This is a genomic window from Pseudomonas sp. GW821-FHT05D12 (assembly GCF_059419825.1).
This window is the reverse complement of sequence record NZ_JBWKSN010000007.1, coordinates 1-56,527: the sequence shown is the minus strand read 5'-3', so window position 1 is coordinate 56,527 and position 56,527 is coordinate 1. Positions and strand designations below refer to the sequence as shown.

49 protein-coding genes, 2 tRNA genes and 2 pseudogenes are annotated in these 56,527 nt (G+C 61.1%); 38 read left to right on the top strand and 15 right to left on the bottom strand.

Annotation, left to right across the window (positions count from 1 at the left end):
* Window positions 1-16 precede the first annotated feature (16 nt).
* Complete coding sequence (locus AC07SI_RS14825; RefSeq protein WP_262133563.1) at window positions 17-385, top strand: hypothetical protein; 369 nt, start codon at window positions 17-19, stop codon at window positions 383-385.
* A 70-nt stretch (window positions 386-455) separates the two neighbouring features.
* Here the strand turns inward: AC07SI_RS14825 and AC07SI_RS14820 are convergent, their stop codons facing one another.
* Complete coding sequence (locus AC07SI_RS14820; protein WP_065901567.1) at window positions 456-2,009, bottom strand: glycoside hydrolase family 17 protein; 1,554 nt, start codon at window positions 2,007-2,009, stop codon at window positions 456-458.
* Window positions 2,010-2,341: 332 nt separating this feature from the next.
* On the opposite strand from AC07SI_RS14820, the gene AC07SI_RS14815 reads away from it, so the two are divergent.
* The 3 genes from AC07SI_RS14815 to AC07SI_RS14805 all read left to right on the top strand — a co-directional run bounded on the left by AC07SI_RS14815 (window position 2,342) and on the right by AC07SI_RS14805 (window position 5,444).
* Window positions 2,342-3,193, top strand: coding sequence for a glycine betaine ABC transporter substrate-binding protein (locus AC07SI_RS14815; RefSeq protein WP_065901566.1), 852 nt, complete (start codon window positions 2,342-2,344; stop codon window positions 3,191-3,193).
* Between the two features lie 284 nt (window positions 3,194-3,477).
* The gene (locus tag AC07SI_RS14810) at window positions 3,478-3,789 is read left to right on the top strand and encodes a DUF485 domain-containing protein (protein ID WP_016972153.1); all 312 of its coding nucleotides are present in this window, start codon (window positions 3,478-3,480) and stop codon (window positions 3,787-3,789) included.
* A complete protein-coding gene (locus tag AC07SI_RS14805; protein ID WP_495005966.1) occupies window positions 3,786-5,444 on the top strand; it encodes a cation acetate symporter in 1,659 nt (552 codons plus the stop codon). The genes AC07SI_RS14810 and AC07SI_RS14805 overlap by 4 nt, the downstream gene beginning before the upstream one ends.
* Window positions 5,445-5,800: 356 nt before the next feature.
* Here the strand turns inward: AC07SI_RS14805 and gltA are convergent, their stop codons facing one another.
* Window positions 5,801-7,090, bottom strand: coding sequence for a citrate synthase (gene gltA, locus AC07SI_RS14800; RefSeq protein WP_495005965.1), 1,290 nt, complete (start codon window positions 7,088-7,090; stop codon window positions 5,801-5,803).
* Between the two features lie 364 nt (window positions 7,091-7,454).
* On the opposite strand from gltA, the gene sdhC reads away from it, so the two are divergent.
* The 11 genes from sdhC (at window position 7,455) to AC07SI_RS14745 (ending at window position 21,430) form a co-directional block, all read left to right on the top strand.
* Entirely contained in the window at window positions 7,455-7,829 is a 375-nt protein-coding gene (gene sdhC, locus AC07SI_RS14795) for a succinate dehydrogenase, cytochrome b556 subunit (protein WP_003172804.1), read from the top strand.
* Entirely contained in the window at window positions 7,823-8,191 is a 369-nt protein-coding gene (gene sdhD, locus AC07SI_RS14790) for a succinate dehydrogenase, hydrophobic membrane anchor protein (protein WP_003172805.1), read from the top strand. The genes sdhC and sdhD overlap by 7 nt, the downstream gene beginning before the upstream one ends.
* Before the next feature lie 3 nt (window positions 8,192-8,194).
* Window positions 8,195-9,967 carry a succinate dehydrogenase flavoprotein subunit gene (sdhA, locus tag AC07SI_RS14785; RefSeq protein WP_065901559.1) on the top strand — a complete coding sequence of 591 codons (1,773 nt, stop codon included), beginning with the start codon at window positions 8,195-8,197 and terminating at the stop codon, window positions 9,965-9,967.
* Between the two features lie 11 nt (window positions 9,968-9,978).
* Window positions 9,979-10,683: a succinate dehydrogenase iron-sulfur subunit gene (locus tag AC07SI_RS14780; protein WP_003172807.1), complete on the top strand. Its 705-nt coding sequence runs from the start codon at window positions 9,979-9,981 to the stop codon at window positions 10,681-10,683.
* 261 nt (window positions 10,684-10,944) lie between these two features.
* Window positions 10,945-13,776, top strand: coding sequence for a 2-oxoglutarate dehydrogenase E1 component (locus AC07SI_RS14775; protein WP_065901555.1), 2,832 nt, complete (start codon window positions 10,945-10,947; stop codon window positions 13,774-13,776).
* Between the two features lie 44 nt (window positions 13,777-13,820).
* On the top strand, window positions 13,821-15,047 hold the full coding sequence (gene odhB / locus AC07SI_RS14770) for a 2-oxoglutarate dehydrogenase complex dihydrolipoyllysine-residue succinyltransferase (protein WP_495005964.1): 1,227 nt from the start codon (window positions 13,821-13,823) through the stop codon (window positions 15,045-15,047).
* A 99-nt stretch (window positions 15,048-15,146) separates the two neighbouring features.
* Complete coding sequence (gene lpdA, locus AC07SI_RS14765; protein ID WP_065901549.1) at window positions 15,147-16,583, top strand: dihydrolipoyl dehydrogenase; 1,437 nt, start codon at window positions 15,147-15,149, stop codon at window positions 16,581-16,583.
* A 204-nt stretch (window positions 16,584-16,787) separates the two neighbouring features.
* Window positions 16,788-17,954: an ADP-forming succinate--CoA ligase subunit beta gene (sucC, locus tag AC07SI_RS14760; protein WP_003190011.1), complete on the top strand. Its 1,167-nt coding sequence runs from the start codon at window positions 16,788-16,790 to the stop codon at window positions 17,952-17,954.
* On the top strand, window positions 17,954-18,835 hold the full coding sequence (gene sucD, locus AC07SI_RS14755) for a succinate--CoA ligase subunit alpha (protein WP_003172813.1): 882 nt from the start codon (window positions 17,954-17,956) through the stop codon (window positions 18,833-18,835). The genes sucC and sucD overlap by 1 nt, the downstream gene beginning before the upstream one ends.
* A gap of 417 nt (window positions 18,836-19,252) precedes the next feature.
* Window positions 19,253-20,566: a branched-chain amino acid transport system II carrier protein gene (gene brnQ / locus AC07SI_RS14750; RefSeq protein WP_106804692.1), complete on the top strand. Its 1,314-nt coding sequence runs from the start codon at window positions 19,253-19,255 to the stop codon at window positions 20,564-20,566.
* 126 nt (window positions 20,567-20,692) lie between these two features.
* Window positions 20,693-21,430, top strand: coding sequence for a DUF599 domain-containing protein (locus AC07SI_RS14745; protein ID WP_495005963.1), 738 nt, complete (start codon window positions 20,693-20,695; stop codon window positions 21,428-21,430).
* 89 nt (window positions 21,431-21,519) lie between these two features.
* Here AC07SI_RS14745 and AC07SI_RS14740 read toward each other — a convergent pair whose 3' ends face one another.
* A complete protein-coding gene (locus AC07SI_RS14740) occupies window positions 21,520-21,771 on the bottom strand; it encodes a hypothetical protein (protein ID WP_065901929.1) in 252 nt (83 codons plus the stop codon).
* 158 nt (window positions 21,772-21,929) lie between these two features.
* Between AC07SI_RS14740 and AC07SI_RS14735 the strand changes: the two genes are divergently transcribed.
* The 4 genes from AC07SI_RS14735 (at window position 21,930) to AC07SI_RS14720 (ending at window position 25,751) form a co-directional block, all read left to right on the top strand.
* Window positions 21,930-22,406, top strand: a complete 477-nt coding sequence (locus AC07SI_RS14735; RefSeq protein WP_495005962.1) for a PaaI family thioesterase — start codon at window positions 21,930-21,932, stop codon at window positions 22,404-22,406.
* On the top strand, window positions 22,403-22,855 hold the full coding sequence (locus tag AC07SI_RS14730; protein WP_106804690.1) for a PaaI family thioesterase: 453 nt from the start codon (window positions 22,403-22,405) through the stop codon (window positions 22,853-22,855). The genes AC07SI_RS14735 and AC07SI_RS14730 overlap by 4 nt, the downstream gene beginning before the upstream one ends.
* A gap of 89 nt (window positions 22,856-22,944) precedes the next feature.
* Entirely contained in the window at window positions 22,945-24,849 is a 1,905-nt protein-coding gene (htpG, locus tag AC07SI_RS14725; RefSeq protein WP_065901927.1) for a molecular chaperone HtpG, read from the top strand.
* Between the two features lie 173 nt (window positions 24,850-25,022).
* Entirely contained in the window at window positions 25,023-25,751 is a 729-nt protein-coding gene (locus AC07SI_RS14720) for a dienelactone hydrolase family protein (protein ID WP_065901536.1), read from the top strand.
* Between the two features lie 85 nt (window positions 25,752-25,836).
* On the opposite strand, the gene AC07SI_RS14715 is transcribed toward AC07SI_RS14720, so the two are convergent.
* Together AC07SI_RS14715 and AC07SI_RS14710 are read right to left on the bottom strand one after the other, a co-directional pair.
* A complete protein-coding gene (locus tag AC07SI_RS14715; RefSeq protein WP_495005961.1) occupies window positions 25,837-26,703 on the bottom strand; it encodes a pirin family protein in 867 nt (288 codons plus the stop codon).
* A 64-nt stretch (window positions 26,704-26,767) separates the two neighbouring features.
* The gene (locus tag AC07SI_RS14710) at window positions 26,768-27,184 is read right to left on the bottom strand and encodes an OsmC family protein (protein ID WP_495005960.1); all 417 of its coding nucleotides are present in this window, start codon (window positions 27,182-27,184) and stop codon (window positions 26,768-26,770) included.
* Between the two features lie 140 nt (window positions 27,185-27,324).
* Between AC07SI_RS14710 and AC07SI_RS14705 the strand changes: the two genes are divergently transcribed.
* From AC07SI_RS14705 to AC07SI_RS14695, 3 genes and pseudogenes are all read left to right on the top strand, one after another.
* Entirely contained in the window at window positions 27,325-28,347 is a 1,023-nt protein-coding gene (locus AC07SI_RS14705) for an amidohydrolase family protein (protein WP_201143839.1), read from the top strand.
* Window positions 28,348-28,444: 97 nt separating this feature from the next.
* Window positions 28,445-29,215, top strand: a pseudogene (locus tag AC07SI_RS14700) (MCP four helix bundle domain-containing protein); the annotation flags it as partial.
* The gene (locus AC07SI_RS14695; RefSeq protein WP_404940335.1) at window positions 29,207-30,070 is read left to right on the top strand and encodes a methyl-accepting chemotaxis protein; all 864 of its coding nucleotides are present in this window, start codon (window positions 29,207-29,209) and stop codon (window positions 30,068-30,070) included. The pseudogene AC07SI_RS14700 and the gene AC07SI_RS14695, both read left to right, overlap by 9 nt.
* 177 nt (window positions 30,071-30,247) lie before the next feature.
* Here AC07SI_RS14695 and fabB read toward each other — a convergent pair whose 3' ends face one another.
* From fabB to AC07SI_RS14670, 5 genes are all read right to left on the bottom strand, one after another.
* The gene (gene fabB, locus AC07SI_RS14690) at window positions 30,248-31,468 is read right to left on the bottom strand and encodes a beta-ketoacyl-ACP synthase I (protein ID WP_017134470.1); all 1,221 of its coding nucleotides are present in this window, start codon (window positions 31,466-31,468) and stop codon (window positions 30,248-30,250) included.
* Window positions 31,469-31,479: 11 nt separating this feature from the next.
* Complete coding sequence (gene fabA, locus AC07SI_RS14685) at window positions 31,480-31,995, bottom strand: 3-hydroxyacyl-[acyl-carrier-protein] dehydratase FabA (protein WP_010211704.1); 516 nt, start codon at window positions 31,993-31,995, stop codon at window positions 31,480-31,482.
* Window positions 31,996-32,244: 249 nt separating this feature from the next.
* Window positions 32,245-34,146: an ATP-binding protein gene (locus tag AC07SI_RS14680; RefSeq protein WP_120448002.1), complete on the bottom strand. Its 1,902-nt coding sequence runs from the start codon at window positions 34,144-34,146 to the stop codon at window positions 32,245-32,247.
* Window positions 34,143-35,078 (bottom strand): ABC transporter substrate-binding protein, encoded by a 936-nt coding sequence (locus AC07SI_RS14675; RefSeq protein WP_495005959.1) that lies wholly within the window; start codon window positions 35,076-35,078, stop codon window positions 34,143-34,145. The genes AC07SI_RS14680 and AC07SI_RS14675 overlap by 4 nt, the downstream gene beginning before the upstream one ends.
* 1 nt (window position 35,079) lies before the next feature.
* The gene (locus tag AC07SI_RS14670) at window positions 35,080-37,200 is read right to left on the bottom strand and encodes a TonB-dependent receptor plug domain-containing protein (RefSeq protein ID WP_315974939.1); all 2,121 of its coding nucleotides are present in this window, start codon (window positions 37,198-37,200) and stop codon (window positions 35,080-35,082) included.
* 195 nt (window positions 37,201-37,395) lie between these two features.
* Here AC07SI_RS14670 and AC07SI_RS14665 point away from each other — a divergent pair, with 195 nt between their 5' ends.
* From AC07SI_RS14665 to AC07SI_RS14625, 9 genes are all read left to right on the top strand, one after another.
* Entirely contained in the window at window positions 37,396-38,421 is a 1,026-nt protein-coding gene (locus AC07SI_RS14665) for an NAD(P)H-dependent glycerol-3-phosphate dehydrogenase (protein ID WP_262134510.1), read from the top strand.
* 10 nt (window positions 38,422-38,431) lie between these two features.
* On the top strand, window positions 38,432-38,779 hold the full coding sequence (locus tag AC07SI_RS14660) for a DUF4389 domain-containing protein (protein WP_017846785.1): 348 nt from the start codon (window positions 38,432-38,434) through the stop codon (window positions 38,777-38,779).
* Complete coding sequence (gene sixA / locus AC07SI_RS14655) at window positions 38,776-39,225, top strand: phosphohistidine phosphatase SixA (protein WP_495005958.1); 450 nt, start codon at window positions 38,776-38,778, stop codon at window positions 39,223-39,225. The genes AC07SI_RS14660 and sixA overlap by 4 nt, the downstream gene beginning before the upstream one ends.
* An 85-nt stretch (window positions 39,226-39,310) precedes the next feature.
* On the top strand, window positions 39,311-40,960 hold the full coding sequence (locus AC07SI_RS14650) for an AMP-binding protein (protein ID WP_495005957.1): 1,650 nt from the start codon (window positions 39,311-39,313) through the stop codon (window positions 40,958-40,960).
* A gap of 31 nt (window positions 40,961-40,991) precedes the next feature.
* Entirely contained in the window at window positions 40,992-41,435 is a 444-nt protein-coding gene (locus tag AC07SI_RS14645; RefSeq protein ID WP_201143843.1) for a hotdog fold thioesterase, read from the top strand.
* A gap of 97 nt (window positions 41,436-41,532) precedes the next feature.
* Window positions 41,533-42,336 carry an alpha/beta fold hydrolase gene (locus AC07SI_RS14640; protein WP_495005956.1) on the top strand — a complete coding sequence of 268 codons (804 nt, stop codon included), beginning with the start codon at window positions 41,533-41,535 and terminating at the stop codon, window positions 42,334-42,336.
* A complete protein-coding gene (locus AC07SI_RS14635) occupies window positions 42,333-43,187 on the top strand; it encodes an alpha/beta hydrolase (RefSeq protein ID WP_495005955.1) in 855 nt (284 codons plus the stop codon). The genes AC07SI_RS14640 and AC07SI_RS14635 overlap by 4 nt, the downstream gene beginning before the upstream one ends.
* A 102-nt stretch (window positions 43,188-43,289) precedes the next feature.
* Window positions 43,290-44,108 carry a DUF4892 domain-containing protein gene (locus AC07SI_RS14630; protein WP_106804678.1) on the top strand — a complete coding sequence of 273 codons (819 nt, stop codon included), beginning with the start codon at window positions 43,290-43,292 and terminating at the stop codon, window positions 44,106-44,108.
* A 72-nt stretch (window positions 44,109-44,180) separates the two neighbouring features.
* Window positions 44,181-45,242, top strand: coding sequence for an AI-2E family transporter (locus AC07SI_RS14625; RefSeq protein WP_065901486.1), 1,062 nt, complete (start codon window positions 44,181-44,183; stop codon window positions 45,240-45,242).
* Window positions 45,243-45,273: 31 nt separating this feature from the next.
* Here the strand turns inward: AC07SI_RS14625 and AC07SI_RS14620 are convergent, their stop codons facing one another.
* Both AC07SI_RS14620 and AC07SI_RS14615 read right to left on the bottom strand, forming a co-directional pair.
* A complete protein-coding gene (locus AC07SI_RS14620) occupies window positions 45,274-46,308 on the bottom strand; it encodes a sensor histidine kinase (RefSeq protein ID WP_065901483.1) in 1,035 nt (344 codons plus the stop codon).
* Window positions 46,308-47,072, bottom strand: coding sequence for a response regulator (locus AC07SI_RS14615; RefSeq protein ID WP_065901925.1), 765 nt, complete (start codon window positions 47,070-47,072; stop codon window positions 46,308-46,310). The genes AC07SI_RS14620 and AC07SI_RS14615 overlap by 1 nt, the downstream gene beginning before the upstream one ends.
* A 259-nt stretch (window positions 47,073-47,331) precedes the next feature.
* On the opposite strand from AC07SI_RS14615, the gene pyrF reads away from it, so the two are divergent.
* The gene (gene pyrF / locus AC07SI_RS14610; protein WP_065901481.1) at window positions 47,332-48,030 is read left to right on the top strand and encodes an orotidine-5'-phosphate decarboxylase; all 699 of its coding nucleotides are present in this window, start codon (window positions 47,332-47,334) and stop codon (window positions 48,028-48,030) included.
* A 102-nt stretch (window positions 48,031-48,132) separates the two neighbouring features.
* On the opposite strand, the gene AC07SI_RS14605 is transcribed toward pyrF, so the two are convergent.
* Window positions 48,133-49,140 (bottom strand): NADP-dependent oxidoreductase, encoded by a 1,008-nt coding sequence (locus AC07SI_RS14605; protein WP_065901479.1) that lies wholly within the window; start codon window positions 49,138-49,140, stop codon window positions 48,133-48,135.
* A 229-nt stretch (window positions 49,141-49,369) separates the two neighbouring features.
* On the opposite strand from AC07SI_RS14605, the gene AC07SI_RS14600 reads away from it, so the two are divergent.
* The 4 genes and pseudogenes from AC07SI_RS14600 to AC07SI_RS14585 all read left to right on the top strand — a co-directional run bounded on the left by AC07SI_RS14600 (window position 49,370) and on the right by AC07SI_RS14585 (window position 53,831).
* Window positions 49,370-50,131, top strand: a complete 762-nt coding sequence (locus tag AC07SI_RS14600; RefSeq protein WP_065901475.1) for an SDR family oxidoreductase — start codon at window positions 49,370-49,372, stop codon at window positions 50,129-50,131.
* Window positions 50,132-50,335: 204 nt separating this feature from the next.
* Window positions 50,336-51,748: an aminotransferase-like domain-containing protein gene (locus AC07SI_RS14595; protein ID WP_495005954.1), complete on the top strand. Its 1,413-nt coding sequence runs from the start codon at window positions 50,336-50,338 to the stop codon at window positions 51,746-51,748.
* A gap of 115 nt (window positions 51,749-51,863) precedes the next feature.
* A pseudogene (locus tag AC07SI_RS14590) lies at window positions 51,864-52,925 on the top strand (HAMP domain-containing protein); the annotation flags it as partial.
* A complete protein-coding gene (locus tag AC07SI_RS14585; protein ID WP_495006071.1) occupies window positions 52,914-53,831 on the top strand; it encodes a methyl-accepting chemotaxis protein in 918 nt (305 codons plus the stop codon). The pseudogene AC07SI_RS14590 and the gene AC07SI_RS14585, both read left to right, overlap by 12 nt.
* Window positions 53,832-53,865: 34 nt before the next feature.
* Here AC07SI_RS14585 and AC07SI_RS14580 read toward each other — a convergent pair whose 3' ends face one another.
* Together AC07SI_RS14580 and AC07SI_RS14575 are read right to left on the bottom strand one after the other, a co-directional pair.
* A complete protein-coding gene (locus AC07SI_RS14580; protein WP_495005953.1) occupies window positions 53,866-54,678 on the bottom strand; it encodes an alpha/beta fold hydrolase in 813 nt (270 codons plus the stop codon).
* A 563-nt stretch (window positions 54,679-55,241) separates the two neighbouring features.
* Window positions 55,242-56,012: a hypothetical protein gene (locus AC07SI_RS14575; RefSeq protein ID WP_065901461.1), complete on the bottom strand. Its 771-nt coding sequence runs from the start codon at window positions 56,010-56,012 to the stop codon at window positions 55,242-55,244.
* 359 nt (window positions 56,013-56,371) lie between these two features.
* On the opposite strand from AC07SI_RS14575, the gene AC07SI_RS14570 reads away from it, so the two are divergent.
* Both AC07SI_RS14570 and AC07SI_RS14565 read left to right on the top strand, forming a co-directional pair.
* Window positions 56,372-56,447, top strand: a tRNA-Glu gene (locus AC07SI_RS14570).
* 4 nt (window positions 56,448-56,451) lie between these two features.
* Window positions 56,452-56,527, top strand: a tRNA-Gly gene (locus tag AC07SI_RS14565).

Below are 56,527 nucleotides of genomic sequence, written 5' to 3'. Positions count from 1 at the left end.
CCTATCGGAGTGCTCCATGTCTCGCCGCTTGCCGTTGATTTTGCTGCTTATCGCCTTGCCGTTGTGGCTGGCTGCCAGCTATGCCGCGCGTTATGGCTTCATGGAGGATGGCCAGTGGGTCGGCATCTGCGCGGATGAGGCCAGCCGCTGGGAATGCCAGGTGCGTTCGAACCTGGGCTTGATGATTCACTTCAAGGTGTTGGGCTGGGCGGCACTGGTGACGTCGGTGCTCGCGTTTTTCGTGCCGGGCCGTGCGGGGTGGGGTTTGGCGGTGTTGGGGCTGGTGTTCGGCCTGCCAGCGCTGGCGTTGTACAACACCACCTTTGCGGTGTTTGCGGTGGTGATCGCGGGGTTGCGGTTGGTGCGCAAGCCCAGGGCTGTCTGAATAGGCGCTAGCGCCGGTAAGCCAGCGCCTACGATCAAGTGTAGGCGCTGGCTGGCCGGCGAAAGCGGTGTTACGCCTTACGCACTCGCAGGCAGCGCCACAACGCTACAACCATGAGCAGGCTAACCACCGCCCAACCCCACGCTTGCTGGTTCAACAACCCTTCACGGTACAACTGCGGCGCAATGCCGGCGCCGATGATGAAGGTCAGCAGGGCAATCTCCCGGCGTGGCCCGGTCACCGGGCGTACCAGGTACACCAAGGCCGGCAATACCAGCGCTGCACTCGGGAAGCTGCGATAACGTGGGTCGAACACCAGCGCCAGCATCATCACGGCGCCAGCAAAGCCGGCGATTGCCACCAGCCAGCCCGCGCGCTGCTCCAGCCAGTTGAACGCCCGCTCGCGCCAACCTTCGCGAGCGCTCAAGGCCAGCGCAGCGTGGGCCAGCACCAGCAGGTTCAGCGCGACCAGTAACCCGGCCCATACCCACTCATCATTGAAACGCGCGGTCACGCGAGTCAGTTCAGCCCAGGTGCCGATGGAGCAGGCCGCCACTGCGCCCAGCAGCGGCAGGGCAAACGCGGCCCGGGTGCTGCGCACGCGACCGCCGAGCGCCAGCGTGCCCAGCAGGATAATCCCGCCCACACCCAGCCACAGCGGCCAATACGGCACGTTGGTCACCGGGCCGGCGAGGATGCCCTTGTCCTGGCGATCGGCATCGAACAGGCCCCAGTAACCGCCGACGGCGCCTTCACTCGCGCGCTTCCACGGCTGGTCAAAGGCTTCGATCAGGTTGTAATGCCAGCCATTGGCTTCAGCCATGGCGACGAAACCCCGCATGAACTTGGCCTCATTGACCCGGCTCGGCACCGCCGTTTCGCGCTGGCGGCCTTCGCTCGGCCAGCCGGTCTCGCCGATCAACACGTCCTTGGGGGCAAACTTGTTGCCGAATGTCTGGCGTACATCGCCCACGTGCTTGAGCGCCTGGTCGATGCCAGACGGATCATCTTCCCAGTAGGGCAGCAAGTGAATGGTCAGGAAATCCACCGCCGGGGCGATTTCCGGGTGTTGCAGCCAGAACTCCCAGACATCGGCGTAGGTGACCGGCTGCTTGATCTGGCTTTTGACGGTATGGATCAGCGTCACCAGCTGTTTGGCGGTGACCTCCTTGCGCAGCAGGGCTTCATTGCCGACGATCACCGACGTCACTACATCGGGGTTGGCGTTGGCGGCAGCGATCAACGCGTGGATTTCTTTTTCGGTGGCAACCGGGTCACTGCTGACCCAGGCGCCGGCCATCAGCTTCAATCCATGCTTGCGCGCCATTTCCGGCAAGGCTTCCAGGCCGGTCATGGAGTAGGTGCGGATGCATTCGAAGCGGGTGGCCAGCAGGGCGAGGTCGGCGTCCATGCGCTCGGGACGCAGCTTGAACGGCTGGTCGAAGGGCGATTGGTCTTTGTCGAACGGCGTGTAGGATGCACATTGCAGCTTGTGGCTGGCGCTGGCGACATCCGGCAGCACGACCGGGCGGCCGAGGCCGTACCAATAGCCAGCGAGGGCCAGCAGGCCGAGGATCAAGGCGAAGCAATAGGGCAGGGCAGGGAAGCGGGCGGTCGCGGGCATGGTCGGCTTATCTGGAGGAGCAAAGGCGCGCATCTTACCCGGATTTGCCCCGTCCCAGTGGGGCTGCATAATTTTGACATGCAAAGTTCGGGCGGGATTCCGGGTTCGAGTCCTACAAAACTTCCTACTGGCGATGTGATGTCGTTTCTTGCTTGCATGAGGTCGCTGACAGAGCAGGTCCGAGGTCCCGGCAGGTTGATGATCGAAGTGTCAGTTCTCCGCTGGCGGCGCACTACCGTGATTGATGCGCGTGAAGGGGGCGCGGTGCACCACATAACAACAGGTTGACGTCGCTCGGCATCCGCCGGGCGCAGCACTTTCGGGGAAGTACTATGAAGATGCGACGACTCTTGGGCGCGGCTGCCACGCTGGTAGTTGCGATGAGCTCCACATTGGCCAGTGCCGACAGCAAAACCCTGAGCATCGGCTACGTGGACGGTTGGTCGGACAGCGTTGCCACCACCCATGTGGCGGCAGAGGTGATCAAGGAAAAGCTCGGTTATGACGTGAAACTGCAGGCCGTCGCCACCGGGATCATGTGGCAGGGCGTGGCCACCGGCAAGCTCGACGCCATGCTTTCCGCATGGTTGCCCGTGACCCACGGCGAGTATTGGGCCAAGAACAAGGACAAGGTGGTCGACTACGGCCCCAACTTCAAGGATGCGAAGATCGGCTTGATCGTACCGGAGTACGTCAAGGCCAAGTCCATCGAAGACCTCAAGACCGACACCACCTTCAAGAACAAGATCGTCGGCATCGACGCCGGCTCAGGCGTGATGCTTAAGACCGACGAAGCGATCAAGGCCTACGGCCTGGACTACAAGCTGCAAGCCAGTTCGGGCGCCGCGATGATCGCCGAGCTGACCCGTGCCGAAGACAAGCAGGAATCCATTGCGGTCACCGGTTGGGTGCCACACTGGATGTTCGCCAAGTGGAAACTGCGTTTCCTGGACGATCCAAAAGGGATTTATGGTGCTGCTGAAACCGTCAACAGCATCGGCAGCAAGGGCCTGGAGAAGAAAGCGCCGGAAGTCGCAGCCTTCCTGAAGAAATTCCAGTGGGCCTCCAAGGACGAAATCGGCGAAGTCATGCTGGCGATTCAAGAGGGCGCCAAGCCCGACGCAGCGGCCAAGGATTGGGTCGCCAAGCACCCTGAGCGGGTGGCCGAGTGGGTGGGTAAATAAGGGTTAACCCTGTAGAAGTGACGCAGCAGGCCTAATGTGGGAGCGGGCTTGCTCGCGAATACGGTGTGTCAGTCAGCACATTTATTGACTGATGTACCGTATTCGCGAGCAAGCCCGCTCCCACATTTTTTTGCCTGCATTCAGGCGGTTGTTTATTTGTTGACTGAAAAACTTGCGAAGTTGCTATCTCGCTCTACTACTAAGGTCGTCTGGAACCTGTCCCGCAGCCGCATACAGTGGATACGTTCCAATAATAAAAAAGCTGTGCTGCGAGGATAAAAACAATGAACGACAGCATTTACCTCTCGATTCAAAACAGCCCGCGTTTCAAGGAGCTGGTCAGAAAAAGGGAAAGGTTCGCCTGGATTCTCTCGGCGATCATGCTAGGGCTTTACTCCGCTTTCATCCTGTTGATCGCCTATGGGCCACAAGTGCTGGGGGCCAAGCTCAGCCCCGGTTCGTCGATTACCTGGGGCATTCCCCTGGGCGTCGGGCTGATTGTGTCTGCCTTTATCCTGACCGGCATCTACGTGCGCCGGGCCAATGGCGAGTTTGACGACCTGAACAATGCGATTCTCAAGGAGGCTGCGCAATGATCCGGCGTCTACTGGCAATATTCGGCGCGTCGCTGTTTGCGCCTGCTCTTTGGGCGGCGGACGCATTGACCGGTGAAGTGCACAAGCAACCGTTGAACGTCTCGGCCATCGTGATGTTTGTCGCGTTTGTCGGTGCCACCCTGTGCATCACCCACTGGGCTTCCAAGCGCAACAAGTCGGCGGCCGACTACTATGCGGCCGGCGGCAAGATCACCGGCTTCCAGAATGGCCTGGCGATTGCCGGCGACTATATGTCGGCGGCGTCTTTCCTGGGTATTTCCGCGCTGGTGTTCACCTCCGGCTACGACGGCCTGATCTACTCGATCGGCTTCCTGGTGGGCTGGCCGATCATTCTGTTCCTGATCGCCGAGCGCCTGCGTAACCTGGGCAAGTACACCTTTGCCGACGTGGCGTCCTACCGCCTGGGCCAGACCCAGATCCGCAGCCTGTCGGCATGTGGCTCGCTGGTGGTGGTGGCGTTCTACCTGATCGCGCAGATGGTCGGTGCCGGCAAGCTGATCCAGTTGCTGTTCGGCCTGGACTACCATGTCGCCGTGATCCTGGTAGGTATCCTGATGTGCCTGTATGTGCTGTTCGGCGGCATGCTGGCGACCACTTGGGTGCAGATCATCAAGGCCGTACTGTTGCTGTCCGGTGCCTCGTTCATGGCGCTGATGGTGATGAAGCACGTCAACTTCGACTTCAACACGCTGTTCGCCGAAGCGATCAAGGTTCACCCTAAAGGTGAGGCGATCATGAGCCCTGGCGGCTTGGTGAAAGACCCGATCTCGGCATTCTCCCTGGGGCTTGCGCTGATGTTCGGTACCGCTGGCCTGCCGCACATCCTGATGCGTTTCTTCACCGTAAGCGACGCCAAGGAAGCGCGTAAGAGCGTGCTGTATGCCACAGGCTTCATCGGTTACTTCTATATCCTGACCTTTATCATCGGCTTCGGCGCGATCCTGCTGGTCAGCACCAACCCGGCGTTCAAGGATGCTGCAGGCGCCTTGCTCGGCGGTAACAATATGGCGGCAGTGCACCTGGCCAACGCGGTGGGTGGCAGTATCTTCCTGGGCTTCATCTCGGCCGTGGCGTTTGCCACCATCCTGGCAGTGGTTGCCGGTTTGACCCTGGCGGGTGCCTCGGCGGTGTCCCATGACCTGTATGCCAGCGTGATCAAGAAAGGCAAGGCCAACGAGAAGGATGAGATTCGCGTGTCGAAGATCACCACCATCGCCCTGGCTGTATTGGCGATCGGCTTGGGTATCCTGTTCGAAAGCCAGAACATCGCGTTCATGGTCGGCCTGGCGTTCTCGATTGCCGCCAGCTGTAACTTCCCGGTACTGCTGCTTTCCATGTACTGGAAGAACCTCACCACCCGTGGCGCCATGATTGGCGGCTGGCTGGGCCTGGTCAGTGCGGTTGGCCTGATGATCCTGGGCCCGACCATCTGGGTCTCGATCCTGCACCACGAAAAAGCCATCTTCCCGTACGAGTACCCGGCGCTGTTCTCGATGATCATCGCGTTCGTGGGCATCTGGTTCTTCTCCATCACCGACAAGTCGGCGGCGGCAGAGAAAGAGCGTGCGCTGTACTTCCCGCAGTTTGTGCGTTCGCAGACTGGCCTGGGAGCGAGTGGGGCGGTTAACCACTAATCGCTGTAGCTGTTACAAAAAAATGCCCCGGTCGTGAGATCGGGGCTTTTTTTTGCTTTTATTGGTAACGGATACGACAAAACTGTTTCTCAAATCCTGTAGCAATAAAACTGCCTGGCGAGGCCGTTTTCACCCCTGTGCACGGTGAGGCTGACTGTCACGTGAGGCATTCACCCCGCAGAACGTGGGAACGATCAGCCACGACCCATTGCAGGAGCCGGCTTGCGGCGATGGTAGCCTGGAGCCTGGCGTTGTCCTTGCGGGCATCACTACAGTGGTGGAGGGGATGTTGGGGGGCAGAAACAAATAAGGCCTCCAGAGGAGGCCTTATTCAGTGCAAGGAGGCAGTCAGCTGCTTACTTGCGATCTTCCAGCTTGGTGATGTCACGCGACTCGTAGCCGGTGTACAGCTGGCGCGGGCGGCCAATCTTGTACGGGCTGGAGAGCATTTCTTTCCAGTGGGAGATCCAGCCCACGGTCCGCGCCAGGGCGAAGATCACGGTGAACATGCTGGTTGGAATGCCGATCGCCTTGAGGATGATCCCCGAGTAGAAGTCGACGTTCGGGTACAGCGAGCGTTCGATGAAGTACGGGTCGGTCAGGGCGATCTCTTCCAGGCGTATGGCCAGTTCGAGTTGCGGATCGTTCTTGATCCCCAGTTCCTTCAGGACTTCGTCGCAGGTCTGCTTCATCACGGTGGCGCGCGGGTCACGGTTCTTGTAGACGCGGTGACCGAAGCCCATCAGCTTGAACGGATCGTTCTTGTCCTTGGCCTTGGCGATGAAGGTGTCGATGTTCGAGACATCGCCGATTTCATCGAGCATGGTCAGTACGGCTTCGTTCGCACCGCCGTGGGCAGGGCCCCACAGTGCGGCGATACCGGCGGCGATACAGGCGAACGGGTTGGCACCCGAAGAACCGGCGAGGCGTACGGTAGAGGTGGAGGCGTTCTGCTCGTGGTCGGCGTGGAGGATGAAGATCCGGTCCATTGCCTTGGCCAGCACCGGGCTGATCGGTTTGATCTCGCACGGAGTGTTGAACATCATGTGCAGGAAGTTTTCCGCGTACGTCAGGTCGTTGCGCGGGTACATCATGGGTTGGCCCATGGAGTACTTGTAGACCATCGCGGCCAGGGTCGGCATCTTGGCAACCAGGCGGATCGCGGAGATTTCGCGATGCTGCGGGTTATTGATGTCCAGGGAGTCGTGATAGAAGGCCGACAGGGCGCCGACCACACCGCACATGACGGCCATCGGGTGGGCGTCGCGACGGAAGCCGTTGAAGAAGGTCTTCAACTGCTCGTGAACCATGGTGTGGTTCTTCACGGTGCTGACGAACTGCGCTTTCTGCTCGGCTGTTGGCAATTCGCCATTTAGCAGCAGGTAGCAGGTTTCCAGGTAGTCCGATTTCTCAGCCAGCTGCTCGATCGGGTAGCCCCGGTGCAGCAGAATGCCATTATCGCCATCGATATAGGTGATCTTCGACTCGCAAGAGGCGGTCGACATGAAGCCTGGGTCGAATGTGAAACGGCCCGTGGCCGTCAGGCCCCGTACGTCGATAACATCGGGACCAACGGTGCCGGTTAAAATGGGCAGCTCGACGGGGGCTGCGCCCTCGATGATCAACTGCGCTTTTTTGTCAGCCATGTGGCCTCCTATTTATGCTTCAAATCATCAGACAGACCCCCCACGCAGGGCCCGCACCACTATAGTGAGATAAATTCAGATGTCAATTTGCCTAAAGTCTTGCTCCAGAAGGCTTTAACCGTACTTTTTCCTCGAAATTGACTGCCATTTACGCCTTTTATCCCGCCAGCGCAATCAGCTATTAGGGTGAGGAGCGCGCGTTGTCATTAGTAACCTAACTGTCTATACTCGGCCACCGACCGCCAAGGGCTTTTGGGCTTGCTTTCATTGGGGGTCGCACTCCCTGGGTGGTGCTTACCTGACCAGTGCACTCCCCAACAACTTTGCCCTGATTGTTAGGGGCTCTTCAGTGTGAAAAAAAGCCGTGAATAGCCAACGACCTGTAAACCTAGACCTAAGGACCATCAAACTCCCCATCACCGGCGTTACGTCGTTCCTGCACCGTGTTTCCGGCATCATCCTGTTCCTGGGCTTGGGCATCATGCTTTATGCATTGAGCAAATCCCTGGGTTCCGAGGAAGGATACGCCGAGGTGAAGGCATGCTTGACCAGCCCGCTGGCCAAGTTCGTAGCATGGGGCCTCCTGTCCGCTCTGCTGTATCACCTGGTAGCCGGTGTGCGCCACTTGATCATGGATATGGGCATCGGTGAGACGCTGGAAGGCGGCCGCCTGGGCTCGAAAATCATCATCGCCATTTCCGTGGTGCTGATCGTTCTGGCAGGAGTTTGGATATGGTAACCAGCGTTACGAATCTGTCGCGTTCGGGCCTCTATGACTGGATGGCACAGCGTGTGTCTGCGGTCGTTCTCGCGGCTTATTTCATTTTCCTGATCGGATACCTCGTCGCAAACCCGGGCATTGGCTATGAGCAATGGCACGGCCTGTTTTCCCACAATGCGATGCGAATCTTCAGTCTGCTGGCACTTGTAGCCCTGGGCGCACACGCCTGGGTCGGCATGTGGACCATCGCGACCGACTACCTGACGCCGATGGCGCTGGGCAAGTCCGCGACTGCAGTACGTTTCCTCTTCCAGGCAGTATGCGGCGTCGCGATGTTCGCTTACTTCGTCTGGGGTGTGCAGATTCTTTGGGGTATCTGATTCATGGCTAACATTCCAACTATTTCATTCGACGCCATCATTATTGGTGGCGGCGGTGCTGGCATGCGCGCAGCGCTGCAGCTGGCCCAGGGCGGTCACAAGACTGCCGTGATCACCAAGGTGTTCCCGACGCGTTCCCACACCGTCTCGGCCCAGGGTGGCATCACCTGCGCCATCGCCTCCGCCGACCCGAACGATGACTGGCGCTGGCACATGTACGATACCGTCAAGGGTTCCGACTACATCGGTGACCAGGACGCTATCGAATACATGTGTCAGGAAGGCCCGGCCGCCGTATTCGAGCTGGACCACATGGGTCTGCCGTTCTCGCGTACCGAGCAAGGTCGTATCTACCAGCGTCCATTCGGCGGCCAGTCGAAGGATTACGGTAAAGGCGGCCAGGCTGCCCGTACCTGCGCTGCGTCCGACCGTACCGGTCACGCGCTGCTGCACACCCTTTATCAGGGCAACCTGAAGGCCGGCACCACGTTCCTGAACGAGTACTACGCGGTTGACCTGGTCAAGAACGCGCAAGGCGAGTTCGTCGGTGTGATCGCCATCTGCATCGAAACCGGTGAAACCACCTACATCCGCGCCAAGGCAACTGTTCTGGCGACCGGCGGTGCAGGTCGTATCTACGCGTCGACCACCAATGCCCTGATCAACACCGGTGACGGCGTTGGCATGGCCCTGCGTGCTGGCGTGCCGGTGCAAGACATCGAGATGTGGCAGTTCCACCCGACCGGTATCGCCGGCGCGGGCGTACTGGTTACCGAAGGTTGCCGTGGTGAAGGTGGTTACCTGATCAACAAGCACGGCGAGCGTTTCATGGAGCGTTATGCTCCGAACGCGAAAGACCTGGCGGGTCGTGACGTTGTTGCCCGTTCGATGGTCAAGGAAATCATCGCCGGCAACGGCTGTGGCCCGAACGGCGACCACGTACTGCTCAAGCTCGATCACCTCGGCGAAGAAGTGCTGCACAGCCGCCTGCCAGGTATCTGCGAGCTGTCCAAGACCTTTGCTCACGTTGACCCGGTGGTTGCTCCGGTGCCGGTTGTTCCGACTTGCCACTATATGATGGGCGGCGTGCCGACCAACATTCATGGCCAGGCGATCACCCAGAACGCCGAAGGCCAGGACGAAATCATCCACGGTCTGTTCGCCGTAGGCGAAGTGGCTTGCGTATCGGTTCACGGTGCCAACCGCCTGGGCGGCAACTCGCTGCTCGACCTGGTGGTATTCGGCCGTGCTGCTGGCCTGCACCTGGAAAAAGCGCTGACCGACGGCATCGAATACGATGACGCGACCGACGCCAACATCGAGGCCGCCCTGGCGCGCCTGAACGCTCTGAACGAGCGTACCGATGGCGAAGACGTGGCGACCCTGCGTCGCGAGCTGCAAAGCTGCATGCAGAACTACTTCGGTGTATTCCGTACCGGCGAATACATGCAGAAGGGTATTGCCCAGCTGGCTGACCTGCGCAAGCGCATCGCCAACGTCAAGATCAACGATAAGAGCCAGGCCTTCAACACCGCTCGTATCGAAGCTCTTGAGCTGCAAAACCTGCTCGAAGTGGCTGAAGCGACTGCGATCGCCGCCGAGGTTCGTAAAGAATCCCGTGGTGCTCACGCTCGTGAAGACTTTGAAGATCGCGACGACGAAAACTGGCTGTGCCACACCCTGTACTTCCCGGGTGACAAGCGCGTTGCCAAGCGTGCCGTGAACTTCTCGCCGAAGACGGTTCCGACGTTTGAACCGAAGATTCGGACTTACTAAGGGTGGCTGCCATGTTGAAAGTCAGTGTTTACCGCTACAACCCTGATCAGGACGCTGCGCCGTTCATGCAGGAATTCCAGGTCGATACCGGTGGTAAAGACCTGATGGTGCTGGATGTATTGGCACTGATCAAAGAGCAGGACGAAGGTTTCTCCTATCGTCGCTCTTGCCGTGAAGGTGTGTGCGGTTCCGACGGCATGAACATCAACGGCAAAAACGGCCTGGCGTGCATCACGCCACTGTCCGCTGTCGTCAAAGGCAACAAGCTGATCGTTCGTCCTCTGCCAGGTTTGCCGGTTATCCGTGACCTGGTCGTCGATATGAGCATCTTCTACAAGCAATACGAGAAAGTTAAGCCGTTCCTGCAGAACGATACTCCGGCTCCGGCCATCGAGCGTCTGCAGTCCCCGGAAGAGCGTGAAAAGCTCGACGGCCTGTACGAGTGCATCCTGTGCGCTTGCTGCTCGACGTCGTGCCCATCCTTCTGGTGGAACCCGGACAAGTTCCTGGGTCCAGCTGCCCTGCTGCAAGCGTATCGCTTCCTGGCGGACAGCCGTGACACCAAGACGTCCGAGCGTCTGGCTTCGCTGGATGACCCGTTCAGCGTATTCCGCTGCCGCGGGATCATGAACTGCGTCAACGTATGTCCCAAAGGCCTGAACCCGACTAAGGCCATTGGTCACATCCGTAACATGCTGCTGCAAAGCGGCGTGTAACGACGTTGTAGTAAAAGCAGGACCGTTGTGCCCGTAAATGCTACGGCGCAGGCTTCAACCGGCGCCGTAGTTTTAACTTGAGCAGCGACTTACAAAGCCGCGGCTCTTATTTTGAAGAAATGAGACAAGCAGGGGCATTCGGGTTGGTACCCGAACTATCAGCGTGATCCTAAGTGGCTTGTTTTGGTCGCTGCACTTGGCCTTTTGCAAGCAAACTCGGTGTTTTCGCCGGTGGTGTCCCCAAATCGAGGGTGACCAAGCATGCAAGAAAGCGTGATGCAGCGCATGTGGAACAGCGGCTATCTTTCAGGTGGTAACGCTGCCTATGTGGAAGAGCTTTATGAGCTCTACCTGCACGACCCTAACGCTGTGCCAGAAGAATGGCGCACCAAATTTCAGACGTTGTCTTCAGACGGCAACGCTGCCACCGATGTATCGCACGCAACAATTCGCGATCAGTTTGTGCTGCTGGCAAAGAACCAGCGCCGCGCCCAACCGGTTTCCGCCGGCAGCGTGAGCAGTGAGCACGAGAAGAAGCAAGTTGAAGTATTGCGACTGATCCAGGCCTACCGGATGCGTGGCCACCAGGCGGCCCAGCTTGACCCGCTGGGGCTCTGGCAGCGTCCTGCACCTGCTGACCTGTCGATCAATCATTACGGCTTGACCAATGCCGATCTTGATACGACCTTCCGTGCCGGCGACCTGTTCATCGGCAAAGAGGAAGCGAGCCTACGCGAAATTCACGAAGCGTTGCAGCAGACATATTGCCGCACCATTGGCGCTGAGTTCACGCACATCACCGATTCCGAGCAACGCCACTGGTTCCAGCATCGCCTGGAAGGCGTGCGTGGCCGTCCGGTGCTGTCTGCCGACGTGCGCAGCCACCTGCTGGAGCGCGTGACCGCAGCTGAAGGTCTCGAGAAATACCTGGGTACCAAATACCCGGGCACCAAGCGTTTCGGCCTGGAAGGCGGCGAAAGCCTGATTCCGATGCTCGACGAGTTGATCCAGCGTTCCGGTTCCTACGGCACCAAGGAAATCGTGATCGGCATGGCTCACCGGGGTCGCCTGAACGTGTTGGTCAACACGTTCGGCAAGAACCCGCGCGAGCTGTTCGACGAGTTCGAAGGCAAGAAGAAGGTCGAGCTGGGCTCCGGTGACGTCAAGTACCACCAGGGTTTCTCGTCCAACGTGATGACCACCGGCGGTGAAGTTCACCTGGCCATGGCGTTCAACCCATCCCACCTGGAAATCGTTTCTCCAGTGGTCGAGGGTTCGGTACGTGCTCGCCAGGATCGTCGTAACGACACCACCGGCGAGAAGGTCCTGCCGATTTCCATCCACGGTGACGCGGCATTCGCCGGTCAGGGCGTGGTCCTGGAAACCTTCCAGATGTCGCAGACTCGCGGCTTCAAGACGGGCGGTACCGTTCACATCGTCATCAACAACCAGGTGGGCTTCACCATCAGCAACCCGTTGGACGCGCGTTCCACCGAGTACGCCACCGACGTTGCCAAGATGATCCAGGCGCCGATCCTCCATGTGAATGGTGATGATCCGGAAGCCGTGCTGTTCGTGACCCAACTGGCCATCGACTACCGCATGCAGTTCAAGCGTGACGTGGTGATCGACCTGGTTTGCTACCGCCGTCGCGGTCACAACGAAGCCGATGAACCAAGCGGCACCCAGCCGTTGATGTACCAGCAGATCACCAAGCAGCGCACCACCCGTGAGCTGTACGCCGAAAGCCTGACCAAGGCCGGCGTGGTTGACGATGCGCGTGTTCAGGCGAAAGTCGACGAATACCGCAACGCGCTGGACAACGGTCTGCATGTAGTGAAAAGCCTGGTCAAGGAGCCGAACAAAGAGTTGTTCGTGGACTGGCGTCCTTACCTGGGCCACGCCTGGACTGCACGTCACGATACCTCGTTCGACTTGAAGACCCTGCAGGAACTGTCTGCCAAGCTGCTGGAAATTCCAGAAGGCTTCGTCGTACAGCGCCAGGTCTCGAAGATCTACGAAGACCGTCAGAAGATGCAAGCCGGCGGCCTGCCGATCAACTGGGGTTACGCCGAAACCATGGCGTACGCGACCCTGGCGTTCGAAGGTCACCCGATCCGCATGACCGGCCAGGACATCGGCCGTGGTACGTTCTCGCACCGTCACGCGGTATTGCACAACCAGAAAGACGCCAGCACCTACGTACCGCTGCAACACCTGTACGAAGGCCAGCCGCGTTTCGACCTGTACGATTCGTTCCTGTCCGAGGAAGCCGTACTGGCGTTCGAATATGGCTACTCGACCACCACGCCGAACGCGCTGGTGATCTGGGAAGCCCAGTTCGGCGACTTCGCCAACGGTGCCCAGGTGGTTATCGACCAGTTCATCACCAGCGGCGAGCACAAGTGGGGCCGTCTGTGCGGTCTGACCATGCTGTTGCCACACGGTTATGAAGGTCAGGGTCCGGAGCACTCCTCGGCCCGTCTGGAGCGTTACCTGCAGCTGTGCGCCGAGCACAACATCCAGGTGTGCGTGCCGACTACCCCGGCCCAGATTTACCACTTGCTGCGTCGCCAGGTGATCCGCCCGCTGCGCAAGCCATTGGTAGTGCTGACGCCGAAGTCGCTGCTGCGTCATAAATTGGCCATCTCGACCCTGGAAGATCTGGCTGACGGCTCGTTCCAGACCGTGATTCCAGAAATCGACACGCTGGACGCCGCCAAGGTCACTCGCCTGATCCTGTGCAGCGGCAAGGTCTACTACGACTTGCTGGAAAAACGCCGTGCAGAAGGCCGCGAAGACATCGCCATCGTGCGTATCGAGCAGCTTTATCCGTTCCCGGAAGACGACCTGATGGAGGCCATCGCGCCTTACACCAACCTCACCAACGTGGTGTGGTGTCAGGAAGAACCGATGAACCAGGGCGCGTGGTACAGCAGTCAGCATCACCTGCGTCGCAGCATCGGTAACCACAACAAGGCCCTGGGCCTGGAGTACGCCGGTCGTGATGCTTCTGCTGCACCTGCGTGTGGTTATGCGTCGATGCACGCCGAGCAGCAGGAAAAACTGCTGCAAGATGCTTTCACTGTTTAACGCCTTCGCGCTGACTGAAACCGAATTTTAAGGACCCACAGATAATGGCTATCGAAATCAAAGCCCCGTCATTCCCGGAATCGGTTGCCGATGGCACCGTTGCCACCTGGCACAAGAAACCAGGTGAGGCCGTCAAGCGTGACGACCTGATCGTCGACATCGAGACCGACAAAGTCGTGCTGGAAGTGTTGGCCGAAGCTGACGGCGTACTGGGCGCAATCGTTGCCGAAGAAGGCGCTACCGTGCTGTCGAACCAGGTTCTGGGCTCGATCGAAGAGGGCAGTGCTGCCGCCGCCGCTCCAGCCGCCGCTGCTGCACCGGCTGCTGCTCCAGCCGCCGCCGCTGCTCCGGCTGCGGGTGGCGAAGATCCAATCGCTGCACCGGCTGCGCGTCAGTTGGCTGAAGAAAACGGCATCAACCTGGCTTCCATCAAAGGCACCGGCAAAGACGGCCGTGTGACCAAGGAAGACGTGGTTGCCGCTGTTGAAGCCAAGAAAAACGCACCGGCTGCCGCACCTGCCAAGGCTGCTGCCCCGGCTGCTGCTGCGCCTGTGTTCGCTGCTGGCGACCGCACCGAGAAGCGTGTGCCGATGACCCGCGTACGTGCCACCGTGGCCAAGCGCCTGGTTGAAGCACAGTCGAACATGGCGATGCTGACCACTTTCAACGAAGTCGACATGACTGAAGTCATGGCCCTGCGTTCGAAGTACAAGGACCTGTTCGAGAAGTCCCACAACGGCGTGCGCCTGGGCTTCATGTCGTTCTTCGTGAAAGCGGCCACCGAAGCGCTGAAACGCTTCCCGGCTGTCAACGCTTCCATCGACGGCAACGACATCGTTTACCATGGCTACGCAGACGTCGGCGTTGCCGTGTCCAGCGACCGTGGCCTGGTGGTTCCAGTACTGCGTAACGCCGAGCTGATGAGCCTGGCTGAAATCGAAGGCGGCATCGCGACCTTCGGCAAGAAAGCCCGTGACGGCAAGCTGACCATCGACGAGATGACCGGCGGTACCTTCACCATCACCAACGGTGGTACCTTCGGTTCGATGATGTCGACCCCGATCGTCAACCCGCCACAAGCCGCGATCCTGGGCATGCACAACATCATCCAGCGTCCGATGGCCATCAACGGCCAAGTCGTGATCCGCCCAATGATGTACCTGGCACTGTCTTACGATCACCGCCTGATCGATGGTAAAGAAGCCGTGACTTTCCTGGTGACCATCAAGAACCTGCTGGAAGACCCGGCTCGTCTGCTGCTGGACATCTAAAGACGCAGCTGCAAGTTGCGAGCTACAAGCTGTAGGAAAAAGCAGCTTGGCTTGCAGCTTGTCGCTTGAAGCTTGTCGCTGAATAGAGGATCTATTTTCATGACACAGAAATTTGACGTTGTAGTGATTGGTGCAGGTCCTGGCGGCTACGTTGCCGCCATCAAGGCCGCACAACTGGGCCTCTCGACTGCTTGCATCGAAAAATACACCGACAAGGAAGGCAAACTGGCACTGGGCGGTACCTGCCTGAACGTTGGTTGCATTCCTTCCAAGGCGCTGCTGGACAGCTCCTGGAAATTCCACGAAGCCCAAGACGGCTTCGCGATCCACGGCATCAACCATGCTGGCGTGACCATGGACGTGCCAGCAATGGTCGGCCGTAAAGCCAACATCGTCAAAGGCCTGACTTCCGGCGTTGCGACCCTGTTCAAGGCCAACGGCGTTACTTCCCTGCAAGGCCACGGCAAACTGCTGGCCGGCAAGAAAGTTGAAATCACCAAGCCAGACGGTTCGGTTGAAGTCATCGAAGCCGAAAACGTGATCCTGGCGCCAGGTTCGCGTCCAATCGACATTCCACCGGCTCCAGTCGACCAGAACGTGATCGTTGATTCGACCGGCGCCCTGGAATTCCAATCGGTTCCAAAGCGCCTGGGCGTGATCGGCGCTGGCGTGATCGGCCTGGAGCTGGGTTCGGTCTGGTCCCGCCTGGGTTCTGAAGTGACCGTGCTGGAAGCCCTGGACACGTTCCTGCTGGCTGCCGACACTGCGGTGTCCAAAGAAGCGCTGAAAACCCTGACCAAGCAAGGTCTGGACATCAAGCTGGGCGCACGCGTGACCGGCTCCAAGGTCAACGGCGAAGAAGTTGTCGTGACCTACACCGACAAGGATGGCGAACAGACCATCACTTTCGACAAGCTGATCGTAGCCGTGGGTCGTCGTCCGGTGACCACCGACCTGCTGGCTTCCGACAGCGGCGTGAACATCGACGAGCGTGGTTTCATCCACGTTGACGATCACTGCGCAACCACCGTTCCTGGCGTGTACGCCATTGGTGACGTGGTGCGTGGCATGATGCTGGCGCACAAGGCTTCCGAAGAAGGCATCATGGTTGTCGAGCGCATCAAGGGCCACAAAACCCAGATGAACTACGACCTGATCCCGTCGGTTATCTACACCCACCCGGAAATTGCATGGGTCGGCAAGAACGAACAGCAGTTGAAAGCTGAAGGCGTTGAAGTTAACGTCGGCACCTTCCCGTTTGCCGCTTCTGGCCGTGCCATGGCAGCCAACGACACCGGTGGTTTTGTCAAAGTCATCGCTGATGCCAAGACTGACCGCGTATTGGGCGTCCACGTGATCGGCCCAAGCGCTGCAGAACTGGTTCAGCAAGGCGCAATCGGTATGGAATTCGGCACCAGTGCCGAGGACCTGGGCATGATGGTCTTCTCCCATCCGACCCTGTCCGAAGCGTTGCACGAAGCAGCGTTGGCAGTGAATGGCGGCGCCATCCACATCGCCAACCGCAAGAAGCGCTAAGCGAGATAATAAGAAACCACGGCGGAGTTGCCCGTCGTGAGCCTTGCGCGCAAGACTCACCGCGGAATATCCGCTGGACGCAGCCTTGCGCAGCTTTACGGGCCTTGAGCCCTGCAAGTTGCGCAAGCAGCAGTCACAGGTGGCGCGGCACTCATAATGAGCGCAGCGCCGAATGCGCAGTACCTAACGAAGACGGTAAAAAGCATGAATCTTCACGAGTATCAGGGTAAGCAGCTGTTCGCTGAATACGGCCTGCCAGTTTCCAAGGGCTACGCAGTAGACACCCCGGAAGCAGCAGCAGAAGCTTGCGACAAAATCGGCGGCAGCGAGTGGGTTGTCAAAGCCCAGGTCCACGCCGGTGGTCGCGGTAAAGCGGGCGGCGTTAAGCTGGTTCGCAGCAAAGAAGACGCCAAGGCCTTCGCACAGCAGTGGCTGGGCAAGCGTCTGGTGACTTACCAGACTGATGCCAATGGCCAGCCAGTCACCAAGATCCTGGTTGAATCGTGCACTGATATCGCTAAAGAGCTGTACCTGGGCGCTGTCGTTGACCGTTCGAGCCGTCGCATCGTGTTCATGGCTTCCACCGAAGGTGGCGTGGACATCGAGAAGATCGCTCACGAAACCCCAGAAAAAATTCTGAAAGCCACTATCGATCCACTGGTTGGCGCTCAGCCATTCCAGGGTCGCGAGCTGGCTTTCCAGTTGGGTCTGGAAGGCAAGCAAGTTGCCCAGTTCGCCAAGATCTTCGTTGGTCTGGCCAAACTGTTCCAGGATCACGATCTGGCCCTGCTGGAAGTGAACCCGCTGGTGATCAAGGCTGACGGCGATCTGCACTGCCTCGACGCCAAGATCAACATCGACGCCAACGCCATGTACCGTCAGCCTAAGCTGAAGACTTTCCACGATCCGTCGCAAGACGATCCGCGCGAAGCGCACGCTGCCAAGTTCGAACTGAACTACGTAGCCCTGGAAGGTAACATCGGTTGCATGGTCAACGGTGCTGGCCTGGCCATGGGTACCATGGACATCGTCAACCTGCATGGCGGCAAACCAGCCAACTTCCTCGACGTGGGCGGTGGTGCTACCAAAGAACGCGTAACCGAAGCCTTCAAGATCATCCTGTCCGACTCCAACGTCGCTGCAGTACTGGTCAACATCTTCGGCGGCATCGTTCGTTGCGACATGATTGCCGAAGGCATCATCGGTGCAGTGAAAGAAGTTGGCGTTAAAATCCCGGTTGTTGTTCGCCTTGAAGGTAACAACGCTGAACTGGGCGCTAAAGTACTGGCAGAAAGCGGTTTGAACATCATCGCGGCTACCAGCCTGACCGACGCTGCTCAACAAGTTGTCAAAGCTGCGGAGGGCAAATAATGAGCGTCCTGATCAATAAAGACACCAAAGTTATCTGCCAGGGTATTACCGGTTCGCAAGGTAGTTTCCACACCCAGCAAGCCATCGAATACGGCACCAAGATGGTTGGCGGCGTAACTCCGGGCAAAGGCGGCACCGAGCACCTGGGCCTGCCAGTGTTCAACACCGTGAAAGACGCTGTAGCAGCCACTGGCGCCACCGCCAGCGTGATCTACGTTCCAGCTCCTTTCTGCAAGGACTCGATCCTGGAAGCAGCATTCGGCGGCATCAAGCTGATCGTGTGCATCACCGAAGGCATTCCTACCCTGGACATGCTGGACGCTAAAGTTAAGTGCGACGAGCTGGGCGTAGTCCTGATCGGCCCTAACTGCCCAGGCGTGATCACTCCAGGCGAATGCAAGATCGGCATCATGCCAGGTCACATTCACTTGCCAGGTAAAGTCGGTATCGTTTCGCGTTCCGGCACCCTGACCTACGAAGCTGTGAAGCAGACCACTGACGCCGGTTTCGGTCAGTCGACTTGCGTCGGCATCGGCGGTGACCCGATCCCAGGCTCGAACTTCATCGACATCCTGAAGCTGTTCCAGGAAGACCCGAAGACCGAAGCGATCGTCATGATCGGTGAGATCGGCGGTTCGGCTGAAGAAGAAGCGGCTGCCTACATCAAGGCACACGTGACCAAGCCGGTTGTTTCCTACATCGCTGGTGTGACTGCCCCTGCGGGCAAGCGCATGGGCCATGCTGGCGCAATCATCTCTGGCGGCAAAGGCACTGCAGACGAGAAATTCGCTGCACTGCAAGACGCAGGCGTTAAAACCGTGCGTTCGCTGGCAGACATCGGCAAGGCCCTGGCCGAGCTGACCGGTTGGGCTGTCAAGTAAGCCTCGCGCTTAGCTGACGCTTCACCACGCAAAGGCCACCTTCGGGTGGCCTTTGTGCTTTCTGCAGGTTGCTGAAAATCAAAATGTGGGAGCGGGCTTGCTCGCGAATGCGGTCTATCAGTTGATACATTTAGTGCTGACCCACCGCATTCGCGAGCAAGCCCGCTCCCACACTCGATTGCGTTCCAGCATTTAGATATACAGATGCGACATCAAAGTGTCGCTTATCGGACAGTCCGCCCCGCAACAGTGCGTTTGTCAGGCTAATTCTGTAATCTAGCCGCCTCTTTATGCGTCCGCATCCCAAAAGGAAGCTGCGCGCTAGACCGGTCGGTCCCCATCAGGGCCGGCAGTATTTCCCTCATCCATAGGGAATCCCTCTCTAAATTCCGATTCAGTAGTGTGGTATTTCCTCAAATGAAAGTGTTGAAAAGCCAGGATGTCCTGGCGCTGGGCTTCATGACATTTGCCCTGTTCGTGGGCGCTGGCAACATCATCTTCCCGCCAATCGTTGGTTTGCAGTCCGGGCCTCACGTCTGGATGGCAGCGCTGGGTTTCCTGATCACTGCGGTGGGCCTGCCGGTGGTCACCGTGATCGCCCTGGCCAAGGTCGGCGGCGGCATGGACGCGTTGAGCAGCCCGATCGGCAAGATCGCCGGTGGCCTGCTCGCGGCGGCGGCGTATCTGGCGGTAGGGCCGCTGTTCGCCACCCCGCGTACCGCAACCGTGTCGTTTGAAGTCGGCCTGGCGCCGTTGACCGGTGAAAGTCCGCTGGCACTGTTTCTCTACAGCTCGGTGTATTTCCTGGTGGTGTTCTTCGTCTCCCTCTATCCGGGCCGACTGCTGGACACCGTGGGGCGTTTTCTCGCGCCGCTGAAAATCATCGCGCTGGCCATCCTCGGCATCGCCGCGTTTGCCCTGCCGGCCGGCGAAGTGGGCGTGGCTACCCCTGAGTACGTGGCTGCGCCGTTCTCCCAGGGCTTTATCAATGGTTACCTGACCATGGACACCCTGGGCGCGTTGGTGTTTGGCATCGTGATCGTCAACGCGATCCGTTCCCGTGGTGTCGAATCGCCCAAGCTGATCACCCGCTACGCGATCATTGCCGGCCTGATTGCCGGCGTCGGCCTGGCATTGGTCTACATCAGTCTGTTCCGCCTCGGTTCGGGCAGCCATGCGGTGGCTGCCGGTGCCAGTAACGGCGCTGCGGTATTGCACGCCTACGTGCAGCACACGTTCGGTTCGCTGGGCAGCGGCTTCCTCGCGGTGCTGATCTCCCTCGCGTGCCTGGTCACTGCGGTGGGCCTCACCTGCGCCTGCGCCGAGTATTTCAGCCGCGTCCTGCCGCTGTCCTACAAGGCCCTGGTGGTGATCCTCGCGCTATTCTCGCTGTTCGTGTCGAACCTGGGCCTGACCAAGCTGATTGCGTTCTCGATCCCGGTGCTCACCGCGATCTACCCGCCGTGCATCGTGCTGGTGGCCTTGAGCTTCTGCAAAGATTTCTGGCAGGAACAGGGTCGTATCGTCGGTCCGGTGATGCTGGTGTCGTTCATCTTCGGTTGCATCGACGCACTCAAGGGTGCTGGCCTGGCCGATTGGATGCCGTCGCAACTGGCGCACCTGCCATTGAGCGAGCAGGGCCTGGCATGGTTGGTGCCTTCGGTGATGACCTTGGGCGTGGCGTTCGTGATTGATCGCATGCTGGGCAAGCGCAGCGAAGCGCTCGCCTAAATAGCCGGCTTCACGCTACATGGAAATGCCCCGTATCAATCGATACGGGGCATTTTTTATGTGTTTGCAACACGATCCCGTAGGAGCCGGCTTGTGTTCACCCAACCATCGCTTAATAGGACCCCCATGTCGTTCGTCGAAACCAATCAGATCCACCTGCTTGCCGCCCTCTGGTTCGTTCTGTGTTGGGGCGGCTACACCCGCTATGCCACCTGGAAGGCCCGGGACACTGCGTGCCTGGCCAGTGTGCTGCATCTGTATCGCGAAGACTGGATGCGCCGCATGCTGCTGCGCGACAACCGCATCGCCGACGCCAGTGTGATCGGCAACCTGGAACGCAACGCGTCGTTCTTTGCCTCCAGCACCTTGATCATCCTGGCCGGCATTCTCACCGTGCTCGGTGCCTCAGAGCGCGCGGTGTCGCTGCTGGCTGACATTCCCATGGTGCAGCAGGCGTCCCAGGGCATGTCGGAGATCAAGCTGCTGTGCCTGGCCCTGGTGTTCGTCTATGCGTTCTTCACGTTCAGTTGGTGCATGCGCCAGTACAACTTTGCGGCAGTGCTGGTCGGCTCGGCGCCGATGGTGGGGGAGCGGCATGTGTCGGAGCAGGAGCGCAAGGCGTTTGCGCTGCGCGCGGCGCGGGTGATCTCCATGGCCGCCAACCAGTTCAACTTCGGCCTGCGCGCTTATTACTTCGGCATGACCATGCTGGCGTGGTTTGTCAGCCCCTGGTTGTTCATGTTGATGAGTGCCGGAGTGGTGGTCGTGCTCTACCGTCGCGAGTTTCATTCCGACGTACTGCAAGTGATGGTGTATACCCAGACGGACACACCGCCGCCGGAGGCGGTTAAAGAGTCGGTTTAAGTAACCTTGAAATAAAAACACCAGGCAAAGTAAAGCCCGCTATCTAAGCGGGCTTTCTTTTTGCAGCCAAGCTATTTCAAGCCGCGGTATCAAGAACCGCTGGCAGGGGTAGCAGGTGCTGCTTCTTTCGCGGCGGCTTCGTTCGATTCAGCCTGAGCTTTGGCAGCATCGGCGTTTTCTTTCGCAGCGTCGTTCACTTTATCCTGAGCCTTCGCCATATCTTTTTGAGCTTGCTCGGAATGTGCGGCGGCGTCTTGGGCTTTGTCTTCGGATTTCTTATCGCAGGCAGCGAGACCGAGGGCAGCGGCCAACATCATGGAAATAGCTAAAGTCTTGCGCATGGGGTGTTTCTCCTTATTGAAGATATCTACTGGCCTTTCGAGCATGGGCGTTCTGCATTAGTTCCTTTAATTCCACAGATATATAAACCACCGGTGCAAAGGAACTTTCCTGCCCGCCGGCTATTGCACCGATCATCACTAATAAGAGTCTTCAACGAATGACCGAAAATCCCTTGTTAGAGCGTGCGTCGCGCTTTGTATCGGCCTTGCGCCATTGTCAGGTGCTGGGTATCACCGCTCATCAGGCCAGCGAGGAGGGCATCACGCTGCTCATGCCCTATGCGCCGCAACTGGTCGGCGACCCGCGTACCGGCGTCATTCACGGTGGCGCATTGACCTCCCTGATGGACACCGCCTGCGGCATGGCCACCCTGTGCGTGTTGCCGGAGTTCGAGGTGTGCCCGACCCTCGACCTGCGTATCGACTACATGCATCCCGCCGCACCGCACCAGCCCGTCTATGGATTTGCCCAATGCTACCGGGTGACCGCCGACGTGATCTTCACGCGCGGCTTTGCCTACCAGGATGACCCACAGCAGCCCATCGCCCATGTAGTCGGCACGTTCATGCGCATGGGCAAGCGTCTCAAAGGGGCGCAAGGGTTGAGCAACACGATCAAGGGAGAGCAGGCATGACCCATCGATTCAAGACGCGCCTCGAGCAGGCCCATGAACGCGGCGATTATGCAGCGCTGCTCGAACTGATCCCCTACGCCAAGCTGATCGGTATCGAATGCACCCGGCTTGGGGATGAGTTGCTGTTCCGCCTGCCGGCCAACAAGGACAATATTGGTAACCCGATATTGCCGGCGCTGCATGGCGGGGTCATCGCAGGCTTTATGGAGTTGTCTGCCGCGCTGCATCTGCTGGTGTTCACCGGCGCGCCGGGCTTCCCGAAAATCATCGATTTCTCCCTCGATTACCTGCGTGCCGGGCAGTTTCGCGACACCTACGCCAAATGCCAGGTGTGGCGCCAGGGCCGGCGGGTGGCGAATGTGGCGATCACCGCCTGGCAAAGCACGCAGGCTGAGCCCATCGCCACCGCCCGCGCGCATTTCAAGATTGAGGAAGTCGGCCGCCCTTGAAATCCTGCTCTTAGCCCCCAACTTTGATGACAACCCGCCGCCAACCCTCAAGGGCGCGGCCACTGCCATCCAATTGGAGTTTGATGACCATGAGTGTGGAAACTCAAAAGGAAACCCTGGGCTTCCAGACCGAGGTGAAGCAACTGCTGCACCTCATGATCCATTCGCTGTATTCCAACAAGGAAATCTTCCTTCGCGAATTGATCTCGAACGCCTCTGACGCTGTCGACAAATTACGTTTCGAAGCCCTGTCCAAGCCTGAATTGCTGGAAGGCGGCGCCGAACTGAAAATCCGCGTGAGCTTCGACAAGGACGCCAAGACCGTCACCCTCGAAGACAACGGCATCGGCATGAGCCGCGAAGACGCGATCACCCACCTGGGGACCATCGCCAAATCCGGCACTGCCGACTTCATGAAAAACCTCTCGGGCGACCAGAAGAAAGATTCGCACCTGATCGGCCAGTTCGGCGTGGGCTTCTACTCGGCCTTCATCGTCGCCGACAAGGTGGAAGTCTTCAGCCGCCGCGCCGGCCTCGACGCCAGCGAAGGCGTGCATTGGTCCTCGAAAGGCGAGGGCGAATTCGAAATCGCCACGATCGACAAGGCTGATCGCGGCACGCGCATCGTCCTGCACCTCAAGTCCGGTGAAGATGAATTCGCCGATGGCTGGCGCCTGCGCAACATCGTCAAGAAGTACTCCGACCACATCGCCCTGCCGATCGAGCTGCCGAAAGAACAAGCGGCCGCCGAAGGCGAAGAGGCACCTGCCCAGGAATGGGAAGTGGTCAACCGCGCCAGCGCGCTGTGGACCCGTCCGCGTACCGAGATCAAGGACGAGGAATACCAGGAGTTCTACAAGCACATCGGTCACGACTACGAAAACCCGCTGAGCTGGAGCCACAACAAGGTCGAAGGCAAGCTGGAATACAGCTCGCTGCTCTATGTGCCGGCCCGCGCGCCGTTCGACCTGTACCAGCGTGAAGCGCCAAAAGGCCTGAAACTCTACGTACAGCGCGTGTTCGTCATGGACCAGGCGGAATCCTTCCTGCCGCTGTACCTGCGCTTCATCAAGGGCGTGGTCGACTCCAACGACCTGTCGCTGAACGTGTCGCGGGAAATCCTGCAAAAAGACCCGATCATCGACTCGATGAAGTCGGCGCTGACCAAGCGCGTGCTCGACATGCTGGAAAAACTGGCGAAGAACGAGCCTGAGCAATACAAGGGCTTCTGGAAAAACTTCGGCCAAGTCATGAAAGAAGGCCCGGCGGAAGATTTTGCCAACAAGGAAAAAATCGCCGGCCTGCTGCGTTTTGCCTCCACCCAAGGCGACGACGGCGAGCAGAACGTTGCCCTGGCCGAATACCTGGCACGCGCCAAAGAAGGCCAGGACAAGATCTACTACCTCACCGGCGAAACCTACGCGCAGGTCAAGAACAGCCCGCACCTGGAAGTCTTCCGCAAGAAAGGCATCGAAGTGCTGCTGCTGACCGACCGTATCGATGAGTGGCTGATGAGCTACCTCAACGAGTTCGACGGCAAATCCTTCGTCGACGTGGCTCGTGGTGACCTGGACCTGGGTAACCTCGACTCCGAAGAAGAGAAGAAAGAAGCCGAAGAAGTCGCCAAGTCCAAAGAAGGCCTGGTTGAGCGGATCAAGGCGTCCCTGGGCGACGCGGTCAGCGAGGTGCGGGTTTCCCACCGCCTGACCGATTCCCCGGCGATCCTGGCTATCGGCGAGCAGGACCTGGGCATGCAGATGCGTCAGATCCTGGAAGCCAGCGGCCAGAAGGTACCGGACTCCAAGCCGATCTTCGAATTCAACCCGGCTCACCCGCTGATCGAGAAACTCGACGGCGAGCAGAGCGAAGAGCGTTTTGGCGACCTGTCGCACATCCTCTTCGACCAGGCGGCCCTGGCCGCTGGCGACAGCCTGAAAGACCCGGCCGCCTATGTGCGCCGACTGAACAAGCTGTTGGTGGAACTGTCGGTTTAACACCGTTGTAGAAAAACCCGCTTCGGCGGGTTTTTTCATTTGTAGCGCTTCACTGCAGGTGCTCGCCTGTCGATGAAAAGCTCGATGGCACTGCGTTCATTCAGGATGCTCGCGCTATTGTTGACGTTCTTCCCGAGCAAGCGTGCGCCTACACACCTCAACTGGAGTAAATGATGAGCCAAGTCACTGTGCGTTCCGTGGTCTATCAGATTGATGGCCAGTCTTATGAAAGCCGCCTGGCATTCGATGCCAGCCACAAGGGCCCGCTGCCGGGTCTGCTGATGGCGCCGAACTGGATGGGTGTGAGTGCGGGGGCCGAAGAAATCGCCAAGACCGTCGCCAGCAAAGGCTATGTGGTGCTGATCGCCGACCTGTACGGGCAAACGGTGCGCCCATCCAACGGCGATGAAGCCGGCGCAGCGATGATGCCGCTGAAAAATGACCGCCCGTTGTTGAACAAGCGCATGCAAGCAGCGTTTGAGCAACTGCAAGGCCAGACCGAAGCCGCAGTGGACACCTCGAAACTGGCCACCTTTGGCTTCTGTTTCGGCGGCTGCTGCTCTCTGGAGCTGGCGCGTACCGGTGCGCCGCTCAAGGCTGCCGTGTCGTTCCACGGCACCCTCGACACGCCGAACCCGGCGGACGCGAAGAACATCAAGGGTTCCGTGCTGGTGCTGCACGGTGCTTCCGACCCGTTGGTGCCGAAAGAGCAACTGCCGGCCTTTGAAGATGAAATGAACGCGGCCGGTGTGGATTGGCAACTGCTGAGCTACGGCGGTGCGGTGCATTCCTTTACCGACCCGCATGCCAATGTGCCGGGCAAGATGATGTACGACGCAAAGACCGCTGCGCGGGCTTTCCAGTCGATGCATAACTTGCTGGATGAAGTGTTCAAGGGCTGAAACTTGAGCGCCTGTCAGGGCGTCTTAGCGGCCAAGCCCACTCCCACAACACAGTTGAATGTGGGAGCTGGCTTGCCTGCGAAGGCTATCTGACGGGCAACTCGATCCTGTCGGTTTCTCCCGGCACCGTTGGCCAATCCCCAGCCGCCCAGCGCTGCCTGGCCTGCTCGATCAGCGCCGGATCGCTCGCGACAAAATTCCAATTGATCCGCCGTGGCCCATCCAGTGGCGCGCCGCCAAACACCACCAAGTGACAATCACTGTCGGCAAACAACGTCATTGCCTGCCCGGGCTCCAGCACCACCAGGCTGTTGACCTCCAGCCCCTCGCCGTCCAACTGCGCTTCACCGTCCAGCACATACACGGCGCGTTCCTCATGCTCATCCGGGATCAGCAGGGTGGTGGCCGTCTGCATCTGCACCTCGGCATACAGCGTGGGTGACAGCACCGGCACCGGCGATTTCAGGCAGAAGCCGCTGCCCGCGATCATGCGGATCGTCACACCCAGATTGTTACTCACCGGCAGGCTCGCGGCTGGGTGATGGCTGTAGTGCCCTGGTCCGTTTTCGTGGTCCTTGGGCGAAGCCAGCCACACTTGCAGCCCGTGCAGGCTGAAGCCACTGGCCTTGAGCGCCTCGGGCGTGCGCTCGACGTGGGCAATTGCGCTGCCGGCAGTCATCCAGCTGACATCGCCGGCCTGCACCACCTGGTCCGAACCCAGGCTGTCCTTGTGCTGCAGTGCGCCGTCGAACAGGTAGGTGAGGGTCGACAGGCCGATATGCGGGTGCTGGCGGATATTCATGCCGCTGCCTGGTGCGTAGCGGGTGGGCAGCATATGGTCGAAAAACACAAAAGGCCCGACGCTGCGGCATTCCCGCGAAGGCAGCGGGCGCAGGATAGGCTGGCCTTCGACATCTTCGGGGCGCGGGCGGATCACAGTGAGGGCGGTCATGGTGCATCCCAGTCTGAGCGGGTTAGGTGGCTTTGAGCATAACCCGCCCGACGAGAGGTTGCCGCTATTGGCTGAAGGCGCCTTCCGACAATGTTGTCTGGATGGTGACTTCGGCCGTGGTCATCAGCTTGTGCACCGGGCAGCGATCCGCCACGCGATGCAGTTCGTCGCGCTGCTCGTCTGTCAGCACGCCCTTGAGGGTCAGCTTGACGGCGAGCTTGTATTTACCCTTTTGCTCTTCACTGGCGTCGTGGCTGACTTCCACGGTCACGCCGGTCAGCGGGATGTCTTTTTTCTGGGCGTAGAGCTTGACGGTCAAGGCCTTGCACGAGGCCAGCGCGGCATCGAAGTAGTCGTGGGGGGAGGGCGCCGAATCGTCCCCGCCCAGGCTCTTGGGCAGGTCGGTAAACAGCTCGTGGTTGTTGATGTTGACGCTGTGACGGAAGTTGTCGGCGTTCAACGTATTGACGGTAACAGGCATGGCAAACCTCACAGGGTGGCAGGATGAAGGTCATGCAGTTATAGAGCATGCTGGCACTTCGGTGTTCCGCGATTTTTGCCGGCTGAACCCCGGCAAGGCGCGCAAGGTCTACCAGAGTCAGCCCCTATCGAGGTTTTATCGTGCCCTGGACCCGCCTGAGTCTTGCCCTGTTACTCGCTGCCACCAGCCTGGCCGCCCACGCGCGTGACTATGCCTACAGCGACGCGCACCTGCATTACGTGGATTTTTTCCAGGAGACGGCAGGCATGGACAAGCTGCTCAAGGCCATGGCCGATAACCGCATCGAGCACGTGATGATTTCCGGTATCCCGGTGGCGAAGAAATGGCACGAAGACGAACCCAAGCGCCCGCGCTACTACGCCGGTGATGACGCCGATGCCTATTGGTACAGTGCCACCGATGTGATCGTTGCGGCTGCGGTGACGAAACTGACGCCTGAGCAGCGCCAGCACTTTCATCCCTTCCTCAGTGGCTTCAACCCCAACGACAAGAACTCGGCCGCGCACATCCAGCGCATGCTCGACCTCAATCCCGGGCTGTGGCAGGGCATCGGCGAGGTGTTCACCCGCCACGACGACCTGACCGCCCTGACGTCCGGCGATACCCCGCGCGCGAATAACGAAGCCATGACCCGCATCTATCACCTGGCGGCCGAGAACGACCTGCCGGTGATGCTGCACTCCAATATCACCTCCAAGCGCGAACGTAACCCGCTGTACCTGGCCGAGGTGGAGGAGTCGCTGCGCAACCACCCGCACACGCGCTTTATCTGGGCACATGCCGGCACCAGCAAGGAAATCCATCGCCACCAGGTGCAGATGGATTTTTTACTGCCCACCTTGAGTCGGCTGCTGGAGGCCTATCCCAACCTGTACATCGACCTGTCCTGGAGCATGCTCACGCCTTACTTGCTGGATGACGCGGGCAAGCCTCGGCCAGAGTGGACAGCGTTGGTGGAGCGCTTCCCGGAGCGTTTTATGCTGGGGTCGGACGTGGTAGGGCGTTTCAACAAGCTGGGTAAGGAGATGCACCGCTTCGAGCCCTTCCTCGACGCGCTTCCTGAGGACATTGCCCACAAGGTGGCTCGGGATAACTTCCTGGCCATCCTGCCTAAAGCGCCTCGCGATTTGCCTCCTCGTTGATATCGCGTTTTGGTCTTACGCAATCGGGCGAGGACGCCGATAACTTTCAGGAGACCGGCTGCAGGTGGATGCAGCGCTTCTGGAAGGAACCTACGCAATGAATGTTCGCAGTTTGAATATCGCCCCACGCGCCGGCTTGGGCTTTGGCGTGCTGGCATTGATGGTGTTTGCCCTGGGCGGCTTTGCCCTGTTGCAGATGGCCAATATGCGCCAGCAATCGGATCAGGTGGAGAACAACTGGCTGCCCAGCGTGATGGCGGTGGGGGAGATGAGCCAGGACCTGTTGCGGGTGCGCGCGCTGACCTTGCGCTTGCTGCTTAACCGCGAGCCCGAGGCGCTGGCGCAGAACGAGCGCAAGCTCAATGACCTCAAGAGCGGCTTGCATCACGCGCAGACCCTGTACGAAGCGCTGATCGTGCTGCCCGAGGAGCGCACGCTGTTTGACCGCTTCAAGGTCCAGGAACAGCAATACCTGCAACGCCAGGAACAGGTGATGGGGTTTTCCAGGGCCAATCAGCTGGAGGACGCTATCAGGGTGGTCAACGGCGAAATGAATCAACTCGCCGATGAAATGGCCGCGACCCTGCGCGATCTGGTCAACCTGAATAAGACCAACGCCAACCTGGCGGCAAGCCTGGCGCAGAGTGTGTTCAGCCAGTCGCGCAGTTGGGTGATCGGCATGATCGTGCTCACGGCGTTGATTACCATCGGGCTGGCGGTGTGGCTGACGCGCAGCATTGTGTTGCCACTGGCGCAGTCGTTGAAGGTCGCCCAGGGCGTCGCCAGTGGCGATCTGACCGGCGACATAAGCGTTACCGGAAACGACGAGCCGGCGCGCCTGCAGCAGGCGCTCAAGGGCATGCAGGAGAACCTGCGCGACACTATCCGGCGTATCTCCGAGTCGTCGAACCAGTTGGCGTCGGCTTCCGAGGAACTCAGTTGTGTCACCGAGGACGCCACGCGCGGCCTGCATCAGCAAAACCAGGAAATCGAACAGGCGGCCACGGCGGTCAACCAGATGACGGCAGCGGTGGAGGAAGTGGCGAGTAACGCCGTGGCCACCTCCCAGGCCTCGCGCGAGTCCGACCGCATTGCCCAGCAAGGGCGTGAGCAGGTGCACCAGACGGTGGTGTCCATCGAGGCGCTGGCCACTGACGTGACCGACAACGTGACGCAGGTCGAGGACCTGGCGCAAAAGGTCTATGGCATCAGCAAGGTGCTGGACGTGATCCGCTCGATTGCCGAGCAGACCAACCTGCTCGCACTGAATGCGGCCATCGAGGCGGCGCGGGCCGGGGATGCCGGGCGCGGGTTTGCGGTGGTGGCCGATGAAGTGCGCGCCCTGGCCCACCGTACCCAGCAATCGACCCAGGAAATCGAGCAGATGATCAGCGGCATTCAGCAGGGCACCGATCAGGCGGTCAGTTCGATGCAACAGAGCAACAGTCGCGCGCGTTCCACTCTGGATATCGCCAAGTCGGCGGGGATGGCACTGGAGGAAATTGCCTCGGCGTTTACCTTGATCAACGAGCGCAACCTGGTGATCGCCAGTGCTTCCGAGCAACAGGCGGCGGTGGCGCGGGAGGTGGATCGCAATTTGATGAACATTCGCGACCTGGCGCACCAGACGTCGACCGGGGCGAACCAGACCAGTGCGGCGAGCCAGGAGTTGTCGCGGCTGGCGGTGGACCTGAATTCGATGGTGGCGCGGTTTTCGGTGTAGGGCAGCAGGTCGAGCTGGCGTCATCGCAGGCAAGCCAGCTCCCACATTTGGCTGTATTCACACTTCAAAATGCCGGAGCTGGCTTGCCTGCGATAGAGGCGCCGCGGTCTCGCCTGTAATCACCCACAAAAAAGCCCCGAACCAGTCGGGGCTTTTTATTGGGTCGAGCTACAGGTCTTACTTACCCTGCCAGCGTTTCAGTACCAGGGTGGCGTTGGTGCCACCGAAGCCGAAGCTGTTGCTCATCACGGTGTCGATCTTGGCGTTTTCGACGGTCTTGGTCAGGATCGGCATATCGGCGACGACCGGGTCGATCTCGTCGATGTTGGCCGAACCGGCCATGAAGTTGCCTTCCATCATCAGCAGGCAGTAGATCGCTTCGTGAACGCCGGCGGCGCCCAGGGAGTGACCGGACAGGCTCTTGGTGGAGCTGATGGCTGGCGCCTTGTCGCCGAATACCGCACGCACACCTTCCATTTCCTTGGCGTCACCGACCGGAGTCGACGTGCCGTGGGTGTTCAGGTAGTCGATTGGGGTATCCACGGTGGACATTGCCATCTGCATGCAACGGATGGCGCCTTCACCGCTTGGCGCAACCATGTCGTAGCCGTCGGAGGTCGCGCCGTAGCCGACGATTTCCGCGTAGATCTTGGCGCCACGGGCGAGGGCGTGTTCCAGCTCCTCGACCACCACCATGCCGCCACCGCCGGCGATGACGAAACCGTCACGCTTGGCGTCGTAGGCGCGGGAGGCCTTCTCCGGGGTTTCGTTGTACTGGGTGGACAGTGCGCCCATGGCGTCGAACAGGAAAGACTGGCTCCAATGTTCTTCTTCACCGCCGCCGGCGAACACGATGTCCTGCTTGCCCAGCTGGATCTGCTCAACGGCAGTCCCGATGCAGTGGGCGCTGGTCGCGCATGCGGAGGAGATCGAGTAGTTCACGCCCTTGATCTGGAATGGCGTGGCCAGGCAGGCGGAAACGGTGCTGCCCATGGTCCGCGTGACGCGGTAAGGGCCTACACGCTTGACGCCTTTTTCGCGCAGGATGTCCAGCGCTTCCATCTGGTTCAGGGTGGATGCGCCGCCCGAACCGGCGATCAGGCCGGTGCGTACGTTCGAAACCTGGTCTTCGCTCAGGCCGGAGTCGGCAATCGCGTCTTTCATGGCCAGGTAGGCATAGGCGGCAGCGTGGCCGACGAAGCGATAGATCTTGCGATCGATCAGTTCTTCGAGGGGCAGGTCGATGGAGCCGGAAACCTGGCTACGCAGACCCATTTCGGCATATTCCGGGTTGAAGCGGATGCCAGGGCGACTTGCACGCAGGTTAGCGGTGACGGTCTCTTTGTCATTGCCCAGGCAAGAAACGATGCCCAGACCAGTGATAACGACGCGGCGCATGCGGATAACCCTTAAAAGTTGTCAGTGGAAGTGAATACGCCGACCCGAAGGCCTTCGGCAGTATAGATCTCGCGACCGTCGACGCTCACCGAACCATCGGCGATGGCGAGGTTCAGCTTGCCCTTGAGGACGCGCTTGATCTGAATGTTGTAGGTGACTTTCTTGGCGGTCGGCAGGACCTGGCCAAAGAACTTCACTTCGCCCGAACCCAGAGCACGGCCGCGGCCCGGCAGGCCCTGCCAGCCGAGGAAGAAACCGACCAGCTGCCACATGGCGTCGAGGCCCAGGCAGCCCGGCATCACAGGGTCGCCTTCGAAATGGCAGGCGAAGAACCACAGGTCCGGGGTGATATCCAGCTCGGCGACCAATTCACCTTTGCCGTACTTGCCACCCTCTTCGCTGATATGGGTGATGCGATCCACCATCAGCATGTTCGGGGCGGGCAGTTGCGCGTTACCTGGGCCGAACAGCTCACCGCGACTGCAGCGCAGCAGGTCTTCCCGAGTAAAGGCGTTTTGTTTGGTCATGCGAGCTCCTCAATAATCCCATGCGGCAGGGTAGGGCAAATCTTCCCGAACCGAATGAAGCGTTCATGCCTCATGTCGGCAGCCTACACATAGACTATTGCGTTGTAGTGAAAGTCACAGCGGCAAGGTACTGAATGTACACTTGTTCACTGAAATTTTAAACCGGGCCTGTTTATCGGCCCGTTTGGGTGCCTAAGACTGCCGCACTTTCGTCTTTCACGCCAGTCGGAAGTGGCTGATGGCGCGGCGCTATTGCACCCAACGCTGCAGTATTTGCTGCAAATCCGTGCGTTTGAACGGCTTGGCCAGGTAATCGTTCATTCCCGCTGCGAGACACGCCTCACGGTCGCCCTGCAGGGCGTTCGCGGTGAGGGCGATAATCGGCAGGTCGGCGCAGCCCGGCAACTGGCGAATCTGGCGGGTCGCTTCATAGCCGTCGATCAGCGGCAGCCGGCAATCCATCAGGATCGCAGTGAAAATCAGGCTCTCGGCGCTGCGGATCGCCTCGGCGCCGTCGGTGGCCAGACTGACCTGGAAGCCCAGGCTGCGCAGCATGGCTTCGACCACCGTGCGGTTCACCGGATTGTCCTCCACCAGCAACACATGGCGACCCTCTCCGGCGCTGGTCTTGCCTTCGGCGTTGGCGGCAATCGCCGGCACGCTGTGCTGGTCGATGGCCAGCGGGATTTCCAGGGTAAACACCGAGCCACGGCCTTCTTCGCTCTGGGCGCGCAAAGTGCCACCCATGCGTTCGGCCAGGGTACGGGCGATGGGCAGGCCGAGGCCGGTGCCGCCGTAACGTCTTGAAATGGAACTGTCAGCCTGCTGGAACGCATCGAACATCAATTCCAGGCGTTCGGCGGATATCCCGATGCCGCTGTCGCGCACGGTGCAGGTGAACCACACCAGCTCATGGTCCAGGGTCTGCCAATGGGGCTCGACGCTGACGGTGCCGTGCTCGGTGAACTTCAGCGCATTGCCGATCAGGTTCACCAGGATCTGGCGGATACGCGTCGGATCGCCCTGCACCCGCAGGGTGTCCATGCCGGGCGGGATCGGTAGTTGCAACGCCAACCCGCGCTGCTGGGCGCTGTGCTGGAAGGCCTGGGCACAGCTGTTGATCAGGTCCGCCAGGTTGAACGGAATGTGCTCCAGCTCGAGGGCGGCGCGCTCGATGCGCGAGAAGTCGAGGATGTCATTGATGACCTTGAGCAGGTGCTCGGTGGACTCGGAGGCCAGCGCCGCATATTCGGTCTGCTCCTCGGTCATCTCGGTGGTTTCCAGCAACTGCAGCATGCCCAGCACGCCGTTCATCGGCGTGCGCAGCTCATGGCTCATCATCGCCAGGAAGTCCGACTTGGCGTTGTTGGCGCGCTCGGCCTCCTCGCGGGTCTGGATCAACTGCGCCATGGCCTGCTGCTGTTCGCGGCTGGCCTGGTTGAGGCCTTCGGCGAGGTTGTTGATATGCCGCGACAGGTCGCCCAGTTCCGAGTCATCGACAATCGGCAGCGGCGTCTTGTAGTCGCCTTGCTGGATGGCTTTCACCGCGTGGCCCATGGCGCTGATCGGCTGCGACAGGCTGGCGGCCAGGCGCCGTGCGAGCAGGAAGGTAAACAGCAGGGCGAACAGCGCGAGGATCCCGGCCTTGAACAGGATTTCCTGCTGGCGCTGGCTGAACGCGTCGTTGGACATGCCGACAATCACCCGGCCCAGGTAGTCCGCGCGGGGGGCCTTGGGTTCGTTGAGGTTGTCCTGGAAAAAGTCGTTGCCCAGCTGGATATGCTGGAGGCGGATCGGCGCCTGGAAGACTTTCACCGACAGCGAGCGGTCATGTTTTTCCGAGGGCTGCTCGACGTAGACGAGGATGTTCTCGCTGCTGTCCTGGATCTCCAGGAAGCGCACATGCGGCGTGGCCAGCGTGGCGCGCAGCAAGCTGTCGAGCACGTCGTTGTTGCCGGAAATCACCCCGTATTCGGTGGCCGGCGCCAGTTGGTTGGCGATCAGTTGGCCGGTGTGGTCGAGTTCCTGGCGCAGGTCCTGGATACGCACGAAGGTGAAGAAGCTGATCAACAGCAACGTCAGCAACAGCGCCGGGCCCAGGGTGATGAGCTGGGTGCGGGTGTTGATGTCCCAACGACGACGCAAGGTCATGGGTGTTTTTCTCCTTCGGCCAATCGGGCGGCGACGCTGGCGTCGTCCACCTGTTCGATGCCCAGTGAGCGCGCAACTTGCGGGTTGCCGACGACTTTGAAGTGTCTTGGGTACAGCGCACGCGGCCAGGTGGCGGGCGGTTGTTCAAGCAAATGGTCGAGCACGCTCAGCCAGTCGGCCTGGTCGCTGTAAGTGCTGGCCAGGCTGCCGGCCCGCACGAACCCGGCGTTCGGCCCCACCAACGGCAATTGTTGGGCGTAGCTGCTGAGCAACAGGTTCTTCGCGGTTTTCGGGTTGTAGAGTTGTGGATCGTCGAGGCCGAGCAGCACGTCGCTGTTTCTGAACAGCGATTGCAGCGGGCGGCTGTCGTTAATGTTGTCCCAGCGCTGTGGCACGATTTCCAGGCCCAGCAACGTGGCCTGCTGGCGTAACTCGGGCAGCAGGAATTCACTGTCGGCGCTGTAGAGCACGCCAATGCGCTGTGCTTGCGGCAGGATATTGTTGATCAGGCGCAGTTGGCGCTCCAGCGGCGGGTCGCTCCACAGCAGGGTAATGCGTGAATGTTGGGTGCTGCCCGGCCGTTCATGGGCTTGCAGGCGGCTGATGCGCAGCACCAGGGTCGGCGGGCCCTGGGCGTCCTGCAGGCGCCAGTCGAGGCCGGGCAGGTCGAGCAGGATCAGGCGGGTCGTGGCCGGCAGGTGGCTGGGGGCCGGCAGGTCCTTGAGGGGCGTGAAGGTGACATGGTCCTGCGGTCGTTGCTCGGCCAGGGCCTTGGTAAAAGCCTGCACGCCGGCACCGTCCTCGGCGGCGGTCAACAGGATCTCGGCACTCCAGGTCGGTGTGGCCAGCAACAGGCAGGCCAGCAGCACGCTGCGCCGGCAGAGTGTGTAGAGGTCAATAAAGAAGAAGGTCATCCGTGACGAGTCGCCCATATCAGAACTCTAACTCCGCGCTGAAGTAGAGTACGTGACGGTGGTCGTAATTGTTATCGGCCCATGTCGTGGGCTGGTTATCGAGGCGTTGTTGCAGCATGCCGGCCAGCTCCACATTCGCTTTGCCCAGGGCAATACGCTTGGCCACGCGCAGGTCGACCCGTTCGAAGCGATATTGGTTGAGTGCGTCGTCGCCATAGTAGAACAGCGCGCTGGACCAGCCGTGGCCCCATTCGCGCAACCAGCCGGCCGAGCCACTGTTACGCGCGGTCTGCGCTTTGTCCAGCGGATTGCTGGAGCTGGCATCCACATAAGCATAGGTGAGCCGCAGGCGGTCGGCGTTGCTCATGCGCCAGTCGAATTGCGATTCGGCACCGCTGAACCGTGCGCTGTTGGCGTTGCTGGCAATGTACTGGTTGTTGCGCAGCGGCGAGCTGATCATGTCGGTGATTTCGTCGTAGAACAGCTTGACGTCCATGTTCAGCCCGATATCGGCAAAGAAACCGTTGTAGCCCAGTTCCCGCGAGCGCATCAGTTCTTTGTCGAGGTTGCCCGGGCCGCGCGTCTTCACGAAGTACTGGCCGCTAGTCTGGCCATAGGCCGGGGAGCTGAGGTTGGTGACGCGATAGCTCCAGTTGACATTGTTTTCGAACATGTCCGGCGAGCGGATTGCCTCGGAGTACACCGCGCGCAGGCCGTGGCGCGGGTTGATCAGGTAGTTGACCGCCACCCGTGGCGTCAGCGAGTTGCCGCTCAGGTGCGTGTCTTCATACATCGCACCGCCCTGCAGCAGCCAATGTTCGCTGGCGCGCCATTCCAGTTGGCCGAACAGGCGCCAGGTAGTGTCGTCCAGAGTGCCGTTGAAGTAGGTGTCGGAATCGGCCCGGTCGTAGCGATAATTCATACCGCTGACCAGGCGCAGGCTGTCGGACAGGCTGAGGGTGTCCTGGACCTCGATGTCGTAGCGGCTTTCGCGGGTGCTCTGGTCGATATCGCCGCACACGCTCTGGTTGTTGCCGTCGCGCCACTGGTCCAGCACCCGGTTGGCCAGCGCTTGCTCGGCAGCGCTGCCGGGTGGCGCGCTGCCCTGGCTGTAGGTGTCCATATGGCGGGCGAGCAGCTCGGCGTAGTTGGGGTTCATCTGCCACAACTGGGTCAGTTCCGGACTGAACGAGACCTTGGCGTCGCAGGCCTTCCAGACTTGCTGGCGGTCCCACTGTTGCGCAGAGCCCTGGATGTACAGGCTGTGGTCGGGGTTGAAGTCGAAATTCCAGCGCAGGGAGCCGGCATAGTCCTTGGACTTGACGTCGGAATTGTTACCGCCTTCGGTAATCCCGGCGAAGACCGGGGTGTAGGTATAAGGCCGTTGATTGGTGCCTTCCTTGGCATCCAGTTGCCAGTCGATACTCTGCTGCGCATTCAACGTCTGGCTCACCGCCAGGCTGAAGCGGTTGAGGCGGCGGCTGTCACGGCGATCGGCGCCGCTGGCGTCAGTGTCGAAACCGTCGTCCTGCTGGCCGGACAGCGACAAGCGCAGATCGCCGGTTTCCCAGCCCACGCCCTGGCTGGCATAGAAGTCATTGATGCCCCGTTCGCCGCGCACCACCTTGACCCTTGAGCCATGGCTGTTGGCCGGCGAGCGCGTGAGGATATTGACCACCGCCATCAATGCATTGGCGCCGTAACTGACGGTGTTGGGCCCGCGAAAAACCTCGATGCGCTCGATGTCTTCCATGGCCACCGGGATATCGCTCCAGTCCACCGTGGCCAGGCCGGCGCGGTACACCGAGCGGCCGTCGATCAGCACCTGCATGCGCCGCGCATCGCTGGCGCTGGTGCCGTGGTAGTTCACTGCCGCCTGGTTGCCGGTGGTGTAGCCAACCATCATCCCCGGTACCAGGCGCAGCAGTTCGCTGATGTCGCGTGCGCCGCTGGCCTTGATCAGTTCGCTGTCGATCACGGTCATGCTGCCGGGCACCGCGGCGGCCGATTGCTTCAGGCGCGTGGCGGTCAACACTTGCGGCAGCGGCTGGCTGTCGAGGAACAGGTCGTCGGCCAATACCGGTGCACTGCACAACAGCATCAGCCACAGAGATGAACGGGGAGGAGGGCCCAAATACACGGCACGGCCTTGATAATTACGGATAGCCGCCCATGTTAACTGAGGTAGGGTCTTTTGCCAGTCGTCGGACTTGCAATTACTTCACCCGCGCGCGGCATTTTCCGACAAGCGTACGAATTCATACGGGGGCTGGCCGCAAGCGGGTCGCTCCGTATAATGCCGCCATCGCCACTGGTATGGATTAACGGATTGCATATGACTGAACAGCGCCCTATTGCGGTCCTGGGAGGCGGAAGTTTTGGTACCGCCGTGGCTAACCTGCTGGCCGAGAACGGCCATCCGGTACGGCAGTGGATGCGTGATCCCGAGCAGGCCGAGGCCATTCGGGTGCACCGCGAAAATCCGCGTTACCTCAAGGGCATCAAGATTCTTCCCGGGGTCGAGCCGGTTACAGATCTGCTGGCCACCCTGAGCGAGTGCGACCTGTGCTTCGTCGCCCTGCCTTCCAGCGCCTTGCGCTCGGTGCTGGCGCCGCACGCCGACCGGTTGGCGGGCAAGCTGCTGGTCAGCCTGACCAAGGGCATCGAGGCGCAGACCTTCAAGCTGATGAGCGAGATCCTCGAAGAGATCGCCCCGCAGGCGCGCATCGGCGTGCTCTCCGGGCCGAACCTGGCGCGGGAAGTGGCCGAGCACGCGCTGACCGCCACCGTGATCGCCAGCGAAGATGAAGCGCTGTGCGAGCGCGTGCAGGCGGTGCTGCATGGCCGCACCTTCCGCGTCTACGCCAGCAGTGACCGCTTTGGCGTCGAGCTGGGCGGCGCGTTGAAGAACGTCTACGCGATCATCGCCGGCATGGCCGTGGCGCTGGGCATGGGCGAAAACACCAAGAGCATGCTGATCACCCGCGCCCTGGCAGAAATGACCCGCTTTGCGGTGAACCAGGGCGCCAACCCGATGACCTTCCTCGGGCTGGCGGGCGTGGGCGACTTGATCGTCACCTGCTCGTCGCCGAAAAGCCGCAACTACCAGGTAGGGTTCGCCCTCGGCCAGGGCCTGAGCCTGGACGACGCGGTGACGCGGCTGGGCGAAGTGGCCGAAGGGGTCAACACCCTCAAGGTGCTCAAGGCCAAGGCCCAGGAAGTCGGCGTGTACATGCCGCTGGTCGCCGGGCTGCACGCGATCCTGTTCGAAGGGCGCACCTTGAACCAGGTCATCGAGTTGTTGATGCGGGCCGAGCCTAAAACCGATGTCGATTTTATTTCCACCAGTGGTTTCAACTGAGGAACGCGTCATGAACGATCCCAAAGCAGCCCCCAAGTACGAGTCGATTGCCCTGCGCATCCTGTGGATGCTGGTGTTTGCCCTGGTGTGGCAAGTCGCGCAGTTCCTGCTCGGCGCGTTGGTGGTGGTGCAACTGATCTACCGACTGGTCTACGGCGCCCCGAACCTGGGCCTGATGAACTTCGGCGACAGCCTCAGCCAGTTCCTCGCGCAGATCGGCCGTTTCGGCAGCTTCCATACCGAGCAGAAGCCCTGGCCTTTCGCCGATTGGCCAACCCCACGCGCACCAGAGGGCGAGGCCGCCCACAGCGTGCCGCCGGCACCGCATCCGGTGCGTGATGAAGAGCCGAAACTGTGAAGCTCTGGGTCTTGCGCCACGGCGAGGCCGAAGGGCATGCACGGTCGGACGCCGAGCGTAACCTCACCGAGCATGGCCGCGCCGAAGTGTTGCGCAGTGCTGCGCACCTGATCGGCCAGCCGCTAAGTGCCATCCTCGCCAGCCCCTATGTGCGGGCGCAACAGACCGCGCACCTGGTGCGCGAGGCCTTGGGCTTTCAACCCGAGATTCGCACGGTGCCGTGGCTGACCCCCGACGGCAACCCGCAGCAGGTGCTGGAAAAACTCGACACCGATGACAACGTGCTGCTGGTCAGCCATCAGCCGCTGGTCGGCAGCCTGATCAGCTTTCTGCAGCATGGCCATCTGCGCCAGCCGCAGCCGATGTACACCGCCAGCCTGGCGGAACTGGAAGGCGACTTCCCGCTGGCGGGGCTGATGAGCCTGGCCAGCGTGAACAATCCGTAGGCGTTATCGCGGCTTTGTGTGTGCTATATAGTCAACCGAGCAAGTGCTTGGTTGGCTATCGTCGGACCACAAAGGAGCGCGTCCCATGCCCGTCGCTTTTCGTTTGCCGTTGCAGGTCTTCTTCGAACGTGAAGCGCGTCATCCGCGCAAGACTTTGCTGGTGCAGCCCATTGGCGGGGGAGTTGTACACTCCCTCACCTGGGGCGAAGTCGGCCACCAGGCCCGTTGCGCCGCGCACTGGCTGCGCGCGCGCGAGCTGCCTGCTGGTTCGCACATTGCCCTGATCTCGAAAAACTGTGCCCACTGGATCATCGCCGACCTGGCAATCTGGATGGCCGGGCATGTCTCGGTGCCGCTGTACCCCAACCTGACTGCCGACTCCGTCGCCCATGTGCTGACCCATTCCGAGGCGGCCCTGGTGTTTATCGGCAAACTCGACGACTGGACCGCCATGGCTCCCGGGGTCCCCGCAGGCGTGCCGACGGTGAGCCTGCCGCTATGCCCGGCGGGCGCATTCGACTTCAGCTGGGACGACCTGCAAGCCTGTCCGCCGATCGAGGATGAGCCGCTGCCCGCCGCGTCGGACCTGGCCACCATCATCTACACCTCAGGAACCACCGGCCTGCCCAAAGGCGTGATGCACAGCTTTGGCGCCCTGGGTTTTGCGGCCACGCGCGGCACCGCGTTGTTCGGTTTGGGCGAGGACGACCGCCTGCTGTCCTACCTGCCGCTGTGCCACGTGGCCGAGCGGATGTTTGTGGAAATGGCGGCGATCTATACCGGGCAAACCGTGTTTTTCGCCGAAAGCCTCGACACCTTCCTGGCTGATCTGCGCAGGGCCAGGCCGACCGCGCTATTCGGGGTGCCGCGGATCTGGACCAAATTCCAGCTGGGCGTCTACGCCAAGATCCCGCAAAAACGCCTCGACACCTTGCTGCGCCTGCCGTTTATCGGCAAGCGCGTGGGCCACAAAGTGCTCGCAGGCTTGGGCCTGGATGCATTGCGCATTGCGCTGTCCGGCGCAGCGCCGGTGCCCGAGGCGTTGTTGCGCTGGTACCAGCGCCTGGGCCTGGATGTGCTTGAGGTGTATGGCATGACCGAAAGCTGTGGCTACTCCCACGTCTGCCGCCCCGGCCAGCAGACCCTCGGCTGGATCGGCCTGCCGTGCCCGGAGGTCGAGGTGCGTATCGACCCAACCGGCGAAGTGCAGGTGCGCAGCGGTGCGACCATGCTCGGCTATTTCAAAGACCCGGATAAGACCGCCGAAACCGTCACTGCCGACGGTTTCCTGCGCACCGGTGACAAGGGCGAGCAGGACGCCGACGGCCGCCTGCGCCTGACCGGGCGACTCAAGGAAATCTTCAAGACCAGCAAAGGCAAGTACGTGGCCCCGGCGCCGATTGAAAACCGCCTGGCCGAGCACGCGCGCATCGAGCAGGTGTGTGTGGTCGGCGATGGCCTGACGGCGCCGATGGGCTTGTGCGTGCTGTCGGCCCCGGGCCAGGACCGGCACGCGTTGCAGGCCAGCCTGGAGCGCTGGCTGGAACAGGTCAACGCGGTGCTGGACAAGCATGAGCGCTTGCGCCAGCTGGTGGTGGTCAAGGACAACTGGGCCGTGGAGAACGGCTTCCTGACCCCGACCTTGAAGATCAAGCGCAACGTGATCGAGTCGACTTACGGCGCACAGTTCCCCGACTGGAGCGCGCGCACCGAGGCGATTGTGTGGCAGGATTAGGGGCGTAATAAAACCAATAAGGACACTGTGTATGAGCTTGTGGCGCACCCAACCGAATATCGAGCAACTCAACGCGATTCAGAAAAACACCATCGGTGAACTGCTGGATATCCGCTTTGAAAGTTTTGACGATGAGTCCCTGACCGCCAGCATGGTGGTCGATCACCGCACCCATCAGCCCTATGGCCTGCTGCATGGCGGTGCGTCGGTGGTGCTGGCCGAGAGCGTCGGCTCCATGGCTGCCTACCTGTGCATCGACCCGAGCAAGTTCTATTGCGTCGGCCTTGAGGTCAACGCCAACCACCTGCGCGGTGTACGCAGTGGTCGCGTGACGGCGGTGGCCAGGGCCATCCATATCGGCCGCACCACCCAGGTGTGGGACATTCGTTTGACCAGCGACGACGGCAAGGCCAGTTGCGTATCGCGCCTGACCATGGCCGTGGTGCCGCTGGGCGAGAACCCGCCGACGCGATAGGCGTGGCGTGAGTGTCACCATTCCTGGCGGTTACAGTCATTGCTGTGGAGCGCCGGCGTGGTGACAATCAATCTCTGTATTTGTCGATGGGTCCGCTATGTCGCAGCACGTGTTTTTCGCCCATGCCAATGGGTTTCCTTCGGCCACCTACGGCAAGCTGTTCGCCGCCCTGGCCCCGGAATACGCGGTGGCTCACCTGCCGCAGCACGGTCACGACCCCCGGTTTCCGGTGGACGATAACTGGCAGAACCTGGTGGACGAGTTGATCCACCATCTTGAGCAGCAACCGGCACCGGTGTGGGGCGTGGGCCATTCCCTCGGTGGCGTGCTGCATTTGCACGCGGCCATGCGCTGCCCGCAGCTGTACCGCGGGGTGGTGATGCTGGATTCGCCGGTGCTGACCCGTGCCGACCGCTGGGTGATTCGCGCCGCCAAGCGCTTTGGCTTTATCGACCGCCTGACCCCGGCCGGGCGCACCTTGGGTCGGCGTGAAGAGTTTTCCGACCTGGACGCCGCGCGCAGCTACTTTGCCGGCAAGACGCTGTTTCGCGGCTTCGACCCCGAATGCTTTGACGCTTACCTGCAACATGGCCTGCAGCAGGTCGGCGATCGCCTGCGCCTGCGCTTCGACCCGGCCACCGAAATCAGCATCTACCGAGGCGTGCCCCACACCAGCCCGGGCCAGGTGCGTCAATTGAAAGTGCCGTTGGCGGTGGTGCGCGGCCGGCAGAGCAGGGTGGTGATGCGTCACCATGCCAGCGGCGTCGGGCGCCTGCCCATGGGCGAAATGCTCACCATGCCCGGCGGCCACATGTTTCCCCTCGAGCGCCCACAGGACACCGCGACCCTGATCAAGAATCTGTTTGCCCGCTGGCAAGCCCGCGAGCGCAGTTGCGCATGAGTACGCCCGTCGAAGAAGTGCGCCTGAGCCTGCCGCATATCGAGCTGGCCGCCCATCTGTTCGGCCCCGAGGATGGCGTGCCGGTGATCGCGCTGCATGGCTGGCTGGATAACGCCAACAGCTTCGCGCGCCTGGCGCCGAAGCTTGCCGGCTTGCGCATTGTCGCCCTCGACATGGCCGGGCATGGACACTCCGCGCATCGTCCTGCAGGCGCCGGGTATGCCTTGTGGGATTACGTGTTTGACGTGCTGCAAGTGGCCGAACAGTTGGGCTGGAAACGTTTTGCATTACTTGGCCACTCCCTTGGCGCCATCGTCTCTCTGGTGCTGGCCGGAGCCTTGCCCGAGCGCATTACGCACCTGGGATTGATCGACGGCGTGGTCCCGCCCACCGCCAGCGGCGAGAGTGCCGCCGAGCGGCTGGGCATGGCCTTGCAGGCGCAATTGAACCTGCAGGACAAGCGCAAGCCCGTCTACGGCACCCTGGATCGGGCGGTTGAAGCGCGCATGAAAGGCGTGGTGGCCGTCAGCCGGGAAGCTGCCGAACTGCTGGCCCAGCGCGGTTTGATGCCGGTACCAGGGGGTTATACCTGGCGCACGGACAGCCGCCTGACGCTGGCATCGCCAATGCGTCTGACGGATGAGCAGGCGATGGCTTTCGTGCGGCGTGTGGCGTGCCCGACACAGTTGGTGGTCGCCGCCGACGGCATGCTGGCGAAACATTCCGAATTGCTTTCTCAGCTGCCTTTCTCGGTCACCACGCTGCAGGGCGGCCATCATTTACACTTGAATGATGAGCCCGGCGCAGCTCTTGTTGCAGACTGTTTCAATCGGTTCTTCTCCACGCCTTGACTTGGCGCGGTCAACTGCCGAGGCTGGGCGGATTGAAAGGGAGTCAACCATGTACGATCTCAACACCGCTGCGACCTCCAATGGCCAGGGCTCACCGATCCGATGAGCCTGGGTAAAGGATGTATCCGCTTCCTCGGGCTGTGTGCTTTCAGCCCTCTGGTATTCGCCGCCGACGCACCGGGCAGTCAGGACCTGCCCAGCGTAGCTCGCCAGGTCGACGCACAAATCGTGGATTACCGCCCCGCTGAAGAAAAGGAACGCATCTACCCCATGGGCGCGATCCGCAAGATCAGCGGCCAGTTGCGTTACGAGGGCCAGGCCACCGCCCGTGGGCAAGCCACGGCGATCACCTATGAACTGCCCGCCGAGCACACCTCCAGCGCCGCGTTCACCGCGACGCGCGAAGCGTTGCAGGCCAAGGGGGCGCAACTGTTGTTCTGGTGCCAGGCCCGCGATTGCGGCGAGAGCAGCCTGTGGGCCAACGAAGTGTTCGGCAATGCCAAGCTGATGGGCGCCGATGGCCAGCAGGAATACCTGCTCTTGCGTCTCGCAGCCCCGCAGGATAATTCGCTGGTGGCGCTGTACGGCATCACCCGCGGCAATCGCCGCGCCTATCTGCATGTGGAACAACTGGACGCCAACGCGCCACTGGGCGACCTGCTGCCCACCTCGGCGACCCTGTTGCGCGAGTTGAAAAGCACTGGCGAGCTGGATTTCCCCACGTTGGGCGGCGAGCCTGACGACACCTGGCTGACCCTGATCTCCCGCGGCTTGAACCTGGACGCCACGTTGCGCGTCAGCCTGACCGGCGCCAGCGCCGAAGCCTGGCGCCAAGCCCTGGTCGACAAAGGTGTGCGCGCCGCGCGCATGGAAACCGGCACCGCTGAAGCCAAAGGCCTGCACCTGCATCTGATACGCTGACCGTTACAAGGCGGACGGACCCGTGCCGTTCGCCTAAGCTCTCCTCCTACAGCCTTTTTCTAGAGATACCCCATGCTCAATAACGATCGCCTGCTGGTGCAAATCCTGCTGCTGGTGCTGTTCGGCGCCAGCTTCTGGGTCATGGCGCCGTTCTGGTCGGCGCTGTTCTGGGGCGCGGTACTGGCGTTTGCCAGTTGGCCGGTGATGCGCTTGCTCACGCGCGCGCTGGGCGGCCGTGAATCCCTGGCCGCCGGGATCCTGACCCTGGTCTGGATGCTGCTGGTGGCGGTACCGCTGGTGTGGCTGGGCTTCAACCTGGCGGATCATGTGCGTGATGCGGTGGCGTTGATCAAGGATATTCAGGTCGACGGCTTGCCCGAAGCCCCCGCGTGGCTGGGCTCGATCCCGGTGGTTGGCGAGCGGCTGGTGGCGATGTGGGACAGCATCGACCAGCAGGGCGCGGCGCTGATGGTCAGCATCAAGCCGTACCTGGGGCAGGTCGGTAACTGGTTGCTGGCGCGCAGTGCGCAGATCGGCGGCGGCATCCTCGAACTGACCCTGAGCCTGGTGTTCGTGTTCTTTTTCTACCGTGACGGGCCGCGCCTGGCCGTATTCGTACACCGTCTGCTGGAGCGGTTGATCGGCGAGCGTGCCGGTTACTACATCGAGCTGGTGGCCGGCACGGTACAACGGGTGGTCAACGGTGTGATCGGTACGGCGGCTGCCCAGGCCTTGCTGGCGCTGATCGGCTTCCTGATCGCCGGTGTCCCGGGCGCGCTGGTGCTGGGCATCGTCACCTTCCTGCTCAGCCTGATCCCGATGGGCCCGCCGCTGGTGTGGATCCCGGCCACGGCCTGGCTGGCGTGGAAGGGCGACTACACCTACGCGGTGTTCCTGGGGGTGTGGGGCACGTTCATCATCAGCGGCGTGGACAACGTGCTCAAGCCTTACCTGATCAGCCGTGGCGGCAACCTGCCGCTGGTGATCGTGCTGCTTGGGGTATTTGGCGGGTTGATTGCCTTTGGCTTTATCGGCCTGTTCATCGGCCCGACCTTGCTGGCAGTGGCGTACAGCCTGCTGATGGATTGGAGTGCAACCCAGGCGCAAGGGCGGCGCGAAGACACCCGTTCATAACCCGTAGGAGCCGGCTTGCCGGCGCCTGCGTTCAGGCGCGGGGCAGCCACATCACGGCGGTCAAGCCGCCGCCCGGGGTCTCCTCCAGGGTCAGGCTGCCGCCCAGGCGCTCGGCGGCTTCCTTGGAAATCGTCATGCCCAGGCCGACGCCGCCGGAATTGCGATTGCGTGAACCTTCCAGCCGATAGAACGGTTCGAACACGGCCTCACGCTTGTCGGCGGCAATGCCCGGGCCATGGTCGATCACGCGGATGACCAGCGCATCGCGGCTGTCCGACAACTCGACGCGCGCCGTGCCGGCATAGCGCAGGGCATTGTCGATCAGGTTGTTGAGGCACGAACGCAAGGCCATCGGTTGCACCTGCAAGGGCGCGCAGGTGCCGGCAAATTGCACATCGGAGCCCTGATCCTGGGCGTTCTCGCTCAACGACTCCACCAGCGCCTGCACATCCAGCCAATGCCGGGTTTCGCTGGTGCGTTGTTCGTGCAGGTAGCTCAACGTGGCGTCGAGCATGCCGATCATGTCATTCAGGTCCTGGCGCATCTGGCCTTGCAGCTTGACGTCGTCGATCTGCTCCAGGCGCAGCTTGAGGCGCGACAGCGGGGTGCGCAGGTCGTGGGAGACGGCACCGAGCATGCGTGCGCGTTGGCTGACCTGCTCGCGGATGCGTCGCTGCATCAGGTTGAAAGTCGATGCTGCCTGCTTGGCCTCTCGCGGGCCCAGTTCGTCGAGGGGCGGGCTGTCGAGGTCCAGGCTCAGGCGTTCGGCGGCTTCACTCAGGCGCTGGATCGGCCGGCTCAGCAACTTGGCGCCATACCACGCGGCGATGATCAGCGAGATGAACTGGAACGTCAGTGGCACTGCCGGGCCGTTGAACCAGGAGCGCTTATGCTTGGGCAACAGCTTCATCGTGCCGTCCGGCTGCTCGACGAAAGTGCCCTGCGGCGGTGGCGGCGGTGGACCGTAATGGTGAAACCAGAAGAACCCCAGCAGGTGGGCCAGCACAATAGCCACCAGCAACACGCCGAACAGCCGCCCGAACAGCGTGTTGAAGGGGGCCCGCATCAGCCGATATCCCGGGCGTCGAACAGGTAGCCTTCGCCGCGCACGGTCTTGATCAGTTGCGGGGCCTTCGGGTCATCCCCGAGTTTTTGCCGCAGGCGCGACACCAGCAGATCGATGCTGCGATCAAAGGCTTCGATCGAACGGCCACGGGCGGCATCCAGCAATTGCTCACGGCTCAATACCCGACGCGGGCGCTCGATAAACACCCACAGCAGGCGGAATTCGGCGTTGGACAGCGGCACGACCAGGCCATCGTCGGCCACCAGTTGACGCAACACACTGTTAAGCCGCCAGTTATCGAAGCGAATATTCGCGCGCTGCTCGGTGCGGTCATCCCGCACTCGGCGCAGGATGGTCTGGATGCGCGCCACCAACTCGCGCGGCTCGAACGGCTTGGACATATAGTCGTCGGCCCCCAGTTCCAGGCCGATAATGCGGTCGGTGGGCTCGCAGCGGGCGGTGAGCATCAGGATCGGGATGTCCGATTCGGCGCGCAACCAGCGGCACAGCGACAGCCCATCCTCGCCCGGCAGCATCAGGTCGAGCACCACCACATCAAAGGTTTCGGCTTGCATGGCCTGGCGCATCGCTGCGCCGTCGGTCACGCCGGTCGCGAGAATATTGAAGCGCGCGAGATAGTCGATCAGCAGTTCGCGGATCGGCACATCGTCGTCAACGATCAGCGCGCGGGTGTTCCAGCGCTTGTCATCGGCGATCGCCGCGCCTTTTTGCTCGTCATTTACAGGGACGGAAGGGGTATGCATAGTGCGATCATCTGCCTGGTTGTTGCGGTCAGCATAGGCGCCCAGCCCCATGGCTGGAAGTGCTGGTCGGTGGGTCGTGCGGGCGAGGCTAGCCCTGGGGCGTGTTGGGCGCATGTCGTGAATGTATCAATTTTGAAATAATTCCCGGAAATGCCCGACTGACGGCGGTTGGTCAGTATTTACCGATCATCGGATCCCGCAACGGCGCCGCTTGCGCTACAATCCGCGCCGATTTCGACTTGCCTGAGAGCCCATTCCAATGTCCGCCTGCCAGACTCCTATCATCGTCGCCCTGGATTACCCCACTCGTGACGCCGCACTGAAGCTGGCTGACCAGTTGGACCCCACGCTTTGCCGGGTCAAGGTCGGCAAGGAACTGTTCACCAGTTGCGCCGCGGAAATCGTCGGCACCCTGCGTGACAAAGGCTTCGAGGTGTTCCTCGACCTGAAATTCCACGACATCCCCAACACCACCGCCATGGCGGTCAAGGCCGCCGCCGAGATGGGCGTGTGGATGGTCAATGTGCACTGCTCCGGCGGCCTGCGCATGATGAGTGCCTGCCGGGAAGTGCTGGAGCAGCGCAGCGGCCCGAAGCCCTTGCTGATCGGCGTGACCGTGCTTACCAGCATGGAGCGCGAAGACCTGGCCGGCATCGGCCTGGATATCGAGCCTCAGGAGCAGGTCCTGCGCCTGGCCGCCCTGGCGCAGAAAGCCGGCCTCGATGGCCTGGTGTGCTCGGCACTGGAAGCCCAGGCCCTGAAAGCTGCGCATCCGTCGCTGCAACTGGTGACCCCAGGCATTCGCCCGGCCGGCAGCGCCCAGGATGACCAGCGCCGCATCCTCACGCCACGCCAGGCACTGGATGCAGGTTCCGACTATCTGGTGATCGGTCGCCCGATCAGCCAGGCGGCTGACCCGGCCAAGGCGTTGGCGGCGGTGGTTGCCGAGATCATGTAAGCGCTGACCGCAGCGCCTCGGTGTCGCTCAAACACCGAGGCGCCTGCATCGCGGGCAAGCCCGGCTCCCTATAACAGTGGCGACCGGACTGCCTGTGGTATGTCAGCTGACCTTGAGCACCAACTTCCCAAAGTTCTCGCCGTTGAACAGCTTCATCAACGTTTCCGGGAACGTCTCCAGCCCTTCCACGATATCTTCCTTGCTCTTGAGCTTGCCCTGCGCCATCCAGCCGCCCATTTCCTGGCCGGCAGCGGCGAAGTTGGCGGCGTGGTCCATCACCACGAAACCTTCCATGCGCGCGCGATTGACCAGCAGTGACAGATAGTTGGCCGGACCCTTCACGGCTTCCTTGTTGTTGTACTGGCTGATTGCACCGCAGATCACCACGCGGGCCTTCAGTGCCAGGCGGCTGAGCACGGCGTCGAGAATGTCGCCGCCGACGTTATCGAAATACACATCGACCCCTTTGGGGCATTCGCGCTTGAGAGCAGCAGGCACGTCTTCGCTTTTGTAGTCGATGGCGGCGTCGAAGCCCAGTTCATCGACGAGGAACTTGCACTTGTCGGCGCCGCCGGCAATGCCGACCACGCGGCAGCCTTTGATCTTGGCGATCTGCCCGGCAATGCTGCCTACCGCGCCGGCGGCACCGGAGATCACCACGGTCTCACCGGCCTTGGGCGCCCCGGTGTCGAGCAGGGCGAAGTAGGCGGTCATGCCCGTCATGCCCAAGGCCGACAGGTAGCGCGGCAGCGGGGCAAGCGTCGGGTCGACCTTGTAGAACCCGCGCGGCTCGCCGAGGAAGTAATCCTGCACCCCCAGCGCGCCATTTACGTAATCGCCTACGGCAAATTTCGGGTTGTTGGAGGCAATCACCTTGCCCACGCCCAGCGCGCGCATGACTTCACCAATGCCCACCGGCGGAATGTAGGACTTGCCTTCATTCATCCAGCCACGCATGGCCGGGTCGAGGGACAGGTATTCATTGCGTACCAGCACTTGCCCGTCCTGGGGCGTGCCAACCGGCACTTCCTGGTAGGTGAAGGTATCCCGGGTGGCTGCGCCGACCGGGCGCTTGGCGAGCAGGAATTGACGGTTGGTCTGGGCGGTCATGGCAGCGACTCTTCTGGAAATGAACCTCAAGTGATAGACCTTGAACGCGCGCGGGGCAAGGTTGACCGAGGCTGCGAATGCCCGCCGATAGGCCTTGCTGATAGTCATGCAGTGGGCCTTATCACTGCGATTCATGCAGCCCCAACCGGCCTTCTGATAGTGCTGACGCGCCCAGCGCGGCGTTGGCTAGACTCGACCCACGGCTATTTTTCCCACAGGACATCCCCCCATGAGCATGACGTTTTCCGGCCAGGTCGCCCTGGTCACTGGCGCCGCCGCCGGTATTGGCCGCGCCACCGCGCTGGCCTTCGCTGGCGAAGGCTTGAAAGTGGTGGTCGCCGACCTGGATGTGGCCGGCGGTGAAGGCACCGTCGCGTTGATCCAGCAGGCCGGAGGTGAGGCGCTGTTCGTGCGTTGCAATGTCACCCTTGAGGCGGACGTGCAACAACTGATGGCGCAGACCGTTGCTGCTTATGGCCGCCTGGATTACGCCTTCAATAATGCGGGGATCGAGATCGAGAAGGGCAAGTTGGCGGACGGCAGCCTGGATGAGTTCGACGCCATCATGGGTGTCAACGTCAAGGGGGTGTGGCTGTGCATGAAACACCAGCTACCGCTGCTGCTGGCCCAGGGCGGCGGCGCGATCGTCAACACGGCGTCTGTGGCGGGGTTGGGGGCCGCGCCGAAAATGAGCATTTACGCCGCCTCCAAGCATGCCGTGATCGGCCTGACCAAGTCGGCGGCCATCGAGTATGCGAAGAAGAAAATCCGCGTCAATGCCGTCTGCCCGGCGGTGATCGACACCGATATGTTCCGGCGAGCCTATGAAGCCGACCCGCGCAAAGCCGAATTTGCCGCGGCCATGCACCCGGTCGGGCGCATTGGCAAGGTCGAGGAAATCGCCAGTGCGGTGCTCTACCTCTGTAGCGATGGCGCTGCATTCACCACTGGCCAGGCACTGGCGGTGGACGGTGGCGCAACCGCAATCTAGGACCTCGCGCGGCGCCCCAATCGAAAAGGGATTGGGGGGCTGTGGGGTATTTCCAGAGCTGGCAAAGTGCCGCGCCCGAATGTGTATCACCAGGTAAATAACCTAATAAAATCAATAATTTAATAAATCTTAGCAGCCGGTCATGACGGCCTTCTGTGCTTAACTCTTTGGGGTTGAATAACAGACAGTTGAAGTGAGTGGCTCATGGATTTAGGGATCGATCGACAAGCCCTTGTACCGGTGGTGCAGCAAATCGTCAGCGCCGTGGCGGAGTGGATTCGCAGGGACGGGGTAAGCCCCGGCACGCGCCTGCCGTCCGTGCGGCAGTTGGCCCTCGATAACCTGCTCAGCCAGTCCAGCGTGATCGAGGCATTCGAACGGATGGTCGCCCAGGGCGTATTGGCTGCCAGGCCGGGCTCAGGCTTTGTGGTGGCCCCGCCGACCGCGCTGACCGAGGGGCACTGGTATGAAGGCGCGGAGCGGGAGTGGGGCGCCTTTGCCGATAATCCGCTGGGAGAGCTGAAGCTCGGCTGTGGCTGGTTGCCGGATGCCTGGCGCGAAAGCGATGACATCAGTTACGCGATTCGCGAAGTCACCCGTACCGACACGGGCGGCCTGTTCAACTACAGCACGCCCCTGGGCCTGGCAACGCTGCGCGAGCAACTGCTCAAGCGCCTGTCCCGCATGCATATTGTCACCAGTCTCGACCGTATCCTTACCACTGGCGGCGCCAGCCACGCCCAGGACCTGCTTATTCGCACGTTGCTCAGGCCCGGTGACAGTGTGGTGGTTGAAACCCCCGGTTACGGCAACCTGTATCGGCAACTGGCGTTTCACGGTGTGCGGTTGCTGGAAGTGCCGCGTACCCGCGCAGGCCCGGACATACCGGCGCTGGAAGCCCTGTTGCAGCGCCATCGGCCCAGGTGCCTGTTCATCCACAGCCTGTATCACAATCCCACCGGCACCAGCCTGAACCGCGCAGTGGCCGAGCGTCTGCTGGAGTTGGCGGGCAGCAAAGACTTCCTGATCATCGAAGAAGATGTCTACGGCGACTTGCAGCACGCCAGTTGCACGCGACTTTCGGCACTGCCCCATGATGATCGGGTGATCTATGTGGCGAGTTTTTCCAAGTGCTTGAGCAGTGCCTTGAGAGTCGGCTACCTCAGTGCCAGTACGACGCTCATCGAGCAACTGGCCAGCCTCAAGACCTTGACTGGTTTCGGCACCTCGCGATTTGCCGAGGCGGTGGTGGCCACGCTGCTGGCCAATGGCACGTACCGCAAATGGGTGCAGCGCTTGCGCAAGCGGTTGAGTATTGAGATGGCCGCGACCCTGCAAGTCCTGGAGGATGAGGAGTGGGAGGTGTTCGCGGTGCCGGCCGGCGGCATGTTCGTGTGGGCGCGGCCAGGCGGCGGCGATCGTTCGCGGTTGCAGGCCTGCGCGCGGCGGCTCGGGGTGTTGCTGGCGCCTGGCGCGTTGTTCAATCCGGGTGGTGAACCCAGTGATTGGCTGCGCATCAACGTGGCCTACGCGGCTGACCAGCGTGCCCAGGCGTTTTTCCGGGCCTTGGGGCCTGCCAGATCGACCTCGACCATTCTGAAAACGACGAGCAAGTAGCTTTTTGCCATTATTCAGGCGCCAACGTCTTGTGCTCAGTGCCTTGGGGTTGCCAATCTCGCTTCTGGTCAACCGGGCTTGATGGCATCTGCCATTGCGAGAGGATGCAAGTGCAATGATTTCGGGCGTGCAACGACGTTTCGCCAACCTCGGTATGGCGAAAAAGCTGGGCTTGGGGTTCACCTTGGTACTGCTGCTGACGGCCGTGGTCGCGGCCATTGGCGTGTGGTCCCTGCAGACCGTTGGGCAACGCTTCGAAGGCCTCACGGCGATGTCATCGCTCAACAGCGGGTTGCTCAAGGTGCGCCTGATCGAACAGGACTACGCGCTGCACGCCGACCCCAAGGCGGTCGACGCCCTGCACGCCAGTGTCGACGCCTTGGCCGCCCAGGCGGCGAGCCTCAAGGCGCAGTCCGCCGCGAATGGGCCGGTGATGGGCGATGTCGAACAGGCCCTGGCCGCCTACCGCAAGGCCTTCGATGAATTCGTCGAACTGACCCAGACCAAGGACCTGGCGCTGGAAATGGCCAGTTGGTCGGTGTCCAGCGTGGCCAATAACCTCGACGTGTTGCAGGCCGGGCTGGCGGACGACGGCGCGTATGGCTTGAAGGAAAGCCAGGGCAAGGAGGGCGCCGAATTCATTGAGCAGGCCGGGCAGGTCAGCCAGGTCTCGCGCCTGATGCTGCAGGCGATGAACGAAGCCCATGTGCGCCTGGACCAGAGCCGCAAGGTGGATGCGGACGACGCCGAACAAGGCAAGATCGAGCAGGCGGACCAGGCCCTGGCCCAGGTCGAACAACTGAAAACCTCGGTCAAGGACCCCGGTTATCAAACGGTGCTCAACGAGGTCTCTGGTCACATTGCCGCGTTCAGCGAGAAACTCGCTGAATACACCGGCCTGCTGGCACAGGAAAAAGGCGTCTACAAGCAGCTGCGCGATCGCGCCGAGCAAGTGGTCAGCCGCGTCAACCAGGCGTATGACGCCGAAGACCAGTCGATGCAGGCGCAGCTGAAGAAAAGCGCGCTGCTGATCATTGGCTCGTCGGCCCTGGCCCTGCTGGTGGGCTTGATTGCGGCCTGGGTGATTACCCGCCTGATCGTTGCGCCGCTGCGCAGTGTGATTGCCGTGGCCCAGCAGATTGCCGCCGGCGATCTGAGCGGGCGCATGGAGGTCACTCGCCGTGATGAAATCGGCCAGCTGATGCAGGCGATGCAGCAGATGGGCAATGGCCTGAGCCAGATGGTCAGCGGCCTGCAGGCGGGTATCGAGCAACTCGCCAGCTCGGCGCATTCGCTCTCCAGCGTCACCGAGCAGACCAATGTCGAGGTCAGCAGCCAGAAGGAAGAAACCGAGCAGGTGGCCACGGCCATGAACCAGATGACCGCCACCGTGCATGACGTGGCGCGCAATGCCGAAGAGGCCGCGCAAGCCGCGCAGACCGCGGACGACAAAGTCGACTGCGGCCAGCAGGTGGTGCGCCAGAGTCTGCAGCGCATCGAGCTGCTCGCCACCTCCAGCAACCATGCCAGTGCCAGCATCGAGAGCCTGAGTGTCGAGATCCAGAACATCGGCACGGTGTTGGGTGTGATCAAGAGCGTCGCCGAGCAGACCAACTTGCTGGCCCTCAACGCGGCTATCGAAGCCGCCCGCGCGGGTGAGCAAGGGCGTGGCTTCGCCGTGGTGGCCGATGAGGTGCGGGCGTTGGCCAAGCGCACCCAGCAATCCACCGAAGAAATCGAACGGCTGGTCAGCACCTTGCGCAACGCGGCGCAGTCTTCGGTGCAGCAGATCCAGCAAAGCGGCGAGCTGGTGAAACTGGCCGTCAGCGACGCGCTGGAAACCGAAAGTGCGCTGGGCAGCATCGCGGTGGCGGTGTCACTGATCCAGCAGATGAACCAGCAGATTGCTGCCGCCGCCGAGGAGCAAAGCTCGGTGGCCGAAGAGATCAACCGCAGTGTCACCAGCATTCGTGCCAGTGCCGATCAATCGGCGTTGAGCATGCAGGGCAACGCTGCGTCGAGTATCCAACTGGCGCAGCTGGGGGCGGAGCTCAAGGGGATGGTCGGGCATTTCCGGCTTTGATCGCCGTCTGGTTACCGCGATCAAAACGCCGGAGTCAGGTGTGGCTGGCCAGGAAAGTCAGCAACGCGCCATTCACGAACTCCGGATTTTCGCGGCTGGAAATATGCCCGGCACCTGGAATCAGCACCAGTGGGCAGCCAATCGACTCGGCCATCTCCCGAGCCTCGGCCGGAGGTCGCGGCTGGTCTTCTTCTCCGCACATCACCAGCGTTGTAGCGGGGCTGAGCTTGTGCAACTGATCGAGGATATCGCTGCGACCGAAGGTAAGGCGGCCCAGTGGCACGATGCTGTCACGCAGCTGCTCTGCGGAGAAGCCTGTCAGAGTGTGGCGGAAACCCTTGTACAAGGTCGATTCACGATCGATTCCCGGCCGAAAGAAAATCGGCGCGACGATATCCAGCAAATGCTCCGGGAAGTGGCCTGCGTCTTCGATCATCTTCAATAGCGAGAAGTAGTAGTCGCGGGTTGCCTGAGGTTCTGCGCCCAGATACGTGTCGATCAGCACCAGGCTATTGATCCGGCCGGGCTCCTTCATCGCCAGGCGTGAACCCCACATGCCGCCGACCGAAAGGCCGACCAGATTGACCTTGTCGATCTGCAGGTGATCCAGCAGACGCAGTGCCTGGTCGGCCAGGTCGTCCAGGGACTCAGTGGTCTCGGGCATCTGGCCCGATTGGCCATGGCCCCATAGCTCGGGGGCGATCACTCGATAATATTTCGCCAGGGCGTTGATCTGCGGCGCCCACATGTCGCTGTTCCACAGGTAACTGGAACCCAGCAGGACGACCGGGCCGGTGCCTTGGTCGACGTAGTGCAGCGGTTGTCCATCGATAACGGCGACAGGCATAGCGGGCCTCTGACTTTACGGAGTTAGGGGCACGTTTTTACCCTAGTCGGGGGCGGGGGGATAGATGCACATTGATGGCATTTTGTGGCAAGCGGCGTGTTTTGGATGAGGGTTTGATGGGGTGGGTGTGTAGGAGGGTTTGTTGGGGGAGTGGGGGTGTTGTGGATGAGGGTTGTTGAGGTGAATGGAGGTGTTGTGGATGAGGGGTTGTTGGGGTGAGTGGGTTTTTTATGTTTGAGAGTTGTTGAGGTGAATGGTGTTGCTGTGGATGAGGGTTGTTGAGGTGAATGGAAGTGTTGTGGATGAGGGGTGTTGAGGTGAATGGAGATGTTGTGGATGAGGGGCTGTTGTGGCGAGCGGGCTTGCCCCGCGTTGGGCTGCGAAGCGGCCCCAAAATCAGGCAGTGAGGGGGGAGCTGAAACACCGCGTTTTGCTGTGATGGGGCTGCTTCGCAGCCCAACGCGGGGCAAGCCCGCTCGCCACAACAAGCCCGCTCTTCACAACAAGCTCGTTCGCCACAACAAGCGGGCTCGCCTCAACGAGCGGGCCCGCAGGACGGCCACTCAGTCGTAGATGACTTTCTTTTTCCACTCGGCGTCGGCGTCGACCACTTTGAGGCCTTCGGTCAGCTCGTTGACTTCATCTTCGGCCGGCTTGCTGTTGGTCAGCACTGTCGAGTTAGCCTTGGCCAGTTGCGCTTCCAGCTGTTGCAGCTGCGCGCTGTAGATCACCGGTTCCGGCTGTTTGCGCAAGTACTGCACGCCACGCTCGAACGCCAGGCGGGCCTGGCCCGGTTGGCCTTGTTGCAGGGCATGCTGGCCAAGGTTGTTGAAGAACTCGATGTGCAGCAGCACCAGGATATGGCGAATTTCCTTGATCCAGTGCTTGGCTTCGTTGGTCGGCAGGAAGCCGTCCTGGGCGGCGCGGGTGACTTGGCCGTGCAGGGCTTCGAGCAGGAAACGCACGTCCTTGGCCTTGGCTTCGGTCTGGATCGGGGCGGGCGGGTTGGCCACCGGGATCGACTCGCCCTGGGCCACCAGTGCATTCAACTCGGTGATCCGGGCCTTGATCGGTGCGCTGGTCTTGTTGAGATTCAACAGGCGCTGGTTGACGTTGAGTTCCAGGCGGGTCAGCAACAATTTGAGCGCCGGCGTCATCAACTGGCCGGGGAAGGTCTCGGTAATTTCACCGCAACGGCGCAGGCGATCATTGAGCTCGATCTCGGTGCGCTTCTTTTCCAGCTTGTTGTTTTCCACCACGTGGTTCATGTAGCCAATGGCGATCAGTATTACGATCCCGGCTATTACCAGCAGGGTGATCATGAGTGGTGTCACCGGTGTGACCTCTTTATAGGGTTTGCTGTGGAGTGTAGAGACTGAGGCATCCGCCGGATAGGACTGAGCGACCAGTTGCCCGGGTAGTTTCTTCTATATAGGTAAGGCTTTCCCTGCATGGATGCACATTGCCATCATTTGCTGGAGCGAACTATAGCGCCTTGTGGTGCGCCAGAATATAGGCGTCAAAGCCCTAACGGGCAGAATGCCCGCCGGGGCCCGCAAAGCAGGGCGAAGTCATTGATTTAAATAAATTTATCCTTGGGGGTTGACGACCTTTCAATCCATCCATAGAATGCGCGCCACTTACAGCGTAAAGCACACAGCGAAACGCGGTAGGGAGTGAATGTTGTACGTGTGTCCCCTTCGTCTAGTGGCCTAGGACACCGCCCTTTCACGGCGGTAACAGGGGTTCGAGTCCCCTAGGGGACGCCAATATGCGGGAATAGCTCAGTTGGTAGAGCACGACCTTGCCAAGGTCGGGGTCGCGAGTTCGAGTCTCGTTTCCCGCTCCA

What these genes read in the sequence shown, in the direction of transcription:
- AC07SI_RS14825 (WP_262133563.1), top strand. Translation starts at nt 17, where the DNA reads ATGTCTCGCCGCTTGCCGTTGATTTTGCTGCTTATCGCCTTGCCGTTG.
- AC07SI_RS14820 (WP_065901567.1), bottom strand. Translation starts at nt 2,009, where the DNA reads ATGCCCGCGACCGCCCGCTTCCCTGCCCTGCCCTATTGCTTCGCCTTG.
- AC07SI_RS14815 (WP_065901566.1), top strand. Translation starts at nt 2,342, where the DNA reads ATGAAGATGCGACGACTCTTGGGCGCGGCTGCCACGCTGGTAGTTGCG.
- AC07SI_RS14810 (WP_016972153.1), top strand. Translation starts at nt 3,478, where the DNA reads ATGAACGACAGCATTTACCTCTCGATTCAAAACAGCCCGCGTTTCAAG.
- AC07SI_RS14805 (WP_495005966.1), top strand. Translation starts at nt 3,786, where the DNA reads ATGATCCGGCGTCTACTGGCAATATTCGGCGCGTCGCTGTTTGCGCCT.
- gltA (WP_495005965.1), bottom strand. Translation starts at nt 7,090, where the DNA reads ATGGCTGACAAAAAAGCGCAGTTGATCATCGAGGGCGCAGCCCCCGTC.
- sdhD (WP_003172805.1), top strand. Translation starts at nt 7,823, where the DNA reads ATGGTAACCAGCGTTACGAATCTGTCGCGTTCGGGCCTCTATGACTGG.
- sdhA (WP_065901559.1), top strand. Translation starts at nt 8,195, where the DNA reads ATGGCTAACATTCCAACTATTTCATTCGACGCCATCATTATTGGTGGC.
- AC07SI_RS14780 (WP_003172807.1), top strand. Translation starts at nt 9,979, where the DNA reads ATGTTGAAAGTCAGTGTTTACCGCTACAACCCTGATCAGGACGCTGCG.
- AC07SI_RS14775 (WP_065901555.1), top strand. Translation starts at nt 10,945, where the DNA reads ATGCAAGAAAGCGTGATGCAGCGCATGTGGAACAGCGGCTATCTTTCA.
- odhB (WP_495005964.1), top strand. Translation starts at nt 13,821, where the DNA reads ATGGCTATCGAAATCAAAGCCCCGTCATTCCCGGAATCGGTTGCCGAT.
- lpdA (WP_065901549.1), top strand. Translation starts at nt 15,147, where the DNA reads ATGACACAGAAATTTGACGTTGTAGTGATTGGTGCAGGTCCTGGCGGC.
- sucC (WP_003190011.1), top strand. Translation starts at nt 16,788, where the DNA reads ATGAATCTTCACGAGTATCAGGGTAAGCAGCTGTTCGCTGAATACGGC.
- sucD (WP_003172813.1), top strand. Translation starts at nt 17,954, where the DNA reads ATGAGCGTCCTGATCAATAAAGACACCAAAGTTATCTGCCAGGGTATT.
- brnQ (WP_106804692.1), top strand. Translation starts at nt 19,253, where the DNA reads ATGAAAGTGTTGAAAAGCCAGGATGTCCTGGCGCTGGGCTTCATGACA.
- AC07SI_RS14745 (WP_495005963.1), top strand. Translation starts at nt 20,693, where the DNA reads ATGTCGTTCGTCGAAACCAATCAGATCCACCTGCTTGCCGCCCTCTGG.
- AC07SI_RS14740 (WP_065901929.1), bottom strand. Translation starts at nt 21,771, where the DNA reads ATGCGCAAGACTTTAGCTATTTCCATGATGTTGGCCGCTGCCCTCGGT.
- AC07SI_RS14735 (WP_495005962.1), top strand. Translation starts at nt 21,930, where the DNA reads ATGACCGAAAATCCCTTGTTAGAGCGTGCGTCGCGCTTTGTATCGGCC.
- AC07SI_RS14730 (WP_106804690.1), top strand. Translation starts at nt 22,403, where the DNA reads ATGACCCATCGATTCAAGACGCGCCTCGAGCAGGCCCATGAACGCGGC.
- htpG (WP_065901927.1), top strand. Translation starts at nt 22,945, where the DNA reads ATGAGTGTGGAAACTCAAAAGGAAACCCTGGGCTTCCAGACCGAGGTG.
- AC07SI_RS14720 (WP_065901536.1), top strand. Translation starts at nt 25,023, where the DNA reads ATGAGCCAAGTCACTGTGCGTTCCGTGGTCTATCAGATTGATGGCCAG.
- AC07SI_RS14715 (WP_495005961.1), bottom strand. Translation starts at nt 26,703, where the DNA reads ATGACCGCCCTCACTGTGATCCGCCCGCGCCCCGAAGATGTCGAAGGC.
- AC07SI_RS14710 (WP_495005960.1), bottom strand. Translation starts at nt 27,184, where the DNA reads ATGCCTGTTACCGTCAATACGTTGAACGCCGACAACTTCCGTCACAGC.
- AC07SI_RS14695 (WP_404940335.1), top strand. Translation starts at nt 29,207, where the DNA reads ATGCAGGAGAACCTGCGCGACACTATCCGGCGTATCTCCGAGTCGTCG.
- fabB (WP_017134470.1), bottom strand. Translation starts at nt 31,468, where the DNA reads ATGCGCCGCGTCGTTATCACTGGTCTGGGCATCGTTTCTTGCCTGGGC.
- fabA (WP_010211704.1), bottom strand. Translation starts at nt 31,995, where the DNA reads ATGACCAAACAAAACGCCTTTACTCGGGAAGACCTGCTGCGCTGCAGT.
- AC07SI_RS14680 (WP_120448002.1), bottom strand. Translation starts at nt 34,146, where the DNA reads ATGACCTTGCGTCGTCGTTGGGACATCAACACCCGCACCCAGCTCATC.
- AC07SI_RS14675 (WP_495005959.1), bottom strand. Translation starts at nt 35,078, where the DNA reads ATGGGCGACTCGTCACGGATGACCTTCTTCTTTATTGACCTCTACACA.
- AC07SI_RS14665 (WP_262134510.1), top strand. Translation starts at nt 37,396, where the DNA reads ATGACTGAACAGCGCCCTATTGCGGTCCTGGGAGGCGGAAGTTTTGGT.
- AC07SI_RS14660 (WP_017846785.1), top strand. Translation starts at nt 38,432, where the DNA reads ATGAACGATCCCAAAGCAGCCCCCAAGTACGAGTCGATTGCCCTGCGC.
- AC07SI_RS14650 (WP_495005957.1), top strand. Translation starts at nt 39,311, where the DNA reads ATGCCCGTCGCTTTTCGTTTGCCGTTGCAGGTCTTCTTCGAACGTGAA.
- AC07SI_RS14645 (WP_201143843.1), top strand. Translation starts at nt 40,992, where the DNA reads ATGAGCTTGTGGCGCACCCAACCGAATATCGAGCAACTCAACGCGATT.
- AC07SI_RS14640 (WP_495005956.1), top strand. Translation starts at nt 41,533, where the DNA reads ATGTCGCAGCACGTGTTTTTCGCCCATGCCAATGGGTTTCCTTCGGCC.
- AC07SI_RS14635 (WP_495005955.1), top strand. Translation starts at nt 42,333, where the DNA reads ATGAGTACGCCCGTCGAAGAAGTGCGCCTGAGCCTGCCGCATATCGAG.
- AC07SI_RS14630 (WP_106804678.1), top strand. Translation starts at nt 43,290, where the DNA reads ATGAGCCTGGGTAAAGGATGTATCCGCTTCCTCGGGCTGTGTGCTTTC.
- AC07SI_RS14625 (WP_065901486.1), top strand. Translation starts at nt 44,181, where the DNA reads ATGCTCAATAACGATCGCCTGCTGGTGCAAATCCTGCTGCTGGTGCTG.
- AC07SI_RS14620 (WP_065901483.1), bottom strand. Translation starts at nt 46,308, where the DNA reads ATGCGGGCCCCCTTCAACACGCTGTTCGGGCGGCTGTTCGGCGTGTTG.
- AC07SI_RS14615 (WP_065901925.1), bottom strand. Translation starts at nt 47,072, where the DNA reads ATGCATACCCCTTCCGTCCCTGTAAATGACGAGCAAAAAGGCGCGGCG.
- pyrF (WP_065901481.1), top strand. Translation starts at nt 47,332, where the DNA reads ATGTCCGCCTGCCAGACTCCTATCATCGTCGCCCTGGATTACCCCACT.
- AC07SI_RS14605 (WP_065901479.1), bottom strand. Translation starts at nt 49,140, where the DNA reads ATGACCGCCCAGACCAACCGTCAATTCCTGCTCGCCAAGCGCCCGGTC.
- AC07SI_RS14600 (WP_065901475.1), top strand. Translation starts at nt 49,370, where the DNA reads ATGAGCATGACGTTTTCCGGCCAGGTCGCCCTGGTCACTGGCGCCGCC.
- AC07SI_RS14595 (WP_495005954.1), top strand. Translation starts at nt 50,336, where the DNA reads ATGGATTTAGGGATCGATCGACAAGCCCTTGTACCGGTGGTGCAGCAA.
- AC07SI_RS14585 (WP_495006071.1), top strand. Translation starts at nt 52,914, where the DNA reads ATGGAGGTCACTCGCCGTGATGAAATCGGCCAGCTGATGCAGGCGATG.
- AC07SI_RS14580 (WP_495005953.1), bottom strand. Translation starts at nt 54,678, where the DNA reads ATGCCTGTCGCCGTTATCGATGGACAACCGCTGCACTACGTCGACCAA.